This window comes from Bradyrhizobium sp. 62B (genome assembly GCF_030272265.2).
Lineage (GTDB): Bacteria > Pseudomonadota > Alphaproteobacteria > Rhizobiales > Xanthobacteraceae > Bradyrhizobium.
On the sequence record NZ_CP092841.2, the window covers coordinates 5107054 to 5161578 of the forward strand.

60 protein-coding genes and 6 pseudogenes (1 of these 66 only partly in view) are annotated in these 54525 nt (G+C 59.3%); 39 read left to right on the forward strand and 27 right to left on the reverse strand.

Annotated features, from left to right (window positions below; genetic code table 11):
- Window positions 1-660: the final stretch of an FAD-binding and (Fe-S)-binding domain-containing protein gene (locus ML401_RS24285; protein WP_285807171.1), read on the forward strand. The gene continues 2316 nt to the left of window position 1, outside the view; the window shows 660 of its 2976 coding nt (coding positions 2317-2976); its start codon lies off the left edge, out of view; the stop codon is at window positions 658-660.
- Complete coding sequence (locus tag ML401_RS24290) at window positions 653-1081, forward strand: heme-binding protein (protein ID WP_285807172.1); 429 nt, start codon at window positions 653-655, stop codon at window positions 1079-1081. Before ML401_RS24285 ends, ML401_RS24290 begins: the two co-directional genes overlap by 8 nt.
- A gap of 345 nt (window positions 1082-1426) precedes the next feature.
- Here ML401_RS24290 and ML401_RS24295 read toward each other — a convergent pair.
- Window positions 1427-2026 (reverse strand): annotated as a pseudogene (locus ML401_RS24295) (transposase); the annotation flags it as partial.
- A pseudogene (locus ML401_RS24300) lies at window positions 2017-2241 on the reverse strand (transposase); the annotation flags it as partial. The pseudogenes ML401_RS24300 and ML401_RS24295, both read right to left, overlap by 10 nt.
- A 413-nt stretch (window positions 2242-2654) precedes the next feature.
- Here ML401_RS24300 and ML401_RS24305 point away from each other — a divergent pair.
- The 5 genes from ML401_RS24305 (at window position 2655) to ML401_RS24325 (ending at window position 5377) form a co-directional block, all read left to right on the forward strand.
- Window positions 2655-2900, forward strand: a complete 246-nt coding sequence (locus tag ML401_RS24305; RefSeq protein ID WP_285807173.1) for a hypothetical protein — start codon at window positions 2655-2657, stop codon at window positions 2898-2900.
- An 89-nt stretch (window positions 2901-2989) separates the two neighbouring features.
- Window positions 2990-3205 (forward strand): hypothetical protein, encoded by a 216-nt coding sequence (locus tag ML401_RS24310; RefSeq protein WP_285807174.1) that lies wholly within the window; start codon window positions 2990-2992, stop codon window positions 3203-3205.
- Between the two features lie 107 nt (window positions 3206-3312).
- Window positions 3313-4083 (forward strand): enoyl-CoA hydratase/isomerase family protein, encoded by a 771-nt coding sequence (locus ML401_RS24315; RefSeq protein WP_285812731.1) that lies wholly within the window; start codon window positions 3313-3315, stop codon window positions 4081-4083.
- Window positions 4084-4134: 51 nt separating this feature from the next.
- Window positions 4135-4488 (forward strand): nuclear transport factor 2 family protein, encoded by a 354-nt coding sequence (locus ML401_RS24320; RefSeq protein WP_285807175.1) that lies wholly within the window; start codon window positions 4135-4137, stop codon window positions 4486-4488.
- A gap of 244 nt (window positions 4489-4732) precedes the next feature.
- Window positions 4733-5377, forward strand: coding sequence for an FMN-binding negative transcriptional regulator (locus tag ML401_RS24325; RefSeq protein ID WP_285807176.1), 645 nt, complete (start codon window positions 4733-4735; stop codon window positions 5375-5377).
- Window positions 5378-5511: 134 nt separating this feature from the next.
- On the opposite strand, the pseudogene ML401_RS24330 reads toward ML401_RS24325, so the two are convergent.
- Together ML401_RS24330 and ML401_RS24335 are read right to left on the reverse strand one after the other, a co-directional pair.
- Window positions 5512-6159 (reverse strand): annotated as a pseudogene (locus tag ML401_RS24330) (transposase); the annotation flags it as partial.
- Entirely contained in the window at window positions 6104-6733 is a 630-nt protein-coding gene (locus tag ML401_RS24335; RefSeq protein ID WP_285807177.1) for a DUF2939 domain-containing protein, read from the reverse strand. The pseudogene ML401_RS24330 and the gene ML401_RS24335, both read right to left, overlap by 56 nt.
- A 1306-nt stretch (window positions 6734-8039) precedes the next feature.
- Here ML401_RS24335 and ML401_RS24340 point away from each other — a divergent pair.
- Together ML401_RS24340 and ML401_RS24345 are read left to right on the forward strand one after the other, a co-directional pair.
- Window positions 8040-8189, forward strand: coding sequence for a hypothetical protein (locus tag ML401_RS24340; RefSeq protein ID WP_285807178.1), 150 nt, complete (start codon window positions 8040-8042; stop codon window positions 8187-8189).
- A 304-nt stretch (window positions 8190-8493) separates the two neighbouring features.
- Window positions 8494-8949: a hypothetical protein gene (locus tag ML401_RS24345; protein WP_285807179.1), complete on the forward strand. Its 456-nt coding sequence runs from the start codon at window positions 8494-8496 to the stop codon at window positions 8947-8949.
- Window positions 8950-9884: 935 nt separating this feature from the next.
- Here the strand turns inward: ML401_RS24345 and ML401_RS24350 are convergent.
- On the reverse strand, window positions 9885-10091 hold the full coding sequence (locus tag ML401_RS24350; RefSeq protein WP_285807180.1) for a hypothetical protein: 207 nt from the start codon (window positions 10089-10091) through the stop codon (window positions 9885-9887).
- Between the two features lie 203 nt (window positions 10092-10294).
- On the opposite strand from ML401_RS24350, the gene ML401_RS24355 reads away from it, so the two are divergent.
- The 3 genes from ML401_RS24355 to ML401_RS24365 all read left to right on the forward strand — a co-directional run bounded on the left by ML401_RS24355 (window position 10295) and on the right by ML401_RS24365 (window position 11415).
- Window positions 10295-10510: a hypothetical protein gene (locus tag ML401_RS24355; RefSeq protein ID WP_285807181.1), complete on the forward strand. Its 216-nt coding sequence runs from the start codon at window positions 10295-10297 to the stop codon at window positions 10508-10510.
- Between the two features lie 22 nt (window positions 10511-10532).
- Window positions 10533-10814 (forward strand): hypothetical protein, encoded by a 282-nt coding sequence (locus tag ML401_RS24360; protein WP_285807182.1) that lies wholly within the window; start codon window positions 10533-10535, stop codon window positions 10812-10814.
- 310 nt (window positions 10815-11124) lie between these two features.
- Complete coding sequence (locus ML401_RS24365) at window positions 11125-11415, forward strand: hypothetical protein (RefSeq protein WP_285812813.1); 291 nt, start codon at window positions 11125-11127, stop codon at window positions 11413-11415.
- Between the two features lie 212 nt (window positions 11416-11627).
- Here the strand turns inward: ML401_RS24365 and ML401_RS24370 are convergent, their stop codons facing one another.
- From ML401_RS24370 to ML401_RS24405, 8 genes and pseudogenes are all read right to left on the reverse strand, one after another.
- Window positions 11628-12107 carry a phytanoyl-CoA dioxygenase family protein gene (locus tag ML401_RS24370; RefSeq protein ID WP_285807183.1) on the reverse strand — a complete coding sequence of 160 codons (480 nt, stop codon included), beginning with the start codon at window positions 12105-12107 and terminating at the stop codon, window positions 11628-11630.
- A 1681-nt stretch (window positions 12108-13788) separates the two neighbouring features.
- Complete coding sequence (locus ML401_RS24375) at window positions 13789-14976, reverse strand: hypothetical protein (protein ID WP_285807184.1); 1188 nt, start codon at window positions 14974-14976, stop codon at window positions 13789-13791.
- A 626-nt stretch (window positions 14977-15602) separates the two neighbouring features.
- On the reverse strand, window positions 15603-15830 hold the full coding sequence (locus tag ML401_RS24380; RefSeq protein ID WP_285807185.1) for a hypothetical protein: 228 nt from the start codon (window positions 15828-15830) through the stop codon (window positions 15603-15605).
- A gap of 259 nt (window positions 15831-16089) precedes the next feature.
- Window positions 16090-16191 (reverse strand): annotated as a pseudogene (locus ML401_RS24385) (RepA replication protein); the annotation flags it as partial.
- A 22-nt stretch (window positions 16192-16213) separates the two neighbouring features.
- On the reverse strand, window positions 16214-16495 hold the full coding sequence (locus tag ML401_RS24390) for an AlpA family transcriptional regulator (protein ID WP_008561544.1): 282 nt from the start codon (window positions 16493-16495) through the stop codon (window positions 16214-16216).
- 134 nt (window positions 16496-16629) lie between these two features.
- Window positions 16630-17127: a DUF2285 domain-containing protein gene (locus tag ML401_RS24395; RefSeq protein ID WP_285807186.1), complete on the reverse strand. Its 498-nt coding sequence runs from the start codon at window positions 17125-17127 to the stop codon at window positions 16630-16632.
- A gap of 79 nt (window positions 17128-17206) precedes the next feature.
- Window positions 17207-17401 (reverse strand): transcriptional regulator domain-containing protein, encoded by a 195-nt coding sequence (locus ML401_RS24400; RefSeq protein WP_285807187.1) that lies wholly within the window; start codon window positions 17399-17401, stop codon window positions 17207-17209.
- A 165-nt stretch (window positions 17402-17566) separates the two neighbouring features.
- Window positions 17567-17839, reverse strand: a complete 273-nt coding sequence (locus ML401_RS24405) for a DUF2285 domain-containing protein (RefSeq protein ID WP_285807188.1) — start codon at window positions 17837-17839, stop codon at window positions 17567-17569.
- A gap of 195 nt (window positions 17840-18034) precedes the next feature.
- Here ML401_RS24405 and ML401_RS24410 point away from each other — a divergent pair, with 195 nt between their 5' ends.
- The gene (locus tag ML401_RS24410; RefSeq protein ID WP_285807189.1) at window positions 18035-18262 is read left to right on the forward strand and encodes a helix-turn-helix domain-containing protein; all 228 of its coding nucleotides are present in this window, start codon (window positions 18035-18037) and stop codon (window positions 18260-18262) included.
- Between the two features lie 243 nt (window positions 18263-18505).
- Here ML401_RS24410 and ML401_RS24415 read toward each other — a convergent pair whose 3' ends face one another.
- Complete coding sequence (locus ML401_RS24415) at window positions 18506-20425, reverse strand: sigma-54-dependent Fis family transcriptional regulator (RefSeq protein WP_285807190.1); 1920 nt, start codon at window positions 20423-20425, stop codon at window positions 18506-18508.
- An 82-nt stretch (window positions 20426-20507) separates the two neighbouring features.
- Between ML401_RS24415 and ML401_RS24420 the strand changes: the two genes are divergently transcribed.
- The 7 genes from ML401_RS24420 to ML401_RS24450 are packed head-to-tail and all read left to right on the forward strand — an operon-like array spanning window position 20508 to window position 27840.
- Window positions 20508-21815 (forward strand): ABC transporter substrate-binding protein, encoded by a 1308-nt coding sequence (locus tag ML401_RS24420; protein ID WP_285807191.1) that lies wholly within the window; start codon window positions 20508-20510, stop codon window positions 21813-21815.
- A gap of 11 nt (window positions 21816-21826) precedes the next feature.
- Window positions 21827-22582: an ABC transporter ATP-binding protein gene (locus ML401_RS24425; protein WP_285807192.1), complete on the forward strand. Its 756-nt coding sequence runs from the start codon at window positions 21827-21829 to the stop codon at window positions 22580-22582.
- On the forward strand, window positions 22579-23304 hold the full coding sequence (locus tag ML401_RS24430; protein WP_285807193.1) for an ABC transporter ATP-binding protein: 726 nt from the start codon (window positions 22579-22581) through the stop codon (window positions 23302-23304). The genes ML401_RS24425 and ML401_RS24430 overlap by 4 nt, the downstream gene beginning before the upstream one ends.
- Window positions 23304-24206: a branched-chain amino acid ABC transporter permease gene (locus tag ML401_RS24435; RefSeq protein WP_285807194.1), complete on the forward strand. Its 903-nt coding sequence runs from the start codon at window positions 23304-23306 to the stop codon at window positions 24204-24206. Before ML401_RS24430 ends, ML401_RS24435 begins: the two co-directional genes overlap by 1 nt.
- A complete protein-coding gene (locus ML401_RS24440) occupies window positions 24206-25246 on the forward strand; it encodes a branched-chain amino acid ABC transporter permease (protein ID WP_285807195.1) in 1041 nt (346 codons plus the stop codon). Before ML401_RS24435 ends, ML401_RS24440 begins: the two co-directional genes overlap by 1 nt.
- Entirely contained in the window at window positions 25243-26349 is a 1107-nt protein-coding gene (locus ML401_RS24445) for an NAD(P)-dependent alcohol dehydrogenase (protein WP_285807196.1), read from the forward strand. The genes ML401_RS24440 and ML401_RS24445 overlap by 4 nt, the downstream gene beginning before the upstream one ends.
- Window positions 26350-26397: 48 nt before the next feature.
- Window positions 26398-27840: an aldehyde dehydrogenase gene (locus ML401_RS24450; RefSeq protein WP_285807197.1), complete on the forward strand. Its 1443-nt coding sequence runs from the start codon at window positions 26398-26400 to the stop codon at window positions 27838-27840.
- A gap of 88 nt (window positions 27841-27928) precedes the next feature.
- Here ML401_RS24450 and ML401_RS24455 read toward each other — a convergent pair whose 3' ends face one another.
- The 5 genes and pseudogenes from ML401_RS24455 to ML401_RS24475 form a co-directional block, all read right to left on the reverse strand.
- On the reverse strand, window positions 27929-28249 hold the full coding sequence (locus ML401_RS24455) for a DUF736 domain-containing protein (RefSeq protein ID WP_285807198.1): 321 nt from the start codon (window positions 28247-28249) through the stop codon (window positions 27929-27931).
- A gap of 719 nt (window positions 28250-28968) precedes the next feature.
- The gene (locus ML401_RS24460) at window positions 28969-30321 is read right to left on the reverse strand and encodes an IS1182 family transposase (RefSeq protein ID WP_285807199.1); all 1353 of its coding nucleotides are present in this window, start codon (window positions 30319-30321) and stop codon (window positions 28969-28971) included.
- 350 nt (window positions 30322-30671) lie between these two features.
- Complete coding sequence (gene rnk, locus ML401_RS24465) at window positions 30672-31085, reverse strand: nucleoside diphosphate kinase regulator (RefSeq protein WP_285807200.1); 414 nt, start codon at window positions 31083-31085, stop codon at window positions 30672-30674.
- 16 nt (window positions 31086-31101) lie between these two features.
- Window positions 31102-31305 (reverse strand): hypothetical protein, encoded by a 204-nt coding sequence (locus ML401_RS24470; RefSeq protein WP_376717408.1) that lies wholly within the window; start codon window positions 31303-31305, stop codon window positions 31102-31104.
- Between the two features lie 193 nt (window positions 31306-31498).
- Window positions 31499-31753, reverse strand: a pseudogene (locus ML401_RS24475) (hypothetical protein); the annotation flags it as partial.
- A 561-nt stretch (window positions 31754-32314) separates the two neighbouring features.
- Between ML401_RS24475 and ML401_RS24480 the strand changes: the two are divergent.
- From ML401_RS24480 to ML401_RS24535, 12 genes and pseudogenes are all read left to right on the forward strand, one after another.
- Complete coding sequence (locus ML401_RS24480) at window positions 32315-35227, forward strand: monovalent cation/H+ antiporter subunit A (RefSeq protein ID WP_285807202.1); 2913 nt, start codon at window positions 32315-32317, stop codon at window positions 35225-35227.
- Window positions 35227-35568 (forward strand): Na+/H+ antiporter subunit C, encoded by a 342-nt coding sequence (locus tag ML401_RS24485; RefSeq protein WP_285807203.1) that lies wholly within the window; start codon window positions 35227-35229, stop codon window positions 35566-35568. Before ML401_RS24480 ends, ML401_RS24485 begins: the two co-directional genes overlap by 1 nt.
- A 59-nt stretch (window positions 35569-35627) precedes the next feature.
- A complete protein-coding gene (locus tag ML401_RS24490) occupies window positions 35628-37181 on the forward strand; it encodes a monovalent cation/H+ antiporter subunit D (RefSeq protein ID WP_376717379.1) in 1554 nt (517 codons plus the stop codon).
- Window positions 37178-37666, forward strand: a complete 489-nt coding sequence (locus tag ML401_RS24495; RefSeq protein WP_285807205.1) for a Na+/H+ antiporter subunit E — start codon at window positions 37178-37180, stop codon at window positions 37664-37666. Before ML401_RS24490 ends, ML401_RS24495 begins: the two co-directional genes overlap by 4 nt.
- Window positions 37663-37944 (forward strand): K+/H+ antiporter subunit F, encoded by a 282-nt coding sequence (locus tag ML401_RS24500; protein WP_285807206.1) that lies wholly within the window; start codon window positions 37663-37665, stop codon window positions 37942-37944. Before ML401_RS24495 ends, ML401_RS24500 begins: the two co-directional genes overlap by 4 nt.
- The gene (mnhG, locus tag ML401_RS24505; protein WP_285807207.1) at window positions 37941-38288 is read left to right on the forward strand and encodes a monovalent cation/H(+) antiporter subunit G; all 348 of its coding nucleotides are present in this window, start codon (window positions 37941-37943) and stop codon (window positions 38286-38288) included. Before ML401_RS24500 ends, mnhG begins: the two co-directional genes overlap by 4 nt.
- A 333-nt stretch (window positions 38289-38621) precedes the next feature.
- The gene (locus ML401_RS24510) at window positions 38622-38750 is read left to right on the forward strand and encodes a hypothetical protein (protein WP_285807208.1); all 129 of its coding nucleotides are present in this window, start codon (window positions 38622-38624) and stop codon (window positions 38748-38750) included.
- Window positions 38751-38927: 177 nt separating this feature from the next.
- A complete protein-coding gene (locus tag ML401_RS24515; protein ID WP_285807209.1) occupies window positions 38928-39827 on the forward strand; it encodes a universal stress protein in 900 nt (299 codons plus the stop codon).
- A gap of 568 nt (window positions 39828-40395) precedes the next feature.
- Window positions 40396-40644, forward strand: a pseudogene (locus tag ML401_RS24520) (C4-dicarboxylate ABC transporter); the annotation flags it as partial.
- A gap of 128 nt (window positions 40645-40772) precedes the next feature.
- Window positions 40773-40946, forward strand: a complete 174-nt coding sequence (locus ML401_RS24525; protein ID WP_285807210.1) for a hypothetical protein — start codon at window positions 40773-40775, stop codon at window positions 40944-40946.
- A 33-nt stretch (window positions 40947-40979) separates the two neighbouring features.
- Window positions 40980-41189, forward strand: coding sequence for a hypothetical protein (locus tag ML401_RS24530; protein WP_285807211.1), 210 nt, complete (start codon window positions 40980-40982; stop codon window positions 41187-41189).
- Window positions 41190-41593: 404 nt separating this feature from the next.
- Window positions 41594-41914: a nuclear transport factor 2 family protein gene (locus ML401_RS24535; protein WP_285807212.1), complete on the forward strand. Its 321-nt coding sequence runs from the start codon at window positions 41594-41596 to the stop codon at window positions 41912-41914.
- A gap of 271 nt (window positions 41915-42185) precedes the next feature.
- On the opposite strand, the gene ML401_RS24540 is transcribed toward ML401_RS24535, so the two are convergent.
- Window positions 42186-43469 (reverse strand): TadE/TadG family type IV pilus assembly protein, encoded by a 1284-nt coding sequence (locus ML401_RS24540; protein WP_285807213.1) that lies wholly within the window; start codon window positions 43467-43469, stop codon window positions 42186-42188.
- Window positions 43470-44507: 1038 nt separating this feature from the next.
- Between ML401_RS24540 and ML401_RS24545 the strand changes: the two genes are divergently transcribed.
- The 3 genes from ML401_RS24545 (at window position 44508) to ML401_RS24555 (ending at window position 46900) form a co-directional block, all read left to right on the forward strand.
- Window positions 44508-44630 (forward strand): hypothetical protein, encoded by a 123-nt coding sequence (locus ML401_RS24545; RefSeq protein WP_285807215.1) that lies wholly within the window; start codon window positions 44508-44510, stop codon window positions 44628-44630.
- A 491-nt stretch (window positions 44631-45121) separates the two neighbouring features.
- Complete coding sequence (locus ML401_RS24550; RefSeq protein ID WP_376717380.1) at window positions 45122-45544, forward strand: DUF72 domain-containing protein; 423 nt, start codon at window positions 45122-45124, stop codon at window positions 45542-45544.
- Between the two features lie 1029 nt (window positions 45545-46573).
- Window positions 46574-46900 (forward strand): low affinity iron permease family protein, encoded by a 327-nt coding sequence (locus tag ML401_RS24555; RefSeq protein WP_285807216.1) that lies wholly within the window; start codon window positions 46574-46576, stop codon window positions 46898-46900.
- 26 nt (window positions 46901-46926) lie between these two features.
- On the opposite strand, the gene ML401_RS24560 is transcribed toward ML401_RS24555, so the two are convergent.
- Together ML401_RS24560 and ML401_RS24565 are read right to left on the reverse strand one after the other, a co-directional pair.
- Complete coding sequence (locus ML401_RS24560) at window positions 46927-47301, reverse strand: hypothetical protein (protein ID WP_285807217.1); 375 nt, start codon at window positions 47299-47301, stop codon at window positions 46927-46929.
- 283 nt (window positions 47302-47584) lie between these two features.
- Window positions 47585-47749 carry a hypothetical protein gene (locus ML401_RS24565; protein ID WP_285807218.1) on the reverse strand — a complete coding sequence of 55 codons (165 nt, stop codon included), beginning with the start codon at window positions 47747-47749 and terminating at the stop codon, window positions 47585-47587.
- An 840-nt stretch (window positions 47750-48589) separates the two neighbouring features.
- Here ML401_RS24565 and ML401_RS24570 point away from each other — a divergent pair.
- Together ML401_RS24570 and ML401_RS24575 are read left to right on the forward strand one after the other, a co-directional pair.
- Window positions 48590-49570 carry an ABC transporter substrate-binding protein gene (locus ML401_RS24570; RefSeq protein ID WP_285807219.1) on the forward strand — a complete coding sequence of 327 codons (981 nt, stop codon included), beginning with the start codon at window positions 48590-48592 and terminating at the stop codon, window positions 49568-49570.
- A 684-nt stretch (window positions 49571-50254) separates the two neighbouring features.
- Window positions 50255-50428, forward strand: a complete 174-nt coding sequence (locus tag ML401_RS24575; RefSeq protein ID WP_285807220.1) for a hypothetical protein — start codon at window positions 50255-50257, stop codon at window positions 50426-50428.
- 645 nt (window positions 50429-51073) lie between these two features.
- On the opposite strand, the gene ML401_RS24580 is transcribed toward ML401_RS24575, so the two are convergent.
- A complete protein-coding gene (locus ML401_RS24580; protein ID WP_285807221.1) occupies window positions 51074-51364 on the reverse strand; it encodes a hypothetical protein in 291 nt (96 codons plus the stop codon).
- 172 nt (window positions 51365-51536) lie between these two features.
- On the opposite strand from ML401_RS24580, the gene ML401_RS24585 reads away from it, so the two are divergent.
- Window positions 51537-51740, forward strand: a complete 204-nt coding sequence (locus tag ML401_RS24585; RefSeq protein WP_285807222.1) for a hypothetical protein — start codon at window positions 51537-51539, stop codon at window positions 51738-51740.
- 55 nt (window positions 51741-51795) lie between these two features.
- Here the strand turns inward: ML401_RS24585 and ML401_RS24590 are convergent, their stop codons facing one another.
- The 4 genes from ML401_RS24590 to ML401_RS24605 form a co-directional block, all read right to left on the reverse strand.
- Complete coding sequence (locus ML401_RS24590; RefSeq protein ID WP_285807223.1) at window positions 51796-52122, reverse strand: nuclear transport factor 2 family protein; 327 nt, start codon at window positions 52120-52122, stop codon at window positions 51796-51798.
- A gap of 364 nt (window positions 52123-52486) precedes the next feature.
- Window positions 52487-53221 (reverse strand): outer membrane protein, encoded by a 735-nt coding sequence (locus ML401_RS24595; RefSeq protein WP_285812733.1) that lies wholly within the window; start codon window positions 53219-53221, stop codon window positions 52487-52489.
- Window positions 53222-53601: 380 nt separating this feature from the next.
- The gene (locus tag ML401_RS24600; RefSeq protein WP_376717296.1) at window positions 53602-53718 is read right to left on the reverse strand and encodes a hypothetical protein; all 117 of its coding nucleotides are present in this window, start codon (window positions 53716-53718) and stop codon (window positions 53602-53604) included.
- A 276-nt stretch (window positions 53719-53994) separates the two neighbouring features.
- A complete protein-coding gene (locus tag ML401_RS24605; RefSeq protein ID WP_285807224.1) occupies window positions 53995-54234 on the reverse strand; it encodes a hypothetical protein in 240 nt (79 codons plus the stop codon).
- A 104-nt stretch (window positions 54235-54338) separates the two neighbouring features.
- Between ML401_RS24605 and ML401_RS24610 the strand changes: the two genes are divergently transcribed.
- Entirely contained in the window at window positions 54339-54497 is a 159-nt protein-coding gene (locus ML401_RS24610) for a hypothetical protein (protein ID WP_376717381.1), read from the forward strand.
- Window positions 54498-54525 lie beyond the last annotated feature (28 nt).

A 54525-nucleotide genomic window follows, 5' to 3' on the forward strand; every position in this document is an offset into this window, starting at 1 on the left:
CGCCCGCTGTGCTGCGGCCGCACCTTCCTGTCCGCAGGGCTCGTCGACGAGGCCAGAGCCGAGCTCGACCGGCTCGTGACCGCCTTCGCGCCCTTCGCCGCGCGCGGCGTGCCGATCGTCGGGCTGGAGCCGAGCTGCCTCTTGACGCTGCGTGACGAACTCGCCTCGCTGCGTAGGGATGATGACGCCAAGGCGATCGGCGCACATGCGCTGACCTTCGAGGAATTTCTGGTGCGCGAGGCCGAAGCCGGCCGGCTGCAACTGCCGCTCGGCAGCGTCACCGACAAGGCCGTGGTACACGGCCATTGTCACCAAAAATCCTTCGGCGCCTTCAAGCCGGTCGAGCAGGTGCTCCGGCTCGTTCCCGGCCTCGAGGTCCAAACCATCGAGTCGAGCTGCTGCGGCATGGCCGGCGCCTTCGGCTATGGCGCCGACACCTATGATGCCTCGATCGAGATGGCCGAACTGTCGCTGCTGCCCGCCGTGCGGCGCGCAAGCGAGACGACGCTCGTCGTTGCCGACGGCACATCCTGCCGCCACCAGATTCACCACGGCACGGGGCGCGAGGCGCTCCACGTCGCACGCGTGCTGGCGCTGAGCCTCGAGCGCGCCGAGCCCAATTCCACTTCCACCACTGCAAAGGAACCCAGCCATGGTTGACCTCACGCTCGAAGTTGCCCGCAAGATCCTCGACGCCGCCCTCGCGAAAGCCGGCGAACTCAAGCTGAAGCCGCTGGTCGTCACCATCCTCGACGCCCGCGGCGTGCTCAAGCTCGCCGCCGCGCAGGACGGCACCAGCCTGATGCGCGCCGAAATCGCCCACGGCAAGGCCTATGGCGCGCTGGCCATGGGCATGGGCTCGCGCGCGCTGTTCCAACGCGCCCAGGAGCAGGCCTATTTCATCGACGCCGTGAACACGATTGCCAAGGGCGCGCTCGTGCCGGTCCCCGGCGGCGTGCTGATCATGGACGGCACCACCCTGTTCAGCGCCGTCGGCGTCTCTGGCGATACTTCGGACAATGACGAGGCTTGCGCAATCGCCGGCATCCGGGCTATCGGCCTTAAGGCCAATGCGGGTTAGTAGAAATTCATTCGGTCTTCAATGATTGCTCCCGGACGTTCGGCGACCGTTGATAGTTCGGACAGCGAGAGCTTGGCAGCCGCAGCATCCGCTCGATCGGGATCTGTAATACGACTTCACGACCTCACGAACGAGTTTGCACGCATCGGAGTCTCAGGTGCTATTCGAATCCGCTCCTCAGTTTCGGCTGCCGACGGTGGCGCCTCTATTCATAGATTGCAAAGGATGCGTGTACCGATCTGCTAGTTGATTAATCTTACTGCGTCATCGGCTTTCTGCGTGTGCTTGATACAGCGATGGCGTCGCAGCATATCGCGGGATCGTTTTGCGGAGGGCGATCCGCTTTTGACGGCCGCGGCCTTCGACCCGATAGTCCTTCCACCTGAAGGTGACGCCGTGCTGATCGAAGGCGATTAGGCGGCTGCTGGCGATGGCAACGCGGTGAGTGTAGCGCGACAGATAGGCCAGCACGGGCTCAGGACCGCCGAACGAACGCTTGGCGTAGACGACCCATTCCGTCTTGCGCGACGCTGCAAGCAACGTTGCGAATGAGTGTGCTCCGGCGAGATGAACGTCGTTGCCGAAGAAGCTCAGGCGCCCGGCCTGGTGGAGGGCGGCGAGGCGCCTCAGGAACAGCCTCCGGAACAGGCGTGACAGCACCCGCACGGGGAGGAAAAAGCCCGGTCGGAAGGACACCCGGCGCCGGCCATCGGGCGAGATGCCGCCGCCCCGGTACGATCATGTGCACATGCGGATGGTAGGTCATGGCCGAGCCCCAGGCGTGCAGCGCGGACGTGATGCCTATCCGGGCGCCGAGATGCTTCGGGTCGGCAGCGATCGTCAGCATCGTCTCGGCCGAGACCTTGAACAGTAGATCGTAGACGGCGGCCCTGTTGTGGTAGGCGATGTCGGCGATCCGGCCCGCAGCGTAAACACGACGTGATGCCGAAGCAGTATCCGACCAGCAGCATCCGGATCATGAGCTCCGGCTCGATCGAAGGCCGACCGATTCTGCTGTAGAAAGGTGCCAGGTCCCGCTTGATCTCTTGAAGGTCGACAAACCTGTCGATCGACCTGAGCAGGTGATCGGCGGGAATATGCTTCTCAAGCGAGAACTCGTAGAACAAAGCCGCCTGCTCGACTTGCCGATGCCCCATCATGATCTTCAGTCCTGCCAACTAGACAGACTGAATCACTGATCTATCTGCGTCGCAACAGCCGCCTTTTTCAACAGAATCGGCCATAGCTGACCTTGTCCCTCAACCGGGCGACAGCCGCCTTTGGCCCATAAGTGACGTTGGCGGAGCCGCCCCCCAAACGGCGTCGGGACGAGCGTCGTTGTAGCTTGAATCGGGTCCGAGAATTGGAAGAGTAACGATCGTTCTGCGGCCAGTATTCCGTCAGTTCAAATTGATTGGCCGGCCAATCTTCTTCTGTTGGACGGTCGCGCGATCCGCCGAATACCCGCCCCCGTCGTCTACCCTCGAATGTCAACTGCTAAACATTGAAGTGTGCGCTCGTATGGTACCGATGCCTCATCTTATTGGCAGGAGGCGGGATGGCACCGTGATAAATGCAACTTGATAAGCATTCCGAGTCCACGGCAGCCGTTTCGCTACACGAAATTTCGTTCGGAGCTAAGGCGGGGTTCCTGGTGCTAAATTCCACCGATCTCCCACTGGAAGCGCTCGGCAAAATTCCTCACCCGGATCGGCTAAAGCATTTCAGTTGGATGGGAAACTGGCAGATGATAACCGATGATGCTCTGCCCTACCTGCTTGCTAATAGTCTCAATCTCAAGGCAGCCTGGCTGAAATAACACGGCTCCACGATCTTCGTCGCGCTCGAATGGGAGGACGTGTCAGCTGCTTCGAGGCGCCCCGGCGCGGCCGGCTGGGGAGCATATTCATGGCGTTGTCGGCTGAAACATTGGGTGCGCGGCTGCTGTCGCCGAAGTGGAGCATCGCCATTGACGGTGTTGACGAGGAGCAGCGTCAGGTAATTCTTGACGGCATGAAAGAATTCCATTTCGCTCCACGCGATACTTTATTGGACCAAGGCGAGCCGAGCGATACTCTACTTTTGATTACCAATGGCCGGAGGCGACGGCGATCTCCGCAGTGACCTGTAACGATTTTCGTTATTGCCTGACGACCATCCCCGCCTTTCATTGGAATATCACGCGGTTGCTTGCAATTCTCGCTATCAAAAGCATCGAGCGTAGCGGACCGATGGCGCTGGATCCGGCCCCAGTACGGCTCGGGTCGGCTCTCAAATCGCTCGCGCGACGAGAGAGTGCCCAAGGCGTGCACCTAGCCGCTGCGAAAAAGCTCGAGCAACTTGGCGAAGAAGTGGAAGCCAACCCTCACATCAAGGTGGTGGTAATCCAAGGTGAAGGACGCGCTTTCTCAGCCGGCGGCGACCTGCGGACTCTTGGTGCAGCGGCCGAAGCAAACACGATTGCGCCGGTGGTTGGAGAAATGCTGCACCACTATCACGCTTTCATCGAGAGGGCGCGCCGGATGCCAAAGATTGCACTCTCAAGCGTGCATGGCTCGGCCGCAGGAGCGGGTATGGGCCTTGCGTTCATTGCTGATCTGTGCATCGCCGCGGAAGACACGAAGTTTACGCCGGGATATGCGAAGATCGGCGTGTCGCCGGACGGCGGCATTACAGTTGGTATGGAGGGTACCGTTGGCGTACGCCGCGCTTTCCAGATATTTCTTGCTGAAGATAGCTTTACCGCTCAGCAGGCGTTCGAATGGGGACTTGTGGCGAAGGTCGTCCCGACGGCTGAGCTAAGAGCGGAAACGAAAAAATTCGCGAGGAGGCTGGCAAATAATCCGGCTGCAGCGATTGCTGGGACCAAGACGCTGCTCTACCAGGCGGCGACCACTGCGACGAAGGCACAGCTCGATGCCGAGGAGGAGAAGATCATTGGCTGCATGCTCACGGAAGAATTCCGCGTTGCCGTGAGAAAGTTCACCGAAAAATCGCAATGATCGACCCTGACGAGGCACAAGACCACTCCCTTTGCTGTCGAGTGAGATACAATGTCATCCAATGAAGTCGGGCAAACCTTTGATGTGAATACACTCATTGATGGCTATTGCGCTGCGTGGAATGAGCGCGACCGGATCAAGCGATTGGTGACGCTGGCTGAGGTCCTCACACCGGACGTTCGATACGTCGATTCTGCGATCGACTTAACCGGCCGAGAAGCTCTGGCGGCCCACATCGATATCGTTTTCGCTCGCTATCCCGGTTCGGGATACTGCGCACCACGCGCATCGACCGACATCACAACAGGGCACGCTTCGGCTGGAGAAAGGTACTGGCTGACGGATCGCTGCTGGCCGACAGTGTTGATTTCGTTGAGTTCGCCAGTTGCGGGAAGATATGCCTGATCGTCGGATTTTTCGGACCGCTCATCGCCTGCGAGTGAGTGTGGCGCGACCTGAAGGTGCGGCTGGCGGGCGGCCGAACCAGGGGGGCGCCAGCTGCCGCTTATCAGCAGATTATTCGCGTTGCTATTCCGCTCCTAATCACAAACCGGAATAGCCATTTCACACCAGTAGTAGTTGATTGGGAGCGGCTTAGTATGGAGTGCTGCGACCTCGGTTGATACCAAAGGTCGATCAGGAGATTTTGATGTTCGTTCCCACGCTGCTTTCCGAAACACGCCCTGACGTCCTCTGGGAGCTTATGAGGCAAAATCCGCTCGGGACAATCGTGGTCGGCGGTGATCAGCTCGATGCGAACCACCTGCCATTTGAAATTGATCGGCAACGCAACACGCTGCAAACGCACGCCTCCCGATCAACCGATTGGTCCCGTTGCGCTGGTGAAAACGCCTTGGTGGTTTTTCAGGGGCCGAACCACTACATCTCGCCGGGATGGCAGCGCAGTCGCTCAAAACATGGTCGTGTGGTTCCGAGCTGGAACTATGCTGTCGTGCATGTCTATGGTCGCATCAATCTGATCGATGACGAGCATTGGTTACTCGAACATCTCGACGCCCTTGCCAAGCCTCACGAGGCTCACAGAACCGATCCATGGGATGTGTCATCAGCACCCGCGGATTTCGTGGGCGGTCTCATCAAGCGCATCATCGGAATCGAAATTTACGTTGATCGCCTGGTCGGTAAGAGCCAGGCGTGCAAGCAGTATAATGCGGCGACGCGTGAGGGCGTTGTAGCAGGGCTTAAATCTGAGGGGTCAGCGAAGGGCGCAGCGATGGCCAATATCGTGGCAGAAGCGTCCACGTACCGATCAACTGCAAACGAGACGGAATAGGTCGCCTTCATTCGCAGCCTCTTTTTACTGACGCGACCATGTCATGTCTACTCTTGGCCGATTTCGTTGAAAAAGGCGGTAGTGATCCCATGTATTGGCGCCAGCCCCGAAGCGGTTTAGCGCTTGGTCCACCGCTATGCGGGCCTGTGGATTTGCATCGGGATCAGCTTGGCCATCTTACGATGGTTCTGAGCGGTGGCTGCGAGGGTAAACTCGTCACGCGCGCCGTTCGGGCCCCTCAGTCGTAGGCGATCGAGCTTGAGAATGCGCTTGAGGTGCGCGAACAGCATCTCGATCTTCTTGCGGAGCCGACGCGAAGTGCGGCCCTCCAATGATCTTGCGATCTGGCGCGCCATGTCGCGAGCGCCTTCGTAGATCGAGCGCGGTACCCTCCGTGAAGGCTGTTTAGGGCAACACCGGGACTTCAATGCGCAGTGATCACAGTCACGCTTGCTGGCGAGGTAAAGCATGGTGGCGCCATCATTCACCAGCGTTCCGGCCGTGGTAAGAACTTTACCGCTGGGACAACGGTAGAGGTCTCCGGCATGGTCATAGGTGAAGTCATCGCGCGAGAAGATCCCGTCTGGGCGGGCCGACTTGTCGAAGACTGTAACGTGCGGCTCGATGCCGTGCTCATAGACCAGCCAGGCGAGCATCTCGGCCGAGCCGTAGCCGCTGTCACCGAGGAGCCGGTTCGGATAGAGATCGAACCGTTCGAGCGAGCGCTCAATCATGCGTTTGGCGGCCAACACCTCCGCCTGCCGGATTGCCGTCGTCGTTTCGCCCGGCATTCCTCGCGAGGTTTTGGGCGAGGACTTGAACAGCTGCGGTTGGAAGTTGAATGCCCGAAAGCTTCCGTCCGCTGCCCTCAAAGTGACGATTGATGCTTCCTTCGTTTTCCGCCTCGCCGACGAGGATTTGAGACTCGACTGCCTTGGTCGGCCTTACTCGTTTCAAGGTATCGAAGACCTTGGTTGTATCGATGTCGGTTAGACCCCGCATGCTAGCGTCAGCTCCGCCGACACTGATAGCGCCCTTGCTCAAGACGGCCATGAGGTTTTCCGGGGTAAACATCTTTGCGATCATCGCGTCGGCGACGGAAGCACCGTGGTTGTTGGCGGCCAACCGCTCCAACGGCTTCACTGGCCGCTCGCGGCCGATCTGCTTGAGGTAAGCGGCGACGATTTGGTCCACTAGGGATCTGCGGACTCGTGCCGTGTCTGTTCGTGCAATCACTTCAGCGCTATCCCTCACCTTGACCGCCTGGACCAGACCGCCAAGAGAGACAATCGCGGAACCAATGTAGATCCCAAGGCAGACGAGCAAAGCAACTAACGACCCGAAAAACCAACGCATTGGGCATCCTTGCTGGATCGCACCCCGGTGAATGTTGTTTGTGATGAGATTAGGGCTCATTGGCACGTACCCAGCCGATAGTTCAGGAGATGTTCAGCTCCTCGGCATTAATTCGCCGGCCTGGAGAGGTGCATGCTGAGACTTAGGATAATGCTGCCGATCGCCCTGGCCTGCTTGGCCGCGCCTCCAGCTTCAGCTGGGTTGATCGACGAGGATCGAAGTCTGCCGCCTGAAGTTCGAGCTTCTTGGAACAGGGCGGGCTCGGCGGTCTGCCCGCAAGACTACGATTACGTCGCACGGATTCGACGCTGTGTGTCCCGGTCTGCAATGTCGGGCGCGGTCCCGGCCCAGCGCAATCGAAGCGGCTCCGCTGTTTGCCCACCGTTCTACGACTACGTAGCGCGGTACCGCGTCTGCCTTCCCCGCTGACGTTCATCGGAACCGGTCGAACGGTTGGCAGTTAGTTGCGCGGAGGAACAAAGATGAAATCCATCTTCGCGGTGACATTTGTAGCCTGACCAGTTTGCTTTCGGCTGATGGGGCATTCGCGCAAGTGCGACCACAATGGACTTATGACGGCTCGGCGGTTTGCCCCGAAAGACATGACCATAGGCGCGGTGCATGCTGGCCGCGTGGATATGGGGGCTATCGAGAGAGCTATGGAGCTGGTGGCCAGATGGTCCGGCTGCGCTGGACACGCAGCGGCTCCGCTGTATGCCCTGAAGGGTTCGACTACTACGGTGGAGCTTGCCGCTCTCGATATTGAACTCAATAGTTCAGGCAGCAATTCGGGCTGAAATCCACTCGGCGATCTGGCGCTCCCATCTCGACCAATCTCGAGGCTGAAGAATGGAGCGGAGCGCCGGCCGCGATAAATCCGATCGACAATCGTATTGCTCATGTCATTCGGCTGGAACGGTCCGCCAAGGTGCCTCGCCAAATGAGGCGGCAGTTTTGCGATAAGATCCGCAGAGACTGACGGAGGTTTCTTCGCAACCTCAGCCGTCACCGCCGTGCATCCCATCAAGCAGATCATGGCTCGACGACCATGCATGTTGGGCAATCGGCCATGCCAAACCTCTCCGTTCGGAAAGAAATATACGTCTCCTTGCTTCCCGAACGCGCCAGTTATCTTGGCGAAGGATTTCGCGCGGTTGCGGGGCCTTAGTCGACATGCGAGACCTTGCTGAGGCGCTTGATCATTTGCACGGTGAGCCCGTCGAGGAGGAACCGCCGCAACCTTAGGACTCCACTTTTTCCCGCTAGCGCTCAAATGGCTTTTATGCACAAACCCTTTGAGCTCTGCTTGCCCACGGCCGCCACAGCCGTGCCTGACGGCACCGACTGGATCCGCGAAATCAAGTATGACGGCTACCGTCTGCGCGTTGAGCGCAGTGGCAAATCCGTCCGGCTGATCACCCGCAACGGCCACAACTGGACCGACCGCTTTCCTTGAATCGTCCAGGCCGCTCTCAAAAACCGTGCAGGTCCACCCTCCCACGCGGTCCTTCCTAATGGCTTCGGGCACTGCTCTTGACGCGTCTGGTGAAGCTACTGATCTAACCGGGGAACTTGCTCAGGTTTCCCGCAATATGCGCACTCAAACACGTCGATCTCACCGATCCGCCAACCCGCCCGGATTTGCTCATCGGAAAGCTGCATTTGATGTTTCTGCTGATTTAGGCGGGCCAGGCGGATGATATTGTCCAGGGCCCAGACTAAGGTTCGAACCCAACAATCAACCAGCATCTCGGCCCTCCATGATTGCTCAGCGCAGGCCAAAAGATCACCACCACTTGTTGAAGGCAGGCTACGGGAAAAAGTGGCAAGTCGCCATACCTTCCCCCCTCATGATCTGTCTGCTGTTAACTGGCTGCTCTTCTGTATGGGTAGACGCGGATGCGCCCATCCCTGATCCCAAGCCCGTGCAGGCGCCGAGTCAGACTGCCGTTCAGAAGGGCGTCGGCGTTCTAGTGAAGGATGCGAAATTAAAGCAGCCCGTCGAGGTCTCTGCGCTAAGAAAGAGCGATCGCGGCCCAGGCCCATACTATGTTTGCTTGCGAGAGGTGAGCGCGCCGGCTGATCGACCGCGCTACATCTTTTCAGTCTTTTTCGACAATGAAGATTACAAAGGATCGCGACAGTCAGTGATCATGGATGACTGCGAGCAACAAATGTATAATCCGATTCAAATTGCAGCCACTGATCCCGGCTAGAGGTGAATTCACATGGACGAAAGGCAGAGACCCTTTGTGGCGTTGCAGGGACAGGTTGTCGGGGCCGGCATGCTGGCCGCAGCCGCACTGCACACCGTTCTATCGTTGGTGAGTAATAAGAGGCCCTGCAAGGAATAAGCGAGTGGATTGACGGGAATCTCAACCTAGCCAGCACGGCGAATGGAGATCCCGACGACGAGCTCAACACTTTGATCCGAGAGACCGCACGCAACTTCGTCGACCAACATCTGCAAGGGATGTGGCAGATCGTGCGAAATGCAAACGGGCCGTCCGACTACTGAAGTCTAGCTAACGACGAAGGGCCCGCCAGCGTGAACCGGCGGGCCTCTTGTGGCAGTTAGACGGCTCTTTCCTCTCGCTCTATCTTTCTCAGCCCAAGGTAGATGCCAGCAATGGTACCCAAACCGGTGATGAGTAAGAAAACGATGGCCGCAGTTTCTTGGTTGGACTTGCGTCGCTTGAGCTCTTCGGCTTCCCAACACAAGCGCTCGGTGTCAGAATAATCGTATCCGTCGGGACAAATTACGGAGCCCGTTTTGCTCCAACCGGGAGCGACAGATTGTTGAGCCAAGGCGATTGATGGAGTGGCACAGGCGAGAGCGCAGACCACAGTCAATGTTAGTGTTTTACGATTGCGCATCTCAGCAGTAGCCGCCCCCAGCAAAAGAACCCGTCGACCGTCTCAGCCGCCAGACTTGAACGGTGATGACCTGCCTCACGGGCGGCTTATAGCACGCCGGCACGGACCGGCAGGCCTCAATAAAAACCCCGACGGCCTTGGGGAAGGCCGACGGGGCGAGTTCCTGAGATTGCGGCCCGGGTTAGGGGCCACGGGCTGATCGTAGCAGAGTAGCTCGCCAGAGTGAACAGGACGAGCTAACTGAGACGCTAGGGCTCGTCGTAGGTGCGGCGTTTTAAACGACGCCGCCGTAGTCGATGCCTTCCTTCGCGAGCTTCTCTGCTTCCTCGCCCGACGAGGTCGGCTTTGTGTCGAGATAAGGGTGCTCAGATGTAGGCAAAATCGTACGGATGTTCTTGCCGTCCGCTCGAGTGATGCGGGCAACCCAGCGTTGAGGGCCGCGCTCAACGCGCTGGATGTGATACTGTTTGTACGTAATCATAACTCTTGAGCGCTACTGACCTATGAGACCAACCACCTTGTAATGGAAAGGAACCTCTCCGCACAATAGACCTTGCGATTAAGTTAACTTCTCCGCGAAATTCTAGGCGGGTCGACGCCCACGACACGTAGTATCTAGCCCTAGCTCCGCACCACCAGGAATCGATAATTTGACTTTGGAGCGCGGCTCGTCTCGATACGGGCATGTCCGAGCCATACACCCACGTCCGCCTGATTTGCTCTGATGACGATGGCCTAAACCATCGCTACGAGATCCGCGTCTCAACTTTCGTGCAGTTCGATGAGAACCCCGGCCGGCGCTCAATCAGCGGCGTGCCGAGCAAGAAGGAAGCGGAGGAGATCGCGAAGAAAATCGCAAGGAGCGAACGCAATCGGACAAGTGCGCCCGTCTGGAAATGAAACAGTCGATCAGGATTGCTGCATGGGCACGCTGGCAGGTCTTATAGTCGGAACAATCGTTGGCCTCGCCATTGGATGGTGGGTGCGCGGTCTGTGGGACGATGGCTCCGATGTGAGTTGGCCGATCAAGTCGCCGAGAGAAGACCCCCAGCACGAAATCAAAATTGAAGGTCGCAGGAGCGCCCTGGCGACAACTCCTGCGACCGACGCCGCGACGTTCCGCACGATCGGCGCGGCCCTGGACCTAAGCATATTCCGGCGCGACCCGGCTCGATCTTGGTCCGCCAATGCGAAAGTCTGTTAGTGTTGCTGTTGGGATGGGGCCGTGGGGGACATACGCGGCTCTCGTCAGAGGTGAGGCCCGCCAGCTAGCCGCCCCGGCGGCCTCCCTCAATGCACGTTAATGATCCTACAGTTTCGTATTCGGAACTTGCGAAAAACGATTCGCCTTGCTGTTTTGTCGTGATTAGGCTGCTGCTTACCGGGGCTGACTTCATATCTCACTTAGTGGTTTTCACCCGGATTTTTGGACAGGCGCGGGCCGCAGCGAAATAAATCCCCGCTGCGGCCTTCGCGCGTCTCACCCTTCTCGGACCTCCCACGACCTCGCGCTGATGTCGATCTTCGCTGTGCAGCATAGCGGGATGGCACGACGCGCTTTCAAGTCTTTCTTTGCGCGTTTCTTTTCTCCGGCCGTCGAGCGCAGCACCTTCGTCTTGCTCGCGAGCCTTAGCTCGATCTTGCTGTTCTGGCAGTGGCAACCACTACCCACCATCGTGTGGAGCATCGATGGCCCAGTCTTCGCCGGCGCCGTCGCCGCAGGTGGCGGCATCGAGCTTGATGGTACCAACTACCTCATTCCTACCGATGCGGCTCAAGAGACCGACAGCGGAACGAGACCGTAGCGCTTGACCGGGCTCTGTTCACCGTTGAGCCTAAGCGGCGTACGAAAAAGAGGCTCGGCGCTTAAAACCGAAGTAAAGCCAATGAAAGCAAGTATCCTCGGGCCGGGTGAATTGAGAGCGTGCGCCTCTGGCGCAATTATGCAGGCCCCTAAAAAAAGGATCTGCGTTGTCAGCGAATGTTAGGTTCCGGTCCCGAGCAAGGTAATGTCCCTTTATGTAGTCGCCGCAAGGCGTGGCCGATTTTCAAAATGAGCGCGCCGGGCATTTCGGGACCAGTACGCGCCCGCGCGCGTAGCCGGGCCGCTCCAAGCAGAGACGACGCTTCTCACGCGGGGGTGCGTCAGCATTTGTTCTAAGAGGGCATCGAACGCGGGACTGCGATTGTACACGTCCAATGCCAAATGGCTGGGCTTGGTCAGGATCGTTGCGCCGATCGGACCATCGGACCGGTACGGTTCGATGAGACCAGCAGACGCGCGAGACTGCGCATCCTGATCGAACAGAACTGCGAGTTCTTGTCGCGCTTGCTCCACTTGATCAGCCGGCAGGATTCCCTCCAGCACGACATAGCCGTCGCGCTCGAGCCGAGTAATGTCATCTCGATCATGTACCATCGTGATCCCTTCGCCTTGACTCACGAGGAAAATAACACGGCTACCGAGGGCAGACTGTTGCAGCAACGCCACAGCCAAGTTCGGTCCTCCAGCGTGGACCGATCGAAAAACCTCCATTCGTCCGAGAAAAACCCCGCCAGCCTGGGAGCCGACGGGGTGAGTTCCTGAGATTGCGGCCAAGTTAGGCGCCGCGTCAGGATCGTAGCACAGAGACCGCAGCGCGTCATTTCTTCATGCAGAGACCAACCGTCGGCGAGGTCCCACACTTAGTGCCATCCGCAGTTCCGCCGCTTGGGCAAAGTACTGACACTAGTGTTTCGCTGTTGTCACAGTTGACGGCCCCGTCAGCTTGCACCGCCCGGATATTGACCGGCGCTGGTTCGCCTTTGTCTCCCTTGTCGCCTTTAGGGCCCGCCGGACCTTGGGGGCCTTGCGCGCCAGCAGGTCCTTGAGGACCTGGTACGCCTTGAATGCCTTGAGCACCTTGCGGTCCTGCAGGTCCCTGTGGTCCCGGCTCTCCCTTAGGGCCCGGATCTCTTCCGCAACCTGCAAGCGCGAGGGCAACGGCAAGCACGGATATGCCGATCAGTTTATGCATTCCAACCTCCCTAATGAGGAGTGGCATTAAACTAGCTGGGCGGAGACGCGGCAATAGACGGTCCGCGAGCATGACCGGTGTCCGAAGCCATTCCGCCGGGGAGCTACCGGAACCACCGGAACTCCAGGCAGTTGATCTGCCCGGAGGAATGATCATGAAGCTAACGCTCGCGACGACGTTCGTAGCCATGGCGGCGCTCGGGTCCTTTGACGCCGCATCTGCGCAAGTGCGGCCCCAATGGACATATGACGGCTCAGCCGTTTGTCCCGAAGGACATGACTACAGGCGCGGTGCCTGCTGGCCCCGCGGGTACGGGAGCTATCGAGAAAGCTATGGACGCGGCAGCCAGATGGTCCGTCCACGCTGGACTCGGAGCGGCTCTGCCGTCTGCCCTGAAGGTTTCGACTACTACGGTGGGGCTTGCCGCTCCCGCTATTGACATGGGGTGGCCCGCCAGCTTGAAAGGACGGGCTAGACCTATCGTCCTAGACGTCAGCCGCCAAGAGCATACAGGACGCCCCACACCTTCGCTAGCAACCACGTCATCAAACCGAAGCAAGCCCAGGCGGCCATCGAGATGAGGATCGCTCGCGGGTTTCGGAAGATCATCATGAAGACAACCATCAATGAGGGCTAGTCTAGAAAACCCCGCCGGCAGGGAACCGACGGGGCAAAGTAACTAGGATAGCGGCTGGGTTACTGGCCGCGCGCCAATCGTAGCATAAAGGTCCGCCAGCATTAACCGGCGTCTCGCGTCATATACCCGGCTAGTTGAACGCTGGCCAAAAAGCCTCAGGATCAAACGGTGAGGACGAACGAGTCCCAATTGCTCCAAGCCGTGCCATCAAAGGCACGCACATACATTGTATCAGATCCGGCGACGGCTCCTGCTCGGACCCACACATCACTTAGGTCTGACGCGTCGACCTCAATTGTAGTACTTGCCGCCCAATGCGAATTTTCAGGTGTCCAGAAATACCCGCTATTCGCGGCGGCGTTACCGTCCCAAAACTGATACTTCGATATCGCATCTTCGTCCGCATCCGAAACGGACGTCCAATTGACCAGTTGGGCCCATTGATTGGCCGAGAGATTATGATCGCCTATCGATGCGACTGGAGCGGCGTTCGTCGACGAAAGGTTAAAACTGTCCCAACTGCTTCAAGACGCGCCGTCAAACGCTCGTACGTACATCATTTCAGCACCAACCGATGAACCTGCACGAATCCATAAGTTGGGAAGCTCGGAAGCGGAAACATTGATAGTTGTACTGGCGGCCCAATGAGAATTATCGGGCGTCCAAAAGTAACCAGAGCCCGCGCCGCTACTGCCGTCCCAAAACTGGTAGTCCGTAATCGTATCGCCTTCAGCATCCGTCGTGCTCAGCCAATCCTGAGGTTTGGTCCACGCGTTGACGTGCAGGTTTTGGTCGCTGATGGCAGCAACGGGTGCTGTGTTTACAGTGGTATTAAAGGTAAAGGTGTCCCACAATCCCCATGCGTGGCCGTCAAACGCACGGACCCAGAGAGTTTCTGAACCAACCGCAGAGCCACCACGTAACCACACGTTGCCGATATCGGACGCAGATACATCGATCACAGTGTTCGCGGACCAATGGCTGTTTGCGGGAGTCCAGAAGTAGCCGCTCGTAGCGGGCGTACCGCTGTCCCAAAATTGGTATACAGTTATCGCGTCGTTGTCGGAATCCGTCGCGGTCAGCCAGCTATCGATCTTGACCCATTGATCGGTGTGAGCCGAATGATCAGCAATAGTCGCCACAGGAGCAGCGTTCGTTGAATTCAAGGTGAACGAGTCCCAGTTTCCCCAGTCATAGCCATCGAAGGCGCGCACCCAAAGTGTTTCGCTTCCCGTCGCGTTCCCACCCTTTACCCAAACGTTCGAGAGTTCGGCGGCCGACATTTCGATGACCGCATTTGCGGCCCAATGGGAATTATCGGGCGTCCAGAAATAGGCGCTGCTGATCCCCGTCCCACTGTCCCAAAACTGGTACTTCGTTGCAGCATCTCCGTTTCCATCAGTGTAATTGATCCAGTTGGAAACTTGAGCCCAATTATCTACATGAATGACTTGATCGTTGACGGCGACCACTGGAGGCGTATTCGGCACCGTCGTGAGCGTGAACGAGTCCCAATTGCTCCACGCCGTGCCGTCGAAAGCTCGAACCCACATCGTCTCGGATTGACCACTGGAGCCCGCGCGCACCCAAAACTCGGAAACGTCGGCGGCGGTTACCTCAATCGTTGTATTAGCCGACCAGTGCGAATTGTTTGGTGTCCAAAAATAAGCGCTCGTTGTACCCGTTCCGCCGTCCCAAAATTGATATTTCACAGCGGGATTGCCATCAGCATCCGAATACGTAATCCATGGAAATATGCGTTGCCATTGTCGTGCAGCAGACTGTGATCTCCGACTGTCACAATGGGCGCAGTGTTAGCCATGATAATCACTCGCTCAAATGGGAACGTTAAAACTAAAGTAAGATTAGCAGGTTTGGAGCCCAGAGCGAGTGGCCTAGATCACAGTGTTTGAAAAATGGCTGGCCGCTGAAGAGGGTTTAAAATAGGTTCTAGCAGGCACTTTGAGCGCCCGATCCGAGACTTGGGGAACTCGGTAAAAGAGGTCGACAATTTGCGCCATTTGCCGCTGCACGAAAGACAAAGCTCCACCGCTTACGGCTCCCCGACCGGACGAGATCAGCGTGTCACCTTTATGAGCGAAGGGAACTCGGGCCGGACCTGTTCCGGTCTGTCCCGCAGCTTGGGACGTCGCAGGTGCGGTGAGCGCTGTTGCGGGATCAACTGGGCACCCACTCGTGTCCGGCGCTTGCCGGCACTTCGGCCCGGCTCGCAGAAATCAGGATCGAACAGACTTTTTGCGAAGGAGATCTACGACGCATGGGGGAACCGCCCCTTTGCGTGGGATGCCTCCGTTTTAGCGACCCCGCCGGGCGGTGCTCATCCGCTTGTGGCGATAGCAATGAGCTGTCGGGCAGGACAACGCGTCACGCCGCCGATCCGGCTTGCAGGATCGTCGGCGGTGGTCGAGCTCGCGGTCAGCCAGGCCGTGGAGCCGATCCCGTACGGACACAGCACTGCCTCTCGCCGTTTGCGGTCGTCGTTCTCGGCGATTTTCTGAAGTTGGTTTTGGGGATCGGTGGGACTGGTGCGGTCGATGCCGCTCACCCTCTGTCTAGTCGTGATCGGCAGATATGCGGATCGGGACAGGCGTCAAACCAGGGGTCCAAATTAACCATTCTGGCGAAACGGAGGAGCGTTGGATTTGCCGCTGACGGCAAGGACAATAGCATATCCCGCAGATGCGCAGATGCTCATCGTTGCCGCGTTCGCGCGCGGGTTCGCAACTTTCCGCGATTGCGCGGGTATGTCGCCAAGTACCCTCTGTTACGGAGGGGCCGTCCGGTAGGACGTTTCCGCCCTCGCGCGGGTAGGCCATCAGATCCTGCGCATCGCGGGGCGCGAGATCGCCGGGCAGTGCCCGAAACAGCTCGAGCTGATCGCGCTCGGAATGCTGCTTGCGCCGCATGGTCACTGCTCTTTCGCGGCAATCAGCGACGTTCCTGGCCCGCATACGGGCGCAGCGCGGGATGCTTCTTTGCAGGCAGCACGGTCCCCTTCCCGGGATCGGAGGTCGACGTCTTGGCGCCGCGATCGGCCCACGCTTTCAGGTCATCCACCGCGTAGACGACACGTCCGCCGATCTTCCGATATGTCGGCCCGGTACCGTAGGTGCGGTGCTTTTCGAGCGTGCGGCCGGACAGGCCAAGATAGCGCGCGGCCTCCGGTGTACGCAGGAAGCGCGGGGGAAGACCGGCCATCGGATCGGGCATTTGAGACCTCCAGGAGGACAGCGCACGACGCTTAGCGAGGCCAAGCGCGTGTGCGGTCATCATGGAGAAGCGCGATATCGGAGGGGGATGCCGAACCTTAGGGGGACGATTTCCGGCACCCTTTGTGGGCCATGCTACTCGTCCTTGCGCCCGGGCCTCAGGAGTTTGCGATAGCCACCGCGCATCAACGCGAGTCCACCCTGCACCAAGCGGATCGTTCGATTGCGCAGATCATGCGTCTTCCAGGCGCGATCGGGAATGCGCTTTTTGCCGAACAGCGCTTCGGCGATAACGCGATAAGTACCGCCGGCGCCGTGCGCATCGAGCGCGCGGATCGCGGCGCTCAAGCGTTCGCGGCGCTGCTTAGATAGCCGGTAAAAGGGAGGCCCGGGAGCGCGTCCATTCATTGCGCGCCACAGCCGACGGGCTGCATATGCGCGCGCGTCGAAATCGAAGTCGAACGGCAGTTCGGCCGCATACGACGCGCCAAGCACTGGCGGGTCCTTGGACCAGACACGGTGATCCGCCGAACCGATGCGCAGCACGGCATGCCAGCCGTCGGCAGCGCGACGCACCTCGCCGCCTGCGAGGTCGAGCAGTGGCTGAGATTGCGCCTTGCCATCGTCGGCCACCGCGACCGTGACCGGAACGACGACCGCTAGAACCTCAGGCGCCCAAAAGATCGTCTGCTCGTCGAAGGACCTTTGTGGGTCATGAGCGAAAGGAGATGCCCCACCTCCTCCTGAAGTCTGCGGTTACTTCGCCGCCCGGACTATTGGCAATCATCACCTTGTACTCACGCCGATATTCGGTGTTGCGGCGGAGACATTCCCAAGCGATGTCGGTGATATCCGCGTCTTGAAGGCTCTTGTAGGATTCCGGCGAGCGCCAGTCGAATTCAGGCATTGCTCTGACCCATTGCACACAACCAACAAAGATTGCGTCGCAATAGGTATGAACCAAACGGTTGTAGGAAGCTCCTAATTTGGCACCACGCGGTGCACTGGAACGACCCACCCGCCAGCGAAGGAAAACAGATGCTCCAAACGAGTCGCCAGCAGTCAATTTCTTCTATTTCGGGCCGGTGCCACGCAAGAGGCGCCCCTGCGCCGTTACCCATTTGGCGCGCGCAAGATGGCTCTCATATGCGATTCGCGCACGCTCCGGCTCTCGCTCGGGGTCCATATGCAAGACCACTCGAGCAACTTCATGCCAGTCCGCCCCCTCACTTTCCGCCTGCAACAGGCGGACATACGTGACGACATGCTGTTCGTCATAGGCCGTCAGCGCCGGTTCGTTTGGCGCACAGTCCGCGACGTCTGAATCTAACGAGAGCTTCTGCATTATACCGGCTTTAGAACGCCTATAAACTACGCCATGGTTTCGTCGCAATCCAGACCGGCGCCGTCTGTGCGAAGCTCGATCTCTCGGCGACCGAGGCTTGGTCGACCTTCACGTCGCAAACGCAAATAGCATGTTTGGGCACGAATAGGAACGATCGTTCCTAGAACGATCGTTCCGGCTAAGTTCCCATATGCCATGGATCTCAAAGAGATCATGGCGGTGAATCTGCGTCGGAAGCGCCACGACCTACAAATGACGCAGGAAGCGCTGGCCGAGCGCGCGGGTTTGAGCGCCCGTTACGTCGGAGCCATTGAGCGCGGCGATGTGTCAGCAAGCGTCACGGTGCTCGGGCAAATTGCTGACGCACTAGGAGTCGAACCGGCAGACCTGCTAAAAAAGGCGGCGCGGCTTAACAAATCGTAAGGCGCCTCAAGCCAGCCGGAGCCGCCCCGCTGGACCGACCGAACGGGAGCCCTTACTCGATCACTTCATACAAGAGCTGCGCGATCGAGCTGTGCTCGGATTCAGCAAGATGGGCGGCATGCGATACGTAAAAGCGAACGCGAGCATGCCCGCAGCCGATGATAGCCTTCTACAATCAGAACCGAAACAGTCCCTAAGAAACACAAGCTGACATCGGGCTGGGGCTACGGGGCTCCCACTAAGTCAAGCGGTGATTTCGAATTTTCTCAATCGATACGCCAATTGGGCTCTCGAAAGTCCGATCGCCCGTGCTGCCGCAGAAACGTTGCCGTTTGCAGATGCAAGTGCCGCCGCGTAGATCTCTGACTCATGTTCTGCAAATGAAAACGTTCGGCGAGGCGTCGCCCTGGCTGCGGCCTGTTGACTGTGTTCCGAATATTTCGCGACGGTCATGCCGTCGATCAATCGTCCTGCACGTCCAACTGAAAGCGCAGAACTTCTGGTCCCCGCGTCGCCGAGGTATAGACTTGATACTCCGACGGCTTCGCCGTCAGCAGTGAGGATTACAGCCCGCTCGATGATATTTTGGAGTTCTCGAATATTCCCGGGATAGTCATAGCTAAGCAAGGCTTCCACAGCGCGTTGTGAGAAGCCTGTGATCTGCTTGCCGTGCGCTGCGCAGTATCGATTGATGAACGCCTCCATCAGCAGAGGAATGTCATCGCGACGTTCTCGCAGGGGCGGAATAGTGATCGGGAAGACATTCAGGCGGAAGTAAAGGTCCTCTCTGAAACGGCCAGCGCGAACTTCGTCTCGGAGATCCTGGTTAGTAGCCGCAAGAATCCGAACGTCCGTCGCGATCGTCTTCGTACCCCCGACCCGCTCGACCTCACGCTCCTGGATCGCACGGAGAAGCTTACCCTGCGCGATCAGACTGAGCGACGCGATCTCGTCGAGAAACAGCGTTCCGCCGGCGGCCCGCTCGAAGCGACCAGGCCGAGAGGCAGTCGCGCCTGTATAGGCACCTTTTTCGACGCCGAACAACTCCGCCTCGATGAGGCTGTCCGGGATGGCTGCGCAATTGAGAGCGATGAGCGGTTTGGCAGACCGTTTGCTCACGCGATGCAGCGTTCGCGCAAAAATCTCTTTACCGACACCGGATTCACCGATGAACAGCACCGTTGCGTCGGTTGAGGCAACTTGCGCGACCAGGTGTCGTGCAACATTGAAGGAGCCCGAAGCCCCGACGAGATTCGTGCTGTCAGCCGCCTGCCTCTCGGCCCTTGGTTGCTGCGCGACTGCCCCCGCGGATCGGGGGCGGCTCAGCGATCGCTCGAACAGATCGGCGTTGAAGTACCTTAGATCCTCCTCGCTGTTGTCCCACTCGCCTGCCGGCTTCCCCACGTTGCGGCACATAGACTGCCCCATGGCTCTGCACTCGACCTCTCGGTAGACGATCATTTTTCCCATGAACGAGGTGGCATAGCCGCTCGCATATCCGATTTGCATCCAGCAAACGGGCTCGGTCCCGACGCCGTACAGACGTACATGCTCTTCATCTTCCGAAGAGTCGTGCCACAGGAATTCGCCATAGAAGGAACCGGCGCCGATGTCGAAGTCGAAACGGACTGGTTCGACCTTTACGATGCCCTCGAGAGAATGTAATCGCGGGCCGGCGGCGAAGACCGTCGAGGGGTGACTATTCGGCCATCGCTTTCGGATCAATTCCGCGTCCCGAACGCCCGACGCGAAGCCCGCTCGCGTCAAAATGGCGCGCGCTCGCTCGACCCCCATGGACTCGATCATCTCCTGCCGCAGCGTCCCGAACGACGCGCAGTGCATCATGATCATCCGCTGGTCGTTGAGCCAGATGCGGCCGTCGCCTGGCGAAAAGAAGAGGGTCTCAGAGAGCTCGCGGACCGTAGGTGATGCGCCTTCGTCGAGGTCTGCGCTCGTACCTAAGAGTGCCTTCCGCTCCTTGATCGCAGCCAGGGAAATTCGTTCGGGCTTTTTCACGTGTCGCGCCGTTCTCTCTAGATCATGCGGTTTATCAAATGAGTATTCAAAATTGATCAAAAGAGCAATTTCGCATTCCACGGCAGCGGACTGAGGCCGGAGCCCGCAGCTCAAATAATTGAAAGACAACAACAATTTCGATTTCAAGGCCCGCTGGCACGCCTGTTGCTGTCCTTTGTCCTGCCTTTAACCAACCAATCACTGCCGTTCGAGCAGCGCAGGGGGAAACATGTCTGGCTTCAAGAGCAGCAATCCGGGTTTGTCACGGCGCGACGTTCTTCGCGTCGCGGGCGCCGCTGGCGTGACCTTCGCAAATCCTTACGGCGCGTACGCCTCGGACAGCGAAAACGTCCTGCGGATAGGCTTCGTAAGTCCACGAACCGGTCCGCTTGCCGGCTTCGGTCAGACCGATGGCTATGTGCTCGAGCATGCGCGCGCCACGCTGGCGAAGGGGCTCGTGATCGACGGCAAGACCTACAAGGTGGAGGTCATCGACAAGGACACTCAGTCGGATCCTTCGCGCGCGAGCCAACTCGCCAAAGGACTGATCACCGGCGACAACGTCGACATGATGCTGGCGATCTCGACTCCGGAGGTCATCAACCCAGTCTCAGACGCCTGCGAGGCCGCCGGCGTGCCGTGCCTCTCGACAGTGATGCCGTGGGAAGCCTGTTACTTCGGACGCGGCGCCAAACCAGGCCAGCCATCGCCTTTCAGGTGGACGTATCATTTTGGCTTCGGTGTCGACGAGTTCTACCGGACCTACATCTCGATGTGGAACGGCGACGTGAAGACCAACAAGAAGGTCGGCGTACTCTACCCGAACGACGCCGATGGCAACGCGATCCGCGCCAATCTCGCTCCGCTGATCGCAAAACAAGGCTTCACCATCATCGATCCCGGCCCTTATGAGGACGGCACGACGGACTACTCGGCACAAATCGCCTTGTTCAAGAGGGAACGGTGCGAAATATTCAATACCTTCCCGATCCCTCCGGACTTCGCGGCCTTCTGGCGTCAGGCCGCTCAGCAGGGCTACACCAAGATGGTGAAGATCTGCCAGGTAGCGAAAACCGGGCTGTTCCCCAGCGACATCGAGGTACTCGGCAATCTCGGCTTCAGCGTCGCCAGTGCATGCTATTGGCACAAGGCTTTTCCATATAAGTCCTCGCTGACGGGCGTGACCGGAACGGACCTCGCAGATGGGTACGAGAAAGCCTCCGGCAAGCAGTGGACGCAGCAGCTCGGGGCGACATTGTCGCTGCTCGATGCGGGTTTTGAGACTCTCAAGCGGGCATCCGATCCCAAGAAGAAGGATGTGGTCGCCAAGTCGCTGTCGCAATTGAACATGACGACGATCGGGGGAGCGGTCAATTTCTCTTCGGGACCGGTGCCGAACGTATCGTCCGGACCAATCATCGGTTCTCAGTGGGTCAAGGCGCCGGCCGGAAGCAAGTTCAAGCTGGACTACGTGATCACCGACAACGCTACTGACCGGAACGTTCCCGTTCAGACCAAGCTGCTGCCCTTCAGCTGAGCAGGTCGACATTGTCCGAGGTTCGCAACGCAGACGGCAGCGGTGCTGCAGCCATTCAAGCACGCGGCATCCGCAAGCAATTCGGAGCGCTCGCGGTGTTGAACGGCATCGATTTCACGGTGGCTGCCGATGAGGCAGTCGGCATCGTGGGACCAAACGGCGCCGGCAAAACGACGCTGCTGAGCGTTTTCATGGGCGCGCTTGAACCGACCACTGGTGCCGTGATTTACCACGGCAGCGACATCACTCCGTTATCCGCCGCCGACCGTTGCCGATTGGGGATCGCCCGCACTCATCAGGTTCCGAAATCCTTCGGCGGTATGACGGTCTTCGAGAATGTCCTGGTGGCCGCACACCAAGGCGGGGGAAAGCGCGGTCGCGACGCCCACGATGCAGCGATCGAGACCCTGCGGCTAACCGGGATGGTTCGGATTGCCAACCGCCGCGCCGAGACGCTCGGCCTGCTTGACCGCAAGCGACTCGAGTTGGCGCGGGCAGTTGCGACCGATCCCTCGGTCTTGCTGCTCGATGAGATCGGCGGCGGATTGACCGATGGCGAGGCTAACGAACTCGTCGGCACCATCAAGAAATTGCGGGCACGAGGCATCGCCCTGGTCTGGATCGAACACATCGTCCATGTGCTGGTGCAAGTGACGGAGCGGCTGGTGTGCATGGACAACGGCCGCATCATCGCGGACGGCAGGCCGGAGGATGTGATGCAGCATCCGAACGTGGTGCGGGCCTATCTCGGGAGTGCTGTCGGATGAGCATGTTATCGGTCCGAGACTTAGAGGTCCGTCACGGACTGTTACACGCCGTGCGGGGCGTCTCGTTCGACGTCGCCCGCGGCGAGACGGTGGCGTTTGTCGGTGCCAATGGCGCCGGCAAGACGACCCTGCTGCGCGCCGTCGCTGGCGCGCACCTGCCGGTTAGGGGCACGATCCGCTTCGATGGCGCAGACGTTACGCAAGTGCCATCGCATCGTCGGGTGCGCCAAGGAATTGCGCTGGTTCCCGAAGGCCGACGTCTTTTCGAAGAACTCTCAGTCACCGAGAACCTGCTGCTGGGCCGCGCTGCGCGCAACCCCGGTGCCTGGACCCTCGACGGCGTGCTGGAGGCGCTGCCGCAGCTCCAGCCGATCCGGAATTCACTCGCAAAAAACCTCTCTGGTGGTCAACAACAGGCGGTGGCAATCGGGCGGGCCTTGATGACCAACCCGAAGTTGCTGCTTCTCGACGAAATTTCGCTCGGACTATCGCCGGCAGCGGTCGATCTTGTCTACGCAGCAATATCAAAACTGATTGCGGCGAGCACGACCATCATGCTGGTTGAGCAGAACCTCGATCGAGCGCTCTCCGTTGCCGACCGCATTATCTGCTTGCTCGAGGGTCGCTTGGCACTGGAAGGCGAAGCGAAGCAACTCCAGCGCGACCGCATCACCGAGGCTTACTTCGGGCTCGACCGCAATCAGACCGAGGGGGTGCATTGATGGTCTGGTTCGAGCAGATTTTCCAGGGCGCCCTACTCGGCGGCTACTATGCCCTGATCGCTTGCGGTCTTTCCTTCATGTTCAGCGTGATGGGCGTGATCAACCTGGCCCATGGAAGCTTTGCCGTTGCAGCAGCATTTGGCCTTTGGGCGATGGCTGAATACACAGGAATATCGCCGCTGTACGGTTGGATCGTCGTCTTACCCGCCATGGCCTTGACCGGGGTCGCCTTCCAGGGGCTGGTGCTCGATCGGTCGACACGAGCCGGCTTCCTGATTCCGGTACTGTCGACCTTTGGTCTTTCGATTTGCATCGACAACATCCTGTTTGAGCAGTTCGGTGCCGATACGCGTTCGCTTGCACCTTACATCGACGATCTGTCTTACGAATCCTGGGAGCTGCCGAACGGCGTCTTCGTCGGCAAACTCGCCGCCTATATCTTCCTCGCAGCCGTAACGCTGATCGGCGGACTGCAGGTGTTCCTGTCACGGACGCATCTTGGGCGCGCCATCCGCGCGACTGCTGCGGACCGGGACACGGCAGGCCTCGTCGGCATCGATGCCGGACGCATCAACATCTACGCTACCGCGATCGCCATGGTCACGGTCGGCATCGCGGGGGCGACGCTGGCCATGCGCGCCACCTTCAACCCGTATTCGGGTGGTCCCCAATTGATCTTCGCTTTCGAGGCGGCCGTGATCGGCGGCACCGGTTCGCTATGGGGCACTCTGATCGGCGGAATTGTGCTCGGCGTTGCGCAAAGTGTCGGCGCCCAGCTCAACCCTCAAGGTTTTCTGATTGCAGGGCATGCCGTGTTCCTGATCGTCCTGGTGGCGCGCACATCCTTTGGACGTCTTGTCGATCGCTGGCGCCTAATCATGACGCCGAAAGCAGCTGCGTGATGAACGAAACGATCACCGTCACTCGTTGGACGCGCGCGTCCATTCTCGCCATGTGGACGAGCGCCACCCTGCTTGTCGTGCTGGCGTTCCTTCCGTTCGCAGGAAGTCCCGCCGTACTCGATCGGCTTACGACCCTGTTCCTCTATATCGTTCTGGCCGCCACGTGGAACGCGCTTGCTGGCTTTGGCGGACTGGTTTCGATCGGACAGCAGGCCTTCTTCGGGCTCGGGGCCTACGTCACCATCCGGCTTTCGAACTATGGCATGAACGTCTACCTGGCCGTGCTTGCCGCGCCGCTGGCGGTCGGCCTGCTTTCTATTCCGCTATCCGTGCCCATGCTGCGATTGAGGGCCGGCGAATTCGCCATCGGCATGTGGGTACTAGCAGAACTGTTCCACCTCTTGATTAATCTTGATCCTCTGATCCAGGGCGAAACGGGTACATCGCTGATCGCCCTCAACGCCTACACCGTCGCGCACCGGACCGCCTACACGTTCTGGATGGCCCTGACCGCGGTTGCAGTGGTGCTGGTCTCGCTTTTCCTGCTGCTTCGTTCATCCGCAGGCGCGGCTCTGCAGGCGATCCGAGACAATGAAGACGCAGCGAGCTCGGTCGGCGTCCGTGTCGGCACAGTAAAGCGCATCATCTTCGTGTTCGCTGCAGCGGGGGCAGCCATCGCCGGCTCGGTTTGGCTCGCAACAGCAATCTCGTTTCAGCCGAAGACGTACTTCAGTGTGCAGTGGACCTCGTACATGATCTTCATGGTGCTCGTCGGCGGTCTTGGCACTTTCGAAGGAGCCATTCTCGGTGCGGTGATCTTCTTTATCATCGAATCCGTCTTCGGGGGGACTGGCGTCTGGTACCTCATCGGCCTCGGCGCAACCGCACTTGCGATGTCTCTCTTCCTGCCGCGCGGCCTGTACGGCGCCTTCGGCCACCGCACCGGCTACCAGCTTCTGCCTATCGGCTATCTGCTGCGCTTCAACGGCCACTCCCATTCGTTGGTATCCACAAAGTCCTCCGAGGAGATTCTACCATGAAGATTTCAGCCGCGGTCGCCCGCGCTCCGGCCGCACCGATGTCGCTGGAGACTCTTGACCTCGCCCCGCCCCGCGCTGACGAGATCCTGGTCAAGCTGGTGGCAACGGGCATCTGCCACACCGATATTGCCATGCGTGACCAGGCCTATCCGGTACCTCAACCGATCGTACTCGGGCACGAGGGTGCGGGTATCGTCGCAGGCGTGGGCTCGGCCGTAACCAAGGTGAAGCCCGGCGACCGCGTAGTGATGACTTTCAACTCCTGCGGCCACTGCGCGAGCTGCGCCGAGCACATACCTAGCTACTGCTACAATTTCTTTGAGCACAACTTCGCGGGCCAGCGGCCGGATGGCTCAAGCGCTCTCTCGACAGGCAGTGAGCGAATTCACGGCAATTTCTTCGGACAATCTTCGTTCGCAAGCCATGCCGTCTGCCATGAACGCAATATCGTGAAAGTAACGGACAACGTGCCACTCGAGCTGCTCGGGCCACTCGCCTGCGGTATCCAGACTGGGGCCGGCGCCATCATCAATGCGCTCAAAGTCGGCATGGGACAATCGCTGGCAGTAATCGGCTCGGGGTCGGTCGGCCTGAGCGCCATCATGGCCGCCCGCCTTGTCGGTGCTGGCACGATCATCGCCGTTGATCTGAACGAGGCACGCCTTGCCTTGGCCCGCGAGCTCGGAGCCACGCACGTGATCAACGCGAGAACGGGCAACGTCGTCGAGGAAATCCGCAAGATCACTGGAGGGGCTGGCACGGATTATACCTTCGAAACCACGGGAGTGCTTACGGTACTCCGGCAGGCCATCGACGCGTTGGCGCCCCGCGGCACCTGTGGATTCGTCGGCGCCTCGCCCGCGGGCTCGGAGGTGGCCGTTAACGTCACCGACATCATGACCGCGGGTCGGAAAATCCATGGCATCGTCGAAGGCGAAAGCAATCCCGACGTGTTCATCCCCCGGATGATCGAGCTCTATAAGCAGGGTCGTTTTCCGTTTGACAAGCTGATCAGCTTCTATCCCTTCGAGAAGATCAACGACGCGATCCACGACGCCGAGCACGGCAAGGCCCTCAAGCCCGTCGTTCGCTTTCCTCAATGAACCGCCTAGCCACTCACCAGCGCAAGCTGGCCTGAAAGGACCACCAGCATGGACGTCAGTCTTATCATCGGCGGCAAGCACGTTGCCGCAAAGAACGGACAGATCTTCGAGCGCAGGGATCCCGTCACGGGTAAGGTCGCTTCGCGCGCGGCCGCGGCCTCGATCGATGACGTCGACCTTGCCGTTGAGGCCGCCTCAAATACGTTCACGAGTTGGTCCCAGTCCGGACCCGGGCAACGACGCAGTCTGCTTCTCAAGGCCGCTGAGCTGATGGAGAGGAAGCAAGCTGATTTCGTCGATCTGATGTTGCGGGAAACGGGAGCGACGGCAACCTGGGCAGGGTTCAACGTCGACTTGGCTGCAGGCGTGCTGCGCGAAGCCGCCGCGATAACGACGCAGATCACGGGTGAAATCATTCCATCGGACAAGCCCGGAATTCTGTCAATGGCAGTAAGACAGCCCGCGGGCGTGATCGTCGGCATCGCTCCCTGGAACGCACCCGTCATCCTGGGGACCCGGGCCATTGCAGCTGCCCTCGCTTGCGGCAACACGGTTATCCTGCGTTCATCCGAGATGTGCCCCGGCACGCACCAGCTTTTAGGCAGCATCTTGAACGAGGCCGGCTTCCCGCCCGGAGTCGTGAACGTGCTCTCGAATGCGCCCCAGGATGGGCCGCAGATCGTCGAAGCGCTGGTGGGCCATCCAAACGTTCGACGCATCAACTTTACCGGCTCGACCCGCGTCGGTCGGATTATCGCAAAGCTGGCCGCAGAGCATTTGAAGCCCGTCCTGCTGGAGCTTGGTGGCAAGGCGCCTTTCGTTGTTCTTGACGATGCCAATATCGATCAAGCGGTCGACGCGGCGGCATTCGGCGCATTCATGAATCAGGGACAAATCTGCATGTCTACTGAGCGCATCATCGTGGACGAAAAGATAGCAGATCGCTTCGTTGGGAAGCTCGTGGAGAAGGCCACCAGGCTTTCCGCCGGCGACCCGCGCAAGGACGTGGTGCTGGGATCGCTTGTCGATCTCTCATCGGCCACACAGATGGATGAGCTGATTCAAGATGCCGTCTCCAAGGGAGCGAAGCTGGTAGCTGGCGGCAAGCGGAATGGCACCATCGTGGAAGCAACGCTGCTTGACCGTGTGACGTCGGATATGAAGGTATACCGGGAGGAGTCCTTCGGGCCGGTGAAGCCGATCATCCGAGTGTCCGGGCCTGATGAGGCAATCAAGGTTGCAAACGATACAGAGTACGGTCTTTCGGCTGCCGTGTTCGGTCAGGACCTCGCCCGCGCAATGACCGTGGCCAAGTGCATCAGGAGCGGTATCTGCCACATCAACGGCCCGACAGTCGCGGACGAACCTCAGATGCCGTTTGGCGGGGTCAAATCGAGCGGGTACGGCCGGTTCGGAGGGCGTGCGGTCATTCAGGAATTCACCGAGTTGCGCTGGATCACAATCGAAGGCGAACAGCACTATCCGTTCTGAAGCGCCCAATCGGATAGACGATCGTTTCCTCGAATAGGCCCAAGGAAACCCCGCCCGATCTGGTCGGACGGGGCTTGGTGAGGCGCTCTTACTCGCCGGTCTTGCGCGGCCGCGACCAGAGCAAGGTGTAGCCTTCACCGCCTTCGTCATCGAACAGGTTCGCGTAGATCGGCGCGTTGAACGAGGGGTCATCGAGCTTGAGCGAGAGGTAGTCGCGGCCTTCTTCGGAACGCTTCGACCAGGCCGCGCCGATCTCCGCGCGACCCACGTAGACGCGGTGGCTGGGAGCGTTGTCGTTGGATCGGCTGGTCTCGGCGACCATGCGGACGCCCTTGGCCTTCAGGCTCAGGGTCACGATCTCGCCCTGGAATTCGTTGCCGACCTTCTTGAAAGTACCGATGTTAGCCATGTCACTTCTCCTGTTGTGTTTCGAGCCCGCGACCACCGCGGCCTCGATGGCGATCTAGGGCCGAGGACGATCGGCGACGCACCGCTCGGGCCGCAGCACCGCGGAGGGTCCTTATGGCGACTTTCTTGTCTCGCGAGGAATGGGCGAAGCCCAGGGGAAGAAAGTCGCATCAACGACGTTGCGGCTCGGACGATCAAGGCGAAGCCGGTCTTCGGCCAGATCAAGCCATCAACGTGGCCAGGTGGGTCCGCGTGCTGAACCACAATCTTACGGAGAAGCGTGGCTATCTCGGTTTTGATGAACAAGAGGTCGGAACCATTCAGCGCGGAAAGAGAAACAATCTCCTGCAAAAGGCGGTATCGTCCCCCAAGAACCGATCAAGGTAATATCCCTCTGCCGCAGCTGCGTGGACCAGCCGAACGCCGGCGGCTCGATCGAGGAGTTCCGAGGAGGACCAGGTTTCGAACAGCCTTCCTTCAACGCGCCGATCTACGCCAACTTGTTCGACGATGAAGGTGGAAAACGGTCCAGACCATGCGAGAACCGACTGGGGCGTGTACTCATTAAGCGCCTGGCTCACACATGTCCGCTTCTCCCCCAACAGCGGTGCTAAAGCAAATGTCGCCTGACTTCCGAGATGGGCCGATTCTGTTGAAAAAGGCCGGCAGTATTTAGTTGTAATAGCTCCGTCGCGACTTGGCCGAACTGCTCAACCGCCTCTATGCGAGCCTCGGCCTGGGCATCGGGATCAGCTTGGCCATCTTTCGAAGGTTTTGGGCGGTGGCTGCGAGGATGAACTCGTCACGCGCGCCGTTTGGACCTCGTAAACGCAAACGGTCGAGCTTGAGAATGCGCTTGAGGTGCGCGAACAACATCTCGATTTTCTTGCGGAGCCGGCGCGAGGTGCCTCCCTCCCACGATCTCGCGATCTGGCGCGCCATGTCGCGAGCGCCCTCGTAGATCGAGCGCGGCACTCTCCGTGAAGCCTGCTTGGGGCAACACCGAGCCTTCAATGCGCATCGATCACAATCGCGCTTGCTGGCGAGGTAAAGCATGGTGGCACCATCATTCACCAACGTTCCGGTCGTGGTAAGAACTTTGCCACCAGGGCAACGATAGATGTCCCCGGCATGGTCATAGGTGAAGTCGTCGCGCGAGAAGATCCCGTCTGTGCGGGCCGACTTATCGAAGACTGTAACGTGCGGCTCGATGCCGCGCTCATAGAGCAGCCAGGCGAGCATCTCGGCCGAGCCATAGCCGCTGTCACCGAGGAGCCGGCTCGGATAGAGATCAAACCGCTCCAGCGAGCGCTCGATCATGCGCTTAGCGGCCAATACCTCCGCCTGCCGGATTGCGGTCGTTGCCTCAACATCGACGATGATCGCGTTCTCGATGTCGATCAGGTAGTTCGTCGAATAGGCGAAAAACGCTTGGCCGCCGTGCGCCCCCGTCCAGCGCGCCGCCGGGTCGGAGGGCGATACGAACTTCGGGGTAACCTCGGTCGCAGCTCCGAAAGCAGCATCATCGAGGACAGCCAGATACTCGTCGATTGATCGGCCGGCAGCCTCCGGCGGAAGTCCCTTATCGCCTTCGATCCCCTTCTGCCGATTGGCATCGGCCTTGATTAGGCTCGCATCGACTGCAAATCCTTCACCGCCGACCAGTCGTTCCTCGATGCAGCGCCGCAGCACGCTCTCGAACACGCGACGGAAGAGATCGCTCTGCCGGAAGCGGCCATGCCTGTTCTTGGAGAATGTCGAATGATCGGGCACCACCCCATCCAGACCGAGCCGGCAAAACCACCGGTAGGCCAAATTGAGGTGAACCTCATCGCACAGGCGCCGTTCCGATCGGATGCCGAAGCAGTAACCGATCAGGAGCATCCGGATCATCAGTTCAGGATCGATCGAAGGTCGGCCGATGCTACTGTAGAACGGTGCCAGGTCCTGCCTGATCTCTTGCAGATCGACAAACCTGTCGACCGATCTCAAGAGATGGTCGGCGGGAATATGCTTCTCGAGCGAGAACTCATAGAACAAAGCAGCCTGTTCGACTTGCCGATGCCCCATCATGATCTTCAGTCCTGCCAATTAGACAGACTGAATCACTGCTATCCTTGAGTCGCAACTACCGCCTTTTTCAACAATATCGGCCATGACCGGACTCATGCAGTGCAGCGACAACCACCATTTGATCAACCGGCGAATCGTCAGCACACATCGCGGACTTCGCGAGCCGCATGGCTGACCAACCCCCGCGGTTGGGATGCCCCAACTCGATCACAGGCCGAGAGGGGCACCCCTCAGAGGTTGGACCTTCAAGCCCTGAAGAAGGTCGCAAGATAGAACATGGCGGCCAAAACGATGGCGATGCGGATGACTGTTACGGCGGCATGTCTGGTGAAACGTCGTCAACGCTTTCTCTAGTTGGACACGCCGAGGACCGTCAAGGACCGCTTGTTGTGGCCCGGGGTTTGAAACTCAATGGCTTGGCCAACCGACAGGCCGATCAATGCAGCTCCGACCGGCGTAAGGACCGAGGCGCGCTTTAGCGTTATGTCCGCTTCGTGTGGATAAACCAACACCACGTCTCGGACCTCACCCGTCTTGTCATCGCAGTACCGGACCCGCGAGCCCATGCGGACTACGCCGCGAAGATCGGAATTGTCGGCCACCACGCTCGCCCGCTCTATCTCCTGTGCAAGGAAATGGGCTACGCGCGGGAAGAGTACCGCGCTCGAACTGGCCAGAGCATTGAGGCGCCGCGCCTCATCCTCCATCACAGTGATGGGCGGCAACACGATTTCAGGTTTGCCTTTGCGATTAGCCTTGCTCATTACCTTTCCTCCTTTTCTAAGCGGCTGATGGTCCCGGATCACCGTCATCAAAGAGCTTCTTGCCCTTGACTTGCGGATTGCTAAACAGAACCCTGACAACATCGTTCGGATCACCTCGGCTGACACGTTCGACCTTGACGACGTTGGTGCGCCCAGCGGTGAAGAAGCGGATTTCGCTTCCGACCTTCAGCCCGACCAACGCTGCGCCCGACGGCGACATCACGGGGATTTGGGTTCGCTCGGACGTGTAGTCTCCGGGGTACACCAGTTGCCTTGTCTCGCGGAGGAAGCCACAGGTGCAGCGTCACCCACGAACCCATGGTGACGATGCTGTCCAATCTGGCTGCACGATCGGGGACGACTTCCGCACGGTTGATTTCACTCAATAGAAAACGAGCGTCCACGTCACCTTGATCTGCGCCCGCCTGCGCGAGCCGTTCCAAGCGGCGACGGTCAGACGCCGGAAGAGTGACGTTCGGGAAGAACCGGTTGTTCACGACATGCCTCCTTGTTTGGACTTCTCCTCGCGGGAGAGCCACACACCAAATCCGTTTGATGAACGAAGGGGGTAATCCGGACGGCACGAACGCCGTCCGGCTAACCGCCTGCTTGAAGGCGGCCGGCGTGAAGACCAAGGCGCGCAACGCGCGCATCAATGTCGACGACATAAGTCATAGCAGCCTTAATATAGTGGCCATTCAGCTGGAAACATTGCGACGAAACCGCACAGTGGCGGGCAACCCGGGCGATCAAGGTGAAGACCATCGAGGATCGCCGCGATCCTCGCTCGCTGCAAACGATGTCTGTCGCTTGAATAGTAGACCTTGACGTGAATGTGAGCGCCGCAATCCGACTGGATGTGGTTATGTTGCTCGATCGCCTGCAGCGGCGGCGGAACAAACGAAGGCCCTCGATGACACGAGGCCACGCCGAGTTCAGCCAAGTTGAGGACACCGAGCCAGTCGATACGAATGGCTGGCGGGTAATCCTGCTCTGCGGCCTTTACGCTTTGCTCGGCGCTATCGCGGCCGCTGTTGCCACTCTAGTAGGCACCTTTCCTCATTGGATCTGAACCGCTCATTTTCGAGCGAGTCTTGTCAGCGGTTCCGGCAGAGTCAGGCTTCGATCCCCTGCAAGCGCGCCAAATCTAGCAGTGGAGATATCTATTCGCCTCGGCTAAGCAGTCGGGGTCAGCGAATACACACATCTTGCATTGGGCAACGAACGCGATGTTCCTTCTTGCGGTCCTTGCGCTTCCTTTCGCCGGAAGTTGTGCTGCGGCTCTTTTGCGGGTCAACGCGCGCAACGCCGAGGCGTGGCTCGCCGGGAGCGTCGCACTTGCTGCCTTTAGCCTCGTCGGTATGGCTTATCCGAGCGTGACGAACCGTGGCGTTGTCGGCTGGCGGACAGAATGGATCGGTGAACTTGGGCTGGAATTTGCGTTGAGGCTCGACGGCTTCGCATGGGCATTCGCCATGCTGATCACCGGAATTGGCTTTCTGGTGGTGCTGTACGCCCGCTATTACATGTCGCCCAGCGATCCCGTTCCGCGGTTCTTTTCTCTCCTGCTCGCCTTCATGGGGGCGATGTTAGGGATCGTGCTCTCCGGCAATCTGCTTCAGCTCGTGTTCTTCTGGGAGTTGACCAGCCTGTATTCGTTCTTGCTGATCAGCTATTGGCATCACAATTCGGCTGCGAGGGACGGCGCACGGATGGCGCTGGTGATCACCTCGAGTGGCGGACTATGCCTCTTTGCCGGTGTCCTGCTGATCGGTCACATTGTCGGCAGCTACGACCTCGACAAGGTGTTGGCGTCAGGAGAGGCGATCCGTTCGCATCCGCTCTATGTTCCCGCGCTCGTGTTGATCTTGCTCGGCGCACTGACCAAGAGCGCCCAATTTCCCTTCCATTTCTGGCTGCCGCACGCGATGGCGGCTCCGACTCCTGTATCCGCCTATCTGCATTCGGCAACGATGGTGAAGGCCGGCGTCTTTCTTCTGGTCAGGCTCTGGCCCGCCCTCGGTGGGTCGAACGAATGGCTTTGGCTGGTGGGATCGGCGGGTCTCATCACCTTTCTGACGGGCGCGTTTCTCGCGGTATTCCAGCAGGATCTAAAGGGCCTGCTAGCCTACTCAACCATCAGTCATCTCGGCTTGATCACGCTCTTGACGGGACTGGACACGCCGTTCGGGCAGATCGCAGCGATCTTTCACATCATGAATCACGCCACCTTCAAGGCATCGTTGTTCATGGCGGCGGGCATCATCGATCACGAAACCGGCACGCGAGACATTCGGCGCTTGAGCGGTCTCTACGCGTTCATGCCGATCACCGCGACGCTGGCCATGGTTGCGGCCGGATCCATGGCCGGCGTGCCGCTGCTCAATGGCTTCCTCTCGAAAGAAATGTTCTTCGCTGAAACAATCGAAGTCCATGACAATTCGTTCGTCGATCAAGCGCTTCCCTACATCGTCACCGCGGCAAGCACTTTCACCGTTGCCTATTCGCTCCGATTCATTCGCGACGTCTTCTTCGGTCCGGCCCCCGTCGGCCTTCCGCGCACGCCTCACGAGCCGCCCCTCCTGATGCGGCTTCCAGCCGAGCTTCTCGTGCTTGCATGCGTCGTGGTGGGCATCGCTCCTGCGTTCACCGTTGCACCGGTCCTGGATACCGCCGCTGGCGCAGTCCTCGGTTCCAACATGCCGGAGTACAGTCTCAGGATCTGGCACGGCTTCACGCCCGAATTGCTGATGAGCATCCTGGCGATGGTTGGCGGCGTCGGCGTCTATGTGATGCTGCGCTCCTATCTTCTCGTCAATGAGGGGCCACCCCTGCTCGGCCGGTTCAGCGGCAAGCAGATCTTCGACTGGACGATGGTGACGTTATCCTGGCGTCTTGCGCGCTGGCTCGAGAGCAAGCTCGGAACGAGGCGTCTCCAGCCACAATTGAGAGTCCTCGCCGCTACGGCGCTCCTCGCGGCCTTGCTGCCGCTCTATTGGCGCGGCGTCCCGCTGGCGGATCCCCTGCGGACTCCATTTGACCTTGCGTTCGCTTTGCTTTGGACGGTCGGCGCCGCCTGCGCGGTCGGCGCCGCGATCCAGGCCAAATTTCATCGCGTCGTCGCGCTGATCCTGCTCGGATCTGCCGGTCTCGTGACCTGCGTCAGCTTCGTATGGCTATCGGCGCCCGACGTGGCCCTGACGCAGATCGTCGTCGAGACGGTCACGACAGTGCTCCTGCTACTCGGCTTGCGATGGTTGCCAAAACGTCTCGCCCCGGCCGGGGCGGAGGCGCCAGCCGGCAGGATTCGATGGCACCGCGTGCGTGACTTCGCGATCGCGCTCTCCGTCGGCATCGGGCTGGCGACGCTCGCGTTTGCGGCCATGCAGCACCCGGATACGAACAGCATCTCGCGATACTTCATCGAGAAAGCCTATACAAAAGGTGGCGGGACTAACGTGGTCAACGTCATCCTGGTGGATTTCCGCGGATTCGATACCATGGGTGAGATCACGGTGCTCGCCGTCGTTGCGCTCACCGTCTACGCGCTGTTGCGCCGCTTCCGTCCGGCGCCCGAGAGCATTCCCGTTCCCGAACAGCAGCACGCCCAGGACAGCCACGACGAGGCTCATCCTGACCGACAGAAGGGTGACACCGCCAAGGATACGACGGAGACCGCGGCGCTGATGATGAGATTGATGTTTCCCGTGATCGGTGTCGTGGCGGTCTTCCTGCTGTTGCGCGGGCACGATCTTCCGGGCGGAGGTTTCGTGGCCGGCGTCGCCATGGCGACCGCATTCATCCTGCAATACATGGCTCGCGGCACGACGTGGGTGGAAGCTCGCCTGCACGTCATGCCGGTACGCTGGATGGGGATCGGGCTTCTGCTCGCCGGATGCACGGGGGCCGCCGCCTGCGTTTTCGGATATCCGTTCCTGACCTCGTACTTTGCCTATGCCGAGCTGCCGCTGGTCGGCCGCGTCCCCACGGCGAGCGCATTCCTGTTCGACGTCGGCGTGTTCGCGCTCGTGATCGGCGCCACGGTGCTGATGCTCATCGCGATCGCGCATCAATCGTTGCGTCGCTACGGACATCCGTCCCAGATCGGCCAAAGCCTGCGATCGAAGGAGGACCTGGTCTGATGGAGCTTGTGCTGGCGATCGGTATCGGTGCGCTTGCGGCGTCCGGCGTCTGGCTGATCCTCAGGCCGCGCACCTTTCAAGTCATCATCGGGCTGTCGTTGCTTTCCTACGCAGTCAATCTGTTCATCGTGGCCATGGGGCGAGTGCGGACGGGGGCTCCGGTGCTCGTCGCAAAGGAGGCTACGGATCCTGCGAGGTATGCCGATCCGCTGCCACAGGCATTGGTGCTGACGGCCATCGTCATCAGTTTCGCGACCACCGCGCTGTTCCTGGTGGTGTTGCTGGCGTCGCGCGGCCTCGCCCGCACCGATCATGTCGACGGTCAGGAGCCGGAAGCGTGAGCGGCGCCTCAAGTCTGGTCGTCGCGCCAATCGTCCTGCCCCTGCTGGCAGGTGCCGGCATGCTGCTGCTCAATGGAGAGAGGCACCGGTGGATCGTCGCCGGCCTCAACATCGGCGCAACTTTTGCGCTCGTTTGCATTGCCACGATCCTGCTTGGAATCTCCGACGCCGGCACAAGGGACGTCTATCGTCTGGGCAATTGGCCTGCGCCGTTCGGGATCGTCCTCGTGCTCGATCGGCTGTCCGCTCTCATGCTGCTGCTGACCAATGTGCTCGCGCTTGCATCGGTGGTGTACTCCCTTGCGCGCTGGCACCGGGCCGGCGCGCATTTCCATTCGCTGTTTCAATTCCTGCTGATGGGCCTCAATGGCGCCTTCCTCACCGGCGATCTCTTCAACCTGTTCGTGTTCTTCGAGTTGTTGCTAGCGGCGTCATACGGCCTGCTGCTGCACGGATCCGGCCTTGCACGGGTGAAGGCCGGGCTGCATTACATCGTCGTCAACCTCGCCGCCTCGCTGCTGTTTCTGATCGGGGTCAGCCTGATCTACGGCGTGACCGGAACGCTCAACATGGCGGATCTCGCGGCGCGCGTGCCGGCGGTCGCCGCCGAGAGCCGCGGCTTGCTCGAGGCAGGCGCAGGCGTGCTGGCGGTGGCCTTCCTGCTCAAGGCAGGAATGTGGCCCTTGAACTTCTGGCTGCCGACCGCCTATGCCGCCGCAAGTCCGCCCGTGGCGTCGATCTTCGCGATCCTGACGAAAGTCGGCGTCTATGTCGTGCTGCGCCTCTCGCTCTTGCTTTTCGGGGAGGACGCCGGCACATCGGCCGGCTTCGGCAGGGAGTTCTTGTTGTTCGCCGGCCTGGCGACGATCCTGTTTGGAGCGATCGGCACACTGGCCTCGCAGGACATCGCCCGACTGGGCGGCTTCTCGGTGCTGATATCGTCCGGAACGGTGCTCGCCGCCACGGGGTTTGGACAGGTCGGCGTCACTAGTGGAGCGCTCTTCTACCTGGTCAGCTCGACGCTCGGCATCGGCGCCTTCTTCCTCCTCGTCGAACTCATCGAGCGCGGACGCGAACCCGGAGCGGACTTGATCGCTGTCACGCGGGAAGCTTATGGCGAGGAGGTCGAGACGGACGAACCCGAAGCCGACGTGGGCATCGCCATTGTCACCACCATGGCATGGCTCGGCATCGCTTTCATCGGCTGTGCGCTGGTCATCGCCGGCCTGCCGCCGCTGTCCGGATTCATCGCCAAATTCGCGCTGCTCGCGGCGGCCCTCCATCCGGCGGGTCAGCCGGGCGGAACCATTGCCGGCAGCGGATGGGCTCTGCTCGCGGTGCTGATCCTCTCGGGGTTCGCGACATTGGTTGCGATGGCACGCGCGGGAATCCGCATCTTCTGGGCCTCGCCCGAGCGCACCGTGCCGCGCGTGGGCGTGATCGAGATGGCGCCGATCATGCTCCTGCTGTTTATCTGCGCCGCGCAAACCGTTTGGGCCGGTCCCGTGCTCCGCTTCATGCAGGCTGCGGCGCAATCCCTCCACGCACCGGCGGGTTATATCAGCGACGTCCTGGAAACCGGCTCTCGCAGCCCACAAGCGGAGGGCAAATGACACGCTTGCTGCCCTTTCCGATCATCAGCTTCTGTCTGCTGGCGCTGTGGCTGCTGCTCAACCAAGCGATCACCTTCGGGCACATCCTCCTCGGCTGTGTGATCGCGCTTCTCGGCGGGCGGATCCTGACCATCCTGGAAATGCCGCCCATGCGGGTCAGGCGGCCGCGCGTCATTCTGCGGCTGTTGCGACTGGTCGCGATCGACATCGTCCGCTCGAACCTCGCTGTGGGGCGAATCGTTCTCGGTTTGAGGCGGCGAGAGCGCAGGTCGGGTTTTGTGGAGATTCCGCTCGACTTGCGCGACCCCTACGGGCTGGCCTCGCTCGCCTGCATCATTACGTCGACCCCGGGCACGTTGTGGGTGAATTTCGACGCACAAAGAGGGGTGCTAACCATCCACGTTCTAGACCTCGTCGATGACGCGGAGTGGATCCGCACCATCAAGGACCGTTACGAACGACATCTGCTGGAGATATTCGAATGAGCCAGCTCATGCTGACCTACTCGCTCCTGGTCGCACAGGCGTTGCTGGGATTGGCAATCGGCTGCGGCGCTTTGCGCATCTTCCTTGGACCTCGCGCGCAAGATCGCGTTCTCGGCTTCGACACGTTGTCCGTCAACGCGATGTTGTTGCTTCTGACGGCCGGGATTCGAACCGGCGAGGCACTCTATTTCGAGGCTGCCCTGGCCATGGCCCTGTTCGGATTCGTTGGGACGGTTGCGCTCGCCAAGTTCCTCCTTCGCGGCGAGGTGATCGAATGAACGGCGTCGAGCACCTGCCGCCTTGGGCTGCCGTCCTCACAGCGGTTTTCCTTTTGACGGGGGCTGCCGTCACGCTCATCGGCTCGCTGGGCCTTTTGCGGCTCGGCACCTTCTACGAGCGGGTCCATGCGCCGACGCTCGGAACGACTCTCGGCACCGTCTTCATCGCAGCCGCTTCGATGATCTGCTTCTCGGTTCTGCAGACCAGACCGGTGCTGCACGAAATCCTGATAGTCGTACTCGGAATCGTGACCACCCCGATCGCGCTAACCGTTCTCGTCGGCGCAGCCCGCTTTCGTGACACCGCCGAACGGGCACAGCTGGGTGAACCACAGGATAGGTAGGCTGGGGGCTGCTCACGCGCCGGTTCCAGGCGCCCGCCGCCGGCCAAGGCCGGCTAAATGTCGCAATTGATCTCCCGCGGCGCATGCCTAAGTCCATTGTGGGCATGATGCTGAGCTGTGCGCACGTCGCTGCGACTTCAGCAGGTCGGCAGTTGCTGGCGGCCAGATATGCGGATGCCGTTCGAAGATCGGCGGCACCCCAAACAGAGGACGTGATGACTAAAGTGCGACCAGACATTCAGGGGAACCGGCTGCAAATCGGCATGTGACCCGGGCGATTTGTATCGCCCGGGCGCGGCAACTCAACGATTCTGACTAAGCCTGGAGTTCTTCATGTCTGTCTTTTTGGCACTGCTGGTTCTGACCGCGTGGATCCTGTTCATCTGGAATTATGATCCAGACGGATTCCGCACAGCCTTTGTGCGCCGTCCGCCCCCGATACCGCATCACCCGGAACGGTGATGTTGGAAGGTGCTGTGTCACCTCGCGCTTCCGCTCCTACGGTTTTCGACTGCGACACGCTCGACGCTCCGGATCTCGGGGCCGCCTGTGCGTGGCCGCGTCATGGGCGGGCCTAAGCAATCAATCGCCATCTTGCCGAGCTCGCCTCGGCGAGGTGGGCCAATACAAGGGTCTGACATGATCATAGTCGCTGCGACGGATTTTTCTACGCGTTCTCATCGCGCTCTGCGCCAGGCCGGCCTTCTGGCTCGCTTCCGCCGTGCCGAGCTGCACCTTGTTCACGTCGTTGATGAAGACCTGCCCGCCGACCTGGCCCGCATGGAAGAGCGCGAAGCTCAGCGGGTTCTGACAGAGCAGATCGGATCCATGCCCGAGCTGCCTGACGAGCGTTGCCATCCGACCGTGATCATGGGTCACCCCTTCGACGGGATCTTGCGCGCGAGCACCGCGGTCGGCGCCGATCTCATCGTGATGGGGGCCCATCGCAAGCAGTTTCTGCGCGACATCTTTACAGGGACCACTATCGAGCGTGTCATTCGCGGAGGAAAGTATCCCGTGCTGATGGTGAACAACGAGGCCCAGCGGCACTACGAACGGGTTCTAGTGCCGGTCGACATGTCGCAGTCATCGGCCGATGCGATCCGCTTCGGCCTGTCCGCCGGGCTCTTGGAAGACGGAGCGACGCTTCTTCGCGCCTTCTCGCCGGTGGCAAAGAGACGATTGCTCAGCTCCGGTGCGAGCGCCGACGTCATCAGTGGATATGTTGACAGCGAGCGCCACGGCGCAATGGAGGAAATGAGCAGGTTTCTCGTGGCCAATGAGTTCGGGATCGGGCGATGGTTGCTTCGGGTCGATGAGGGCCCGCCAATGCAGGTGATCGCGCGCGCTGTCGCGGAAAAGCGGCCAGACATGCTCGTCCTGGGTACTCACGGCCGATCCGGCCTGCTTCGCGCGTTGATCGGAAGTGTGACGGAAGAGGTCCTTCGCTCCCTGGACGTGGACGTTCTGGTGGTTCCTCCCAACCGTAATGACCTCAGAACTCCGAAGGCGGCCACCACTGCCTCTTCTGAGGCATGACGGGGAAACCTCTCCGCTCGCCTGGAGAGACCGGGGCCGCATCCGAGCACCAGGGCGCGGCCTCTCGCGCAGCAAGCATGGGGTCCGAGGCGCAAACCTCAATTCTGCTCGCTTTTTGCGTTATTCAGCACTTGGCGCCGAGGTTCTCCGGCACCAGGTGGCCGGTCTAAAGTGTTGCACATGGAGTTGATCGATGCCTAAGCAATACGAAACATCGAAGCAACGGGAAAAGCGAGAGCTCGACGAGGAATTGGACCGGCAATTGCTGCAAACGTTTCCGGCCAGCGATCCTCCGAAAATCACGCGACCAGCCAAACGAAGTGCACGGAAATCGTCTGTCCGCGACACCGGGCGAAGACGCCGGTAAGTCATCTCGGAAGGCGCCGTGCTACATGGCGATCGGCGGACATACGAAGGGCTATGGGATCCACTACCTGCCGGCTCTTGGGGACGAGCCACGTGACCGGCCCCGTGCCAATACACTGCAACGATAATGGACCAACACCTAAACTGAGCGCGAGGCGCTAAGGGGATGGACCGGCTGCTTCCCTCGCGGCGATAGTCTGCCCCCTTCGGCTTTGCCCTGTTCTACCTGCGCGGCGTGGCGCCGAAGGAGGTCAAGAGCTCGGACATCTATTGGGGCGCGATGCCCTGGATCGGCCTGCAGGCGATCATGGTTGCCGTGGTCATCGCATTCCCCATCACCGTCACCGGGCTGCTGGACGCGCCCAGGAATGTGGATCTGGACAAGGTCAAGATCGAGATTCCTGATATCGAGCTGCCGCCGCCGCTCGATTTCGGCCAGCCGAAGAATTGAGGGAGACGCGACTCCAAACCGACGCTTCCGCTTGTAGCGCCTAGCCAACATCCCTGCCCTCGTCGTCTGTCCGACCCCGCCCTTAGCGGACTCCTGCATTACGCGGCTTAAAGCCGCGAAGAGGTTTCATGATCGTTCTTATCGGGCCAGTATTCTTCATCATCCTGATCCTGGTCGCCGTTCGACTGCAGAAGCGCGGGCTTGCAGGTTGGAAGGCCACTCTGCTCGTCGTCGTAGGATCAGGGATCATCTTGCTGGGCATGTTTGGATTGCTCTTTGTGGGCTTTCGAAACTTCGGCTAGCGCGCTAGGTTCTCAGACCGTCAGGAGATCACAATGCCATACTTCACATCCGATCAAACCCGAGACATCCGAACCGCCAAGGTACTCGCCGACGTCTTCTGCGCAATCATGCTCGCAACATTTGCTGTCGTGTTCTTCGGCTGGCTCGGCGGTCTGGCCGCCTTCATTGTCCTCGAAGCGTGCCTGCTTGCAGTCGATTGGCTTGTCCCCAGCAAGGACGATGCTGCGGCCGTTGTTCGCTGAACTCAAAAAAAATAAATCTTTCGCTACCGGGCTCTGGCGCTCAGTTTACGCGTCTTCCATCGCTTACACGCTGTCACTCATTTCGGTGGCCATCCTTTCCGCCCTCTTTCTGCTACGTCCTTTCTCAATTTCACGCTGCCTTGAAAGACGTAGGCCTGCCTCAACGGATGGAACTGGGAAGTCGGCTCTTATCCCCTTTGCGGACGTCTCTGCTGCTCCGACCGGCGCCCGTTAATCGCTGCCTTAGCGCCCTCCAACTTGTCGGCCGAGGCTGGGAGGTACTGAGCAAGCTGCTTACGCGAAATTCTAGCGCGCGCCGTAGCGAGCGACTTTATCTTGTGGCGTTCACTCCCCGTTCACAGGACTCATTCTAATTCGCGGCCCTCTGGCACTAGGATATGGCCATGGATCCCATGACGGCCGCGCTCGATTGGTTCGAAGCCTACCGAGCCGGGAAAATCGAAGCCATCTTGAAAATGTACGCCACGGATGCAGTCATTCAATGCGGCTGCGAGGGCATGAAAACCGTCGCCGGACCGAACGGGCGACGCGCTTACTGGATCAACCGCTTGGAGCGATATCCAGCGTCAGAACTCGTGAACCTTCAGCCAAGAGCGGACGGAGCGTTGATCTCTTACGTCGGGCCCGGAGGTGTCGTTAGCGCCGTTCTTCAGTTCAACGCCGATGGATCGATTGCGTCGCACAATTGTGGCCCTGCCGTTTGAGCCATGGCCGGTTTTTGCGTTCATCCGCCACGTCCTTCTCCTGTGGCACAATTCGGCTGACCCCGCTAACTTGCGGCTTTCCGGCTACCGCCAGCCAACAAATGTAAAGGCGGGCGTTCATGAACGTTCTACGAGAAGGCTTTTCATCCTTGTCCAGGTATACCCGTGCAGCTCCGCTATCCCCTTTTGAAGAAATGGACTCCACAGGAGCACGAGGATGGATGATGGCTGCACCTGGTACAGCGAACCTGAACTTGGTCTTCCGCGATCATTATTTGGCCAGCCGGAGCTTGGAAAGCGAGGCCACAATCTGGTCGAAAGCTGTCAAAATCTGATCCGCAGAGGTCAGCATGAAGAAGTTGCCGGGTGTGGTTGCACAGTACTTCAAGACGTCGGATTCTGGATCTTTGTCGGTATTGACCTGGATCGAATAGACGATGACCTTGTCGTTGCGGATGTTGTCGCAGAGCAGGCGCTGGCGGCCGTCTACGTAAGTGGAATGGTCAGAGCCATTACCCGCCTTTTTATTCTTCGTGTTCAAACCGTCACTGAGCACGATGATGATGTTCTTGTAGTTGTAACCGCTTGTCTGCGCAGGCGCGTTGAGCGGATCGCCTTGCATCAGCGATAGCCATGCCCATGCCATACCGACCGGCTGGTTAGTGGGCCCGCCTGACTTTATCGTGTCGATGCGCGCCTTGAGCTTGCTCCAGTCTGTTGAGAGCGGCATAAGCTCGACAGGACATTGGTTGAACTGCTCAGGCTGGAATCTGGTCGCCATATTCGTCGGTGGTGTTTTGTCGACATCGTAAGGCTCGTCGCGATCGGTGATGCAGCCGTTCCAGCTCGCGTGATCATCCGCGGTCCAAGTACCGCCCTTGCCGATGCATTTTGTCCTCGTATTGCCGCCCTTGCTGCAGCTTCCGTTGACCTCTTCCCACTCGGTCCAGTCCAGCCAGCCCTTCTGATAATTTGTTGCGGTGTTGATGTGCGTGGAGAAGGGCACCACTGAGATGTAGAGATCTTCGGGTGTCTTCGAATTCGCACTCAATTGATCGATAAGACTCTTGGCGGCCTTCTGCATTGCGGGCAGCTTGCCGTGCTGTGCCATCGATCCGGTCGCATCAAGTGCAAGCGCCACGCGAAGGCGGGTATTGCCCCAGGCTGCTGTGGAATCAACGCCAAGGTTCATTGTGGGAAACCCGGCAATCTTCATGAAGTCCGTCGGGATCTGCCCCGTCGCACCAAGTTTAATTGATGCGCCTTTGCCCGTGTCCGGCACGTAGTCGGCCGTCACGACGAGGCTTCCGATGTCCTTTCGTGTGAAAAGCCCCTGGAAGTAGGACTTCGCCTTTGCGGCAATCTCAGAAGGAGTTAACCCGATCGAATCCTTCATCGCCATCAGCGCGGCGTTATCGAGGGCGGTTTGCATCGCCGTCCGCGCGTTGACCGCTCGGGTGTAGTCGATCGCCATGCCAATAAAAACCAGTAGTGGCACAAGGCAAATCGCGAACAGGAACGATACATTCCCACGATCATCTTGATGAAATTTCATTGTCGCTCCCCAGCGCTTTGGCCGAGACTAAAAGCCAGGGATGCTTAATGAGGACTTCAACCGAAATGATCGCGCAAGCTGATTGAGCTCACTTCTATAGTTCCAAGTAAACAAAATTCACTCTTAACCATCAAAAAGCAAGACAGGGCGCGCGGCGTCCGGGCGTTGCACGTGCCTCAAGAGTTTTTAGCTAAATCGCGACTACCACAACCGTTGCCGCCGGTTGGGGAGAGGACGTTTGCCCAGTTCGATCCCCGCCTTCAAGCCGGCGGACCAATTGGGCGAACTTCGCCGTCCAACCATTCTTGCTCCTCAGCTAACGCGCGCCAAGCTGCCTCCATACGCCTAAACCGCCTGTATGCCGGCGTTTCGGTGGTCGGCTCGCCCTCAGCGAGTTGGGCGCAATTCTCCGCATTCTCTTTGTAAACGTCTGATGGCTTCATCGTTCAGCTCCCCTTGCATACGAAACAGTATGCGGGGAAAAGTGGAACTGGCTATATGCAATGCAACAACCTTGATGGGAGGCGGCGATCGAGGAGCAGGCCGATCCTGAAAGGAGCGGCTTACATTCAGCTTCCTGTCAGCAAGCCATATTTTCCTAGGGGCACTGGCTCCCAGGCCGGTATTTGAGACCCGATCAAGCCCCGGATGACCCCAATTATCCGCGATCGGCGGTCTCGACGTGTAGCCGTCTCTACCACTGATCGGCTTCCCTTGCTGAACCAAAACGCCAGAGGGCCGTGAGGGGCGTCAGCGACCAGGTAGGGAGCATGCCGCGTCCGAGCAGCGCCGTCGAGTGAAGCAAACCCGCTCTCTTGACGAAAGGATGGCGAGCAGGCTGCCAAACTTAGGGACGAAGCCAGCCAGTTACCGGCAGGCGCAGAGCGCGAGGCACTCCTTAGGGAGGCTCGAATTGCCGAAACGAGAGCGCACCTGTCCGACTGGATCACATCTCCCGGCCTTCGGGCTCAAGAATAGCGCTAGAAACATTTGTCCACTTTGATACTTAAGGGCGTCCGCTCGATCGAGGATGATTCGATGCTGGGAATGATTTTGCTCATGTCCCTTCTCGGCACCAGCATGATTGCAGTGGTCGTTGTGATTTTCGAGTGGCGTGCCCTCGTTGGCTACTGGCGCACCCCTAAAATTCCCCATGAGTGACATCTCGACTTTGCCAAGCAGCAGCGAGGCAGCATGTCCAACGTCTTGACCGCAGTCGCCGGCGCCGAGATTCGAAGGGGCGACATAATAAAATTGATCAATGGGCAGCTATTCCCCGCCCTTCTGTTTGAGCAATACGTCGGCGCTGCCGCCGAGAATATTGCTGCTGGGAAAACCGCGTACGGCGACGAACTGGGCTTCTGGAGGCCGTGCCGGCGGCATGCGACCCTTTCAAAGTCAGCTAAGGGAGCTCAATGAATGCCAGAAGAGACCGAAATGGCCGTCGTAGATTCCGCTGGCGGCAACAACCAAGCAGCTAGCGCAAATGCTTGAGCGGCTTCGTACCTGTTTCGTCGGAAGGGGCGTTTGTCGCTGAAACTGATGATGACGACTAAGGGCATTCCTCATACAAGACCTACGCTCAACGGTTCGGGTCGCTGGCCGAGGCGTTCAGGCAGGTCGGCTTCGAAACCAAGCCGCGCTACTGTTTCCTGGAAACCGCGGCCAAGCCGCACCGGCGTTCGACCTATGAGAAGTGCGCCAACGCGACGCCGGATGATTTCCGCTTTTCTGTGAAAGTGCCTAAATCCGTATCTCATTCATCGCAGCTAGCGCGGAGTGAACTCTATCGCTTCATCGAAGAGAGCGCCGGATTAGGCGCAAAGCTCGGCGTTTTTCTCGTTCAATTTGCAACCTCGCAGAATTTTCGTCGAGTCAGACGCGGAACTCCTGCTCGGCACACTGCAAGAAAGCACCTCAGCCCTCTCGTTTGCGAGCCACGTCACGAAAGCTGGTTTATGCCCGAGGTCGATACTTGGCTTGGGGAACGTCGGATTAGCCGCGTCGCTGCGGATCCGGCGCGGGTGCCTGATGCCGGCCTGCCGGGCGGGCGGCCGGGCCTGCGCTATTTTTGACTGCATGGAGCGCCGCGCATTTATTACTCAGCCTACGACGGGGCATACCTTCGCGCGCTGAAGTCAAGGCTCGCAGCATCGTCGTCTTGTGAGACCTGGTGCATCTTCGACAACACTGCCGCCGGCGCAGAACTCCAGAACGCACTCGACCTGCTTCCTTGAAGGGCCTCTTGGCAGTAGTTGACTGACAACCCACACCCGGCCTTTCGGCCATCTGCGCCTCTCCGATCTCGCCCCGCCTCCGTGCCAGCCATAGGCAAGCCGATCAGAGTATGTACCGGCCCTAGTCTGACGGGCCATAAGCAGATGAGAAAACTTGATTCACTAGCGGCGAGAAAGAGCTTTAGGGGGATGCCCACCATCCGTCGGGAAATGGCTCAAGCAACGCCCCGTCGATTTGATTGTCGTTCTCAGGGTGCCTGACAGCTCCTGCATCTCTGCTTGGTGGCGTGTAGCGACGGAGGCGGACAGATAGGGCGCCGAAATCGCGACCTCGGAGGCGGCGCGAAGCATAGCCTCTAGAGCGCAATGAAGTCGCACCGCGAGCGCTTCGCTCTGCATTTTCGACTAAATCTCGAAGATCTTCCAATTCTGAGAGCTGAGAGGCGAGCTCGCCCAGTCGTTGGAGATAAAGCATTGCGCGAGAGCTTCGCATAAATGTTCTCCACAGTACAAAAGCACTACTAGGACTGCTTCTGCAGAGAAACGGGATAAAGTGGCAATCTACTGTGGGCAACATCAGCTTTCAACACGTCAGGCTTACTGGCTCAACGAGGGCTAATGCGTTACCAGTCTGTTCAGCAGCGAATGACAGCTTAGTGTCAAAATGCGAAAAACTCAGGTCGAGCACATTTAATCCGTTCTACTGCGATGAGCTAACCTGCGACCGGCGCGGCCGCAACTTCGCAGACGGGCCAACAGCCGATATCAAACGCCCCGAGCGTAGTCAGTCGAGACTGTTAAGAGGCCGCTCAGCTTCGTTGGCTGCCGCCGCCAGGAACACCGTGGACCAGCCGGCGTTAGGCCGCCATGTCCTATGCCGCCCCACGCGAATGGCTAACGTGGCTCGGAACTGCAACCGCGCGGCCGGCCGCCTTCCTCGTCTTCCTCGCTTACGTGATCGCCTGGATGGCGTTCGGCCACCTCGACTGGCATTCGGTGGCGACGCTGGCGACATGGGCGATGACGCTGTTCATCCAGCGCGCCGAGCATCGCGACACCCAGGCCCTTCACGCCAAGCTCGACGAACTCCTGAAGGTCCATGAGGGCGCAAAGGACTCGCTAATGAATGTCGACGAGAAGGACGCCGAAGAGGTCGAACGCGAGCGCGATCACGTGAAGAAGTCCTCGCGATGAGCGCGTGATCGAACGTGGCGGCTGATCTACACTGGGTCACAGGCGGCCCTCAGCGAGAGCGTTTGCGAGGTGTTGAGCTGAGGCGTGATATCGACGATCTTGGCGTGCGGCTTTTTCAGAGCGTCCGCCAGCGCCATACCTGTTTCGAGCGCTGCAAACCCAGAGGCCACAAGGTCACTATGGACCTGCCCCTTCTCCTCGAAGGTCAAGTAGCTTCCCTGCACCCTTTCGATGCGGACCGGCTTCCTTCCCTCGTTTTCAACGATGACGTCTGCGATCCTCTGTTTAGTGCCTGCATATTGCGGCATAGCGTCCTTACCGCGGATCAAGCCCATCACGCGCTGCGAGATCGCTTGGATGCCATCCTCAGCAAATAGGTAGAAGCGGATCGAAAGCCCCATGGGATGACCATCCTCAATGATCCCGCATGTTTCGTCGCGCAGATAGAATGCGCAATGGCAAACGGGTTAGAGGTTTCCGACTAAGTTCTCCGGCCTGCGCCTCCAGGTCGCCTATCGGACTCAAAGTGGACTTGTTCATCGAAATCAGCTCCATGGCGTTGCATCAGGGGGTCGTTGCATCAGATTGGACCCCCGCAGCTAGCGAAAAATTGGGGCCGGCCCACCGGTTTTGCTTGAGCGCCAGGAGGACCCGCCTCAGTGGACGAGGGTGCAACCTTGAGTATCATATCGCGGCGCATTTCATTTTCTTCAGCGACATATTGAGAGGTTCTATGTACCCAATTTTCCCAAAGGCAATCGCCACAATAATGTTGCTGACCGTCGCAAGCTCTGCTGTCGCACAAGGCATTGAAAAATGCGTCAGGCTGACTGAATCGAAGCCGGACATCCGGAATGGGCTCTTATCTGAGAAGTTCACTAACACTTGCTCGTACTGCCAACAGTTTACCGGTGGTAGCTCGAGTTGCGGCTCAACAGAAGGATCGCCTCGAGCCAGGTTCATCCGCTTCGATGGTCTTTCATTGGATCCAAATTGCGGAAGCGCGGAGACGGGCATTCGTGATGAAGGCCCTGCTCCGAGCAAAAATCAGAAGGAAGGCCAACACACAGTCCCAATTCGGTGGGGAGATCTATAGAGGCCGGCGGCCCATTTATTTTGGCGACGCCCGTACGTGTTCGTCGTTGAGCGGGACGGAGATCAAGGAATTTCGGACATTCGAAGCTCCAAAAGGGTTATTCCTCACGCGAATTCGCATGACGCCCGAAGCCTCATGGTCGGTGGTATCGTTCGCAGGGAATGAAAATGGTTGCATCGTTAAGGATGTCCGCTGGGCACCCCGCCATAGCAGAATGGCGCTCTGGCAGTCACGGTCTTGGCCCATGCAGATTGCGGCTCGGGCCCGGGCAATCTCGACAAGACCATTATGGCGAAATGCGTCTTTAGTGCTGAGGTTGGAGGAACTGGACCGCATTTGACGCCCAACGCATGCGAATTACCACCACCGCCGCTCGGTTCTGGCGAACCAGATCAGTGTAAGACTCGACGGTAAAACTTAGATCTGCGCGCGATCCTGGAGTCCGATAAGAGCCCTTAGCGGAGTCAAGCAGATCAACGCCCTGCTCTGCCCGAGTCGGCTTCGGACCCAAAGCCGACCAAAACGCCTAGACGGCATCGATGGGGTTCGGTAGCGTGAATGACGCATGTGCCCACAACTCTTGAGGCGGAGTCATGGAACGACGTGCTTTCTTGGGGCTTTTGGTCGCCCATTCTTTCTTGATCAGCGCGGGGGACGCTCAGAGCGAGCGCTTGCGGCGCATTGCGATTGTCATGAACTATTTGGTAGATGATCCAATCGGACAAGCGCGCTTTGCCTCTATCATTCAAAGCCTGCAAGCGCTCGGTTGGACGGAGGGTCGAAACCTAACTGTACAGGCCAGCTGGCCCGGCGCAGACCTGGGGATCATTCAGAAGGAGATCAATGAGCTGACGAAGGGTCCCTGGGATGTTGTCGTGCCAACGTCGACGCCAATTACGCGCGTTCTCCTTAAGAGCAATATTAAGGCCCCGATCGTCTTCACAAATGTTTCTGACCCCGTAGGTGACGGCTTTGTTCAAAGCCTGCCCCGACCCGGGCGCAACGTCACCGGTTTCATCAATTACGAAGGACCACTCGCCGGCAAATGGCTTCAATTACTTAAAGAAATTGATCCCAGGGTGAACAACGCATCGCTCCTCTTCAACCCCGATGTAGCACCCCGCCACGGAGACTATTACTGGAACGCCTTTGAAAGCGCCGCGAAATCGTTGGGAATAATCCCCACCGCGGCACCCGTCCGGACAGTTGACGACATTGATGAAGCGATCCGAAAAATTAGCGACACCCCCGGGAGTGGTTTAGTTGTGGCCTCGGACAGCTTCGTCGGCGTTCACCGAGCTAAGATCGTCGCCAGCGCTGCGCAGCATAGAGTTACGACGTCTTACCCTTTCATCATCGAAGGCGCTCTGATTTCCTACGGACCTCCCCTAACTCAGTTCTATAGTGACATCGCGCCATACATTGACAAAATCCTGAAAGGTGCGAAGGCCAGCGACTTACCAGTTCAGGTCCCAATTAAAGTAGACCTTGTGATCAACATGCGAACTGCGAAAGAGCTGGGTCTTCAAGTGCCCGCGACGCTCCTGAGCCGCGCCGACGAGGTGATTGAATAAAACTACTGGGTCGAAGTCCGCAGTTGGCCGATATTGTTGCAAAAGTCAGTTGAGAGGAGCCAGCAAGCGTGATTTCGATGTGTTGACGCGAATCGCGACGAGGTCGATCCATGATGGGCCGTCTGAAGAGTGACCAAGGTCAACTGTTCTACGAGTTTCATCTCAGCGATGTAGTTCCCGAACGATCATGCCGTTCTTTCACTTCGATATTCCGGGCGGAAACGACATCACAATCGACGATGAAGGCATCGAGCTCGTCGACGAGGTCGCTGCCGAAGCCCTGGCCCTCAAAACGTGAGGTCAGGCAATCGAAGACGACGCTCGGAAACACAAGACCGGAATGATCAAGGTCGAGGTCCGGGACCCGACAAACCGAGTGGTGTTAACGGCCTCGGCCGCCGTCTCGATTTCGCGTTCGCAGCCCTGAGGGCGTAGACGGCGCAGACTCCGCTGCCGTACGATCGGCAGACGAGGGTCAAGAAAGCGAAGCCAAAGAGGCTGCCCGGAAAAAAGTTTGTTCAGGAAGAAGCGATACGACAGACGAGCAAGGACGACATCGCGGACCTGTAGAAGCTCGCTAAGTCACTCCGCAAGAAATTGCATTGAAACCGCTCCCCTTGACTGGAGTTTCCACCGCCCTGAAGAAAGTGGACGGGCGACTGTCTGGCGACTAGTCTCCCGTCCATGGGCGAACAGGACGCTGAACGATTTCGGCTGGAAGCCGAAGAATGCCGACGCCTGGCAGCGCAGGCAGCTAAGCAGGAGGACCGCGAGGCCTGGCTCAAGCTCGCTGCTGATTGGATGACGCTCGCCCAAGGCGCTGATCTGCACAAGGGCGTGTTCCGGCTCTGGAACTAAGCCTAGTATTGGGCGTTCTCTCCGTAGCGTTAGCGGGAGTTCGTCCCATGACAAAACACGCAGACGAGTGAAGCAAACGCGCCCCCTCGAAGAGAGGCTGGCCGCACAGGCAGCCGACCTGCAGGAACGCGCCAATCAATCGCCCGCCGGAGCCGAGCGCGAAAACCTATTGAGACGGGCCCGGATTGCAGACACGGGCGCCCACATAAATGATTGGCTACGTTCTCCTGGCCTGCAGCCGCCGAAGTGATCCTAAAGAGCGCAAGTCTATCCCGCCCCCCCGAATGTAGGCCGCCTCGAAGCGTCCACGAGATGCATTGCGCCTACGAAGAGAAGGCCAAGCAGTGAGCGCTTCACTCCAGGACGCTCACGATCTCGAAGTCTGGTGCCGCGATCGCAAGGTGGCGTTGCTGAAGCACAAGGAGTAGTTGCGGCCTTGTGCCTTCACTGCCTTGAACGGAACTGCTGGCGACCTTGAAGCTGGGTTTCCGGACCGGCAGGAGATCACAATGCCCTGCTGCGGGCGTTGTTCGCTAAGAGTTGGAAGAAACGTTGCTACTTGCCTTGTGTCAGGAAGCACGAACCAAAGTGTCCCAAGTAAGAGGCCCATTGCGATCCGAGGTCGGAGCGCAATGGCCTGGCTTGTCAATGCATATGGCTGATCAGGTAAATTCCGCCGCCCAGCACCACGACCGCAGGAACGGCCCAAAGAATCAATACAGGCATCGCTTTCTCCTCCATCGTTTCCCCATAAGCAGAAAACGGGAAAATCCGGCAAACGTTCCGGGTTTCGGAGTGGCTCAGCTGAAGCATCCGCCGCCCTAAAGGGATTGGAACGCTTCCGCGGGCGATGGCATTAATTTTGGTGAACAAGTCGCCCGGAAGGCCTGACAAAGCTGCACCCAAATCGACACGCGGCGTCGGCTGCTGGTACAAATCCCGACTGAACCTTCTGCGGATTGGACCCGTGGACAAGGATCAAAACGACTCCCGCAAGCAGGACAGCTCCTCCCCCACCCGAGAGGCGAAACAAGTTATTGAAGAATACATTCGCGACCTGCGCGAACTGATCACAAAGCTCCGCAGAAAGTTGAACTAAGCAGCCACGATGCTCAATGCCGAGGAATGCCGAAAGCTCGCCGCGCGATATCGTGAGCGCGCCAACGACGAAAAATCGGCAACGCGCCTCACCAACGTCCTGTTGAGCGTCTCCAATGCCTACCTCGCTTTGGCAAGCCAGCTCGATCTGCTTGAACTAGTGGAGCGCCAGGAGAGCGGGAGGCCTCCCGCCGGAGACGCTCCAAAACCGTAGACGCGGGTCACAACGAGGCGAAGATCAAAATTTCCCTGCTCTGCCGCTGTTGGTCTCAATGTGATCGCCCGCATGTGTGCAACGCAATCTGACCGCGGGCATTGAACGCAAGGATCGCACGAACGACGTGGTCCCGCACTCCGTAAGAAATCAGCGCCCCGTCATCCGCAGGCTGAAGCTCGGCAAGCTGGGTGGCTGGATATTCGTTCAAGCGGTCGATCCAATACGCACGTCGACCTTTCGGCCCGGCAATGGCTTTCATACCGCCGCACCCGCAGCGAATGACGGCATCCTCAGCGTACATTGCCAAAATGATCTCGATCTTGCCGGCGCGGTAGGCCTCGAACCAGTCGAGCGCCGCAGCGAGTGGGTCGAAGGACAAATTTCCCTCCCCTCTACGACTAAGGATCGGACTAATTAGGACCATTCCAATGAACCGAAACTGAACGCCCAGTCGCCATTGGCAAAGCCCTCTTCTAAAGAAAATCGCCACCGGCGTGATCGTCGAAGTCGTTTGCCGAACAGCGTTCAAGCCAATGAGATGTCGGCTGTGGGAGGTAGAGCAGACTTTGGGTAGCACCGGCGTTCACCTCCGCTGGACCCACAGCGGAGTCAACTCATCGCCTTTCAGCCGGGCGCTCATTGGTGCAAGCCAATCAATTCAAGCCAAAGCAAAATGATGAAGAAAAAGGCCCGACCGCAAATGCGACCGGGCCAGTTTACTGGAAACGGGAAAGCTGAAAGGTTTAGTACCGTCCGGCGGAGGGCCCGCCGAACTTGTAATTCACGCGAACCGTGACGAGATCGACATCCTGACGAATGCGATCCGCTCCGAATGCAACGCCCGCCGGGGTTGTGAAGGTGAGGGTGCGATCCTGCATGAACAGATGATCGTATTCGACACCAGCCGACCAGCCCGGGGCAAAGCCGTATTCAAAGCCTACCCCGACGGTACCGCCCCAACGGGTGTCATCACCAGTGCTGGCAAGCACGGCGCCAGTCGCAGTCGAGTAAATCCGGTTTCGATTGTCTGTCACGGCAGCACCGCCCTTGACGTAGAACAGGACGTTGTTGGTGGCCCAGCCGAGCTGACCCGTGAAAAGACCGAACGCATTGATCCGCGAATCGTTACGGAAGCCGGGTCCGAAGAGCGTGCTCAAGTTGCTCCCTCGCAGGTCAGCCCAATCGCCTTGCGCTTCGAGGCCGAACACCCAGGTTCCAGTTTGCCAACGATAGCCAATCTGACCACCCGCAACGCCACCCGTTGCGTCGTGCGAACCTTCGGGGCCTACCAGGAACGGAGCAACCGAGTCCCAGCTGTTGCGACTTGAGCCCCAACCGCCGTTGGCGCCGATGTAGAAGCCGCTCCAGTCGTAGATGGCGGCGACCATTGGAGGGGCCTTGGTGTAGGGACGCGCAGCCAGATCTGCTGCGTTGGCCGGAGCCGAGAGACCGAGCGCCAATGCCCCGGCCGCCGTCATTAGGAGTCTTGTCACTTAGGTGTCTCCCCAAAAAAAGAAGTTGAAAGAACCGCGCGTACCCCCACTGCCGCGGACACCTTACCCTTTCCGTCGCTCATTGCTGTAGCGGGCTTGCAACACTCTTCTGCTATAATTCCAAATAGCTCATATGAATTAGATACTTAAGTTCCATGAGGCTTAGCACTTGTTAAACGGGTGCCGAACGCCTTCAACGCCGGCAGAGTGTTCCGCTTCTGGCCCTGGCTGACATCCTGACGTCCAAGTGATGTCCGAAAACGGGCCAAAGCCGAACTTGCTATCCGAGCGAGCCCCCAATCCGTTCCCGGGTACGTCCGCCGGGCCGCGGCGCCCACTTCGCCAGTGCGCCGCCCTTCTCCGCTTTACGCGGCTCTCGAGATCAGTCGGGCTTTGCGCGCGGATACCTGCTCCCATCGCGCGATCGCCAGCCCGCAATACTCGGGGTTAAGCTCGACACCATGACAGCTGCGGCCGGTCATTTCGGCCGCGATGATCGTGGTGCCACTCCCAAGGAAGGGTCGTAGACAACGTCTCCTGCAGCGTGTGGTGCAGGATCGGCCGGCGCATGCACTCGATGGGCTTCTGCGTGCCGTGGCCGGTGTGGCTGCGACGGTGCGGGCGCCCCTGCTTACAACGCGGCAGACCCCGACGAGCTACCGCTGCTGCCCCGAGGGCTTCGAGACAAAGTTCGCGTCAACGGAAACGAAGCGGCCGCTGCTGCTAAAACCCTCGCCGAAGCGGCCGGGCAATCGACACTAGCGTTTCGCGGTTTTTTCCTTTGCGGTCTTCTTCGCCTTCTTTTTCTCGACGCGCACGCCCTTGAACTTTTTGGCGTTCTTCGCCTCCTTCTTCGGTTTCTTGACGGCCATGAACTCCCCGGAGCTTCTGTCGCGCTTGGTCCAGCCGCTTGCTCCACCAATTGTGGTTTTGGTTTGCGAGCGTTTCTTGACAGCGCCCTTCCTGGCATTGTCGCCAGCCGGCTTATTGACAGCCATCCTTCTCTCTCCCTTGCGACTCAGTTCACAAAGAATGGTAGCCGCGGGACTCCACTTTTGACCAGCTGTACCTAGATGAACCGCTTGCCCAACGCGTTCGAGTTCTGCCTGCCCACGGCCGCCAAGGCCGTGCCCCGCTCCACGAAATCAAGTACGACGGCTACCGCCTGCGGGTCGAGCGCAACGGAAAGTCCGTCCGTCTGCTGACCCGCAATGGCGATAACTGGACCGACCGTTTCCCTGGATCGTGCAGGCCGTGCTGAAGAACCGCGAGCAGCAATTCGTCATCGA

What these genes read in the sequence shown, in the direction of transcription:
- ML401_RS24290 (WP_285807172.1), top strand. Translation starts at nt 653, where the DNA reads ATGGTTGACCTCACGCTCGAAGTTGCCCGCAAGATCCTCGACGCCGCC.
- ML401_RS24305 (WP_285807173.1), top strand. Translation starts at nt 2,655, where the DNA reads ATGCAACTTGATAAGCATTCCGAGTCCACGGCAGCCGTTTCGCTACAC.
- ML401_RS24310 (WP_285807174.1), top strand. Translation starts at nt 2,990, where the DNA reads ATGGCGTTGTCGGCTGAAACATTGGGTGCGCGGCTGCTGTCGCCGAAG.
- ML401_RS24315 (WP_285812731.1), top strand. Translation starts at nt 3,313, where the DNA reads ATGGCGCTGGATCCGGCCCCAGTACGGCTCGGGTCGGCTCTCAAATCG.
- ML401_RS24320 (WP_285807175.1), top strand. Translation starts at nt 4,135, where the DNA reads ATGTCATCCAATGAAGTCGGGCAAACCTTTGATGTGAATACACTCATT.
- ML401_RS24325 (WP_285807176.1), top strand. Translation starts at nt 4,733, where the DNA reads ATGTTCGTTCCCACGCTGCTTTCCGAAACACGCCCTGACGTCCTCTGG.
- ML401_RS24335 (WP_285807177.1), bottom strand. Translation starts at nt 6,733, where the DNA reads ATGCGTTGGTTTTTCGGGTCGTTAGTTGCTTTGCTCGTCTGCCTTGGG.
- ML401_RS24345 (WP_285807179.1), top strand. Translation starts at nt 8,494, where the DNA reads ATGATTGCTCAGCGCAGGCCAAAAGATCACCACCACTTGTTGAAGGCA.
- ML401_RS24350 (WP_285807180.1), bottom strand. Translation starts at nt 10,091, where the DNA reads ATGATTACGTACAAACAGTATCACATCCAGCGCGTTGAGCGCGGCCCT.
- ML401_RS24355 (WP_285807181.1), top strand. Translation starts at nt 10,295, where the DNA reads ATGTCCGAGCCATACACCCACGTCCGCCTGATTTGCTCTGATGACGAT.
- ML401_RS24360 (WP_285807182.1), top strand. Translation starts at nt 10,533, where the DNA reads ATGGGCACGCTGGCAGGTCTTATAGTCGGAACAATCGTTGGCCTCGCC.
- ML401_RS24365 (WP_285812813.1), top strand. Translation starts at nt 11,125, where the DNA reads ATGTCGATCTTCGCTGTGCAGCATAGCGGGATGGCACGACGCGCTTTC.
- ML401_RS24390 (WP_008561544.1), bottom strand. Translation starts at nt 16,495, where the DNA reads ATGCCCGATCCGATGGCCGGTCTTCCCCCGCGCTTCCTGCGTACACCG.
- ML401_RS24400 (WP_285807187.1), bottom strand. Translation starts at nt 17,401, where the DNA reads ATGCCTGAATTCGACTGGCGCTCGCCGGAATCCTACAAGAGCCTTCAA.
- ML401_RS24405 (WP_285807188.1), bottom strand. Translation starts at nt 17,839, where the DNA reads ATGCAGAAGCTCTCGTTAGATTCAGACGTCGCGGACTGTGCGCCAAAC.
- ML401_RS24410 (WP_285807189.1), top strand. Translation starts at nt 18,035, where the DNA reads ATGGATCTCAAAGAGATCATGGCGGTGAATCTGCGTCGGAAGCGCCAC.
- ML401_RS24420 (WP_285807191.1), top strand. Translation starts at nt 20,508, where the DNA reads ATGTCTGGCTTCAAGAGCAGCAATCCGGGTTTGTCACGGCGCGACGTT.
- ML401_RS24430 (WP_285807193.1), top strand. Translation starts at nt 22,579, where the DNA reads ATGAGCATGTTATCGGTCCGAGACTTAGAGGTCCGTCACGGACTGTTA.
- ML401_RS24435 (WP_285807194.1), top strand. Translation starts at nt 23,304, where the DNA reads ATGGTCTGGTTCGAGCAGATTTTCCAGGGCGCCCTACTCGGCGGCTAC.
- ML401_RS24440 (WP_285807195.1), top strand. Translation starts at nt 24,206, where the DNA reads ATGAACGAAACGATCACCGTCACTCGTTGGACGCGCGCGTCCATTCTC.
- ML401_RS24445 (WP_285807196.1), top strand. Translation starts at nt 25,243, where the DNA reads ATGAAGATTTCAGCCGCGGTCGCCCGCGCTCCGGCCGCACCGATGTCG.
- ML401_RS24450 (WP_285807197.1), top strand. Translation starts at nt 26,398, where the DNA reads ATGGACGTCAGTCTTATCATCGGCGGCAAGCACGTTGCCGCAAAGAAC.
- ML401_RS24455 (WP_285807198.1), bottom strand. Translation starts at nt 28,249, where the DNA reads ATGGCTAACATCGGTACTTTCAAGAAGGTCGGCAACGAATTCCAGGGC.
- ML401_RS24460 (WP_285807199.1), bottom strand. Translation starts at nt 30,321, where the DNA reads ATGATGGGGCATCGGCAAGTCGAACAGGCTGCTTTGTTCTATGAGTTC.
- rnk (WP_285807200.1), bottom strand. Translation starts at nt 31,085, where the DNA reads ATGAGCAAGGCTAATCGCAAAGGCAAACCTGAAATCGTGTTGCCGCCC.
- ML401_RS24470 (WP_376717408.1), bottom strand. Translation starts at nt 31,305, where the DNA reads ATGTCGCCGTCGGGCGCAGCGTTGGTCGGGCTGAAGGTCGGAAGCGAA.
- ML401_RS24480 (WP_285807202.1), top strand. Translation starts at nt 32,315, where the DNA reads ATGTTCCTTCTTGCGGTCCTTGCGCTTCCTTTCGCCGGAAGTTGTGCT.
- ML401_RS24485 (WP_285807203.1), top strand. Translation starts at nt 35,227, where the DNA reads ATGGAGCTTGTGCTGGCGATCGGTATCGGTGCGCTTGCGGCGTCCGGC.
- ML401_RS24490 (WP_376717379.1), top strand. Translation starts at nt 35,628, where the DNA reads ATGCTGCTGCTCAATGGAGAGAGGCACCGGTGGATCGTCGCCGGCCTC.
- ML401_RS24495 (WP_285807205.1), top strand. Translation starts at nt 37,178, where the DNA reads ATGACACGCTTGCTGCCCTTTCCGATCATCAGCTTCTGTCTGCTGGCG.
- ML401_RS24500 (WP_285807206.1), top strand. Translation starts at nt 37,663, where the DNA reads ATGAGCCAGCTCATGCTGACCTACTCGCTCCTGGTCGCACAGGCGTTG.
- mnhG (WP_285807207.1), top strand. Translation starts at nt 37,941, where the DNA reads ATGAACGGCGTCGAGCACCTGCCGCCTTGGGCTGCCGTCCTCACAGCG.
- ML401_RS24510 (WP_285807208.1), top strand. Translation starts at nt 38,622, where the DNA reads ATGTCTGTCTTTTTGGCACTGCTGGTTCTGACCGCGTGGATCCTGTTC.
- ML401_RS24515 (WP_285807209.1), top strand. Translation starts at nt 38,928, where the DNA reads ATGATCATAGTCGCTGCGACGGATTTTTCTACGCGTTCTCATCGCGCT.
- ML401_RS24525 (WP_285807210.1), top strand. Translation starts at nt 40,773, where the DNA reads ATGATCGTTCTTATCGGGCCAGTATTCTTCATCATCCTGATCCTGGTC.
- ML401_RS24530 (WP_285807211.1), top strand. Translation starts at nt 40,980, where the DNA reads ATGCCATACTTCACATCCGATCAAACCCGAGACATCCGAACCGCCAAG.
- ML401_RS24535 (WP_285807212.1), top strand. Translation starts at nt 41,594, where the DNA reads ATGGATCCCATGACGGCCGCGCTCGATTGGTTCGAAGCCTACCGAGCC.
- ML401_RS24540 (WP_285807213.1), bottom strand. Translation starts at nt 43,469, where the DNA reads ATGAAATTTCATCAAGATGATCGTGGGAATGTATCGTTCCTGTTCGCG.
- ML401_RS24545 (WP_285807215.1), top strand. Translation starts at nt 44,508, where the DNA reads ATGCTGGGAATGATTTTGCTCATGTCCCTTCTCGGCACCAGCATGATT.
- ML401_RS24555 (WP_285807216.1), top strand. Translation starts at nt 46,574, where the DNA reads ATGTCCTATGCCGCCCCACGCGAATGGCTAACGTGGCTCGGAACTGCA.
- ML401_RS24560 (WP_285807217.1), bottom strand. Translation starts at nt 47,301, where the DNA reads ATGGGGCTTTCGATCCGCTTCTACCTATTTGCTGAGGATGGCATCCAA.
- ML401_RS24565 (WP_285807218.1), bottom strand. Translation starts at nt 47,749, where the DNA reads ATGTCCGGCTTCGATTCAGTCAGCCTGACGCATTTTTCAATGCCTTGT.
- ML401_RS24570 (WP_285807219.1), top strand. Translation starts at nt 48,590, where the DNA reads ATGGAACGACGTGCTTTCTTGGGGCTTTTGGTCGCCCATTCTTTCTTG.
- ML401_RS24575 (WP_285807220.1), top strand. Translation starts at nt 50,255, where the DNA reads ATGGGCGAACAGGACGCTGAACGATTTCGGCTGGAAGCCGAAGAATGC.
- ML401_RS24585 (WP_285807222.1), top strand. Translation starts at nt 51,537, where the DNA reads ATGCTCAATGCCGAGGAATGCCGAAAGCTCGCCGCGCGATATCGTGAG.
- ML401_RS24595 (WP_285812733.1), bottom strand. Translation starts at nt 53,221, where the DNA reads ATGACGGCGGCCGGGGCATTGGCGCTCGGTCTCTCGGCTCCGGCCAAC.
- ML401_RS24600 (WP_376717296.1), bottom strand. Translation starts at nt 53,718, where the DNA reads ATGACCGGCCGCAGCTGTCATGGTGTCGAGCTTAACCCCGAGTATTGC.
- ML401_RS24605 (WP_285807224.1), bottom strand. Translation starts at nt 54,234, where the DNA reads ATGGCTGTCAATAAGCCGGCTGGCGACAATGCCAGGAAGGGCGCTGTC.